54 protein-coding genes (1 of these 54 cut by a window edge) are annotated in these 56989 nt (G+C 68.8%); 25 read left to right on the top strand and 29 right to left on the bottom strand.

Features of this window, described 5'->3' with window-relative positions:
• Together AC2A1K_RS25150 and AC2A1K_RS25145 are read left to right on the top strand one after the other, a co-directional pair.
• A protein-coding gene (locus AC2A1K_RS25150; protein WP_483899114.1) for a hypothetical protein crosses the window boundary here: on the top strand, positions 1-163 show its 3' portion. 83 nt of this gene lie to the left of the window's left edge; only the last 163 of its 246 coding nucleotides appear in the window; the start codon falls outside the window, past its left edge; its stop codon occupies positions 161-163.
• Positions 164-398: 235 nt separating this feature from the next.
• Positions 399-2342 (top strand): flavin-containing monooxygenase, encoded by a 1944-nt coding sequence (locus AC2A1K_RS25145; RefSeq protein WP_483899077.1) that lies wholly within the window; start codon positions 399-401, stop codon positions 2340-2342.
• Positions 2343-2413: 71 nt separating this feature from the next.
• On the opposite strand, the gene AC2A1K_RS25140 is transcribed toward AC2A1K_RS25145, so the two are convergent.
• The 8 genes from AC2A1K_RS25140 to AC2A1K_RS25105 form a co-directional block, all read right to left on the bottom strand.
• The gene (locus AC2A1K_RS25140; protein WP_483899076.1) at positions 2414-3232 is read right to left on the bottom strand and encodes an enoyl-CoA hydratase/isomerase family protein; all 819 of its coding nucleotides are present in this window, start codon (positions 3230-3232) and stop codon (positions 2414-2416) included.
• A 6-nt stretch (positions 3233-3238) separates the two neighbouring features.
• Positions 3239-4021: an Asp23/Gls24 family envelope stress response protein gene (locus AC2A1K_RS25135; RefSeq protein ID WP_483899075.1), complete on the bottom strand. Its 783-nt coding sequence runs from the start codon at positions 4019-4021 to the stop codon at positions 3239-3241.
• A 61-nt stretch (positions 4022-4082) separates the two neighbouring features.
• Positions 4083-4385 carry a cytochrome C oxidase subunit IV family protein gene (locus tag AC2A1K_RS25130; protein WP_483899074.1) on the bottom strand — a complete coding sequence of 101 codons (303 nt, stop codon included), beginning with the start codon at positions 4383-4385 and terminating at the stop codon, positions 4083-4085.
• Between the two features lie 13 nt (positions 4386-4398).
• Positions 4399-5016, bottom strand: coding sequence for a cytochrome c oxidase subunit 3 (locus AC2A1K_RS25125; protein ID WP_483899073.1), 618 nt, complete (start codon positions 5014-5016; stop codon positions 4399-4401).
• Positions 5017-5068: 52 nt separating this feature from the next.
• A complete protein-coding gene (locus tag AC2A1K_RS25120) occupies positions 5069-6625 on the bottom strand; it encodes an aldehyde dehydrogenase family protein (protein ID WP_483899072.1) in 1557 nt (518 codons plus the stop codon).
• A gap of 61 nt (positions 6626-6686) precedes the next feature.
• The gene (locus tag AC2A1K_RS25115) at positions 6687-7514 is read right to left on the bottom strand and encodes a mycofactocin-coupled SDR family oxidoreductase (RefSeq protein WP_483899071.1); all 828 of its coding nucleotides are present in this window, start codon (positions 7512-7514) and stop codon (positions 6687-6689) included.
• A 162-nt stretch (positions 7515-7676) separates the two neighbouring features.
• Positions 7677-9104 carry a wax ester/triacylglycerol synthase domain-containing protein gene (locus tag AC2A1K_RS25110; RefSeq protein WP_483899070.1) on the bottom strand — a complete coding sequence of 476 codons (1428 nt, stop codon included), beginning with the start codon at positions 9102-9104 and terminating at the stop codon, positions 7677-7679.
• Positions 9101-10183: an alpha/beta fold hydrolase gene (locus AC2A1K_RS25105; RefSeq protein ID WP_483899069.1), complete on the bottom strand. Its 1083-nt coding sequence runs from the start codon at positions 10181-10183 to the stop codon at positions 9101-9103. The genes AC2A1K_RS25110 and AC2A1K_RS25105 overlap by 4 nt, the downstream gene beginning before the upstream one ends.
• Before the next feature lie 338 nt (positions 10184-10521).
• Here AC2A1K_RS25105 and AC2A1K_RS25100 point away from each other — a divergent pair, with 338 nt between their 5' ends.
• The 3 genes from AC2A1K_RS25100 to AC2A1K_RS25090 all read left to right on the top strand — a co-directional run bounded on the left by AC2A1K_RS25100 (position 10522) and on the right by AC2A1K_RS25090 (position 15595).
• Positions 10522-12264, top strand: coding sequence for an AMP-dependent synthetase/ligase (locus AC2A1K_RS25100; RefSeq protein WP_483899068.1), 1743 nt, complete (start codon positions 10522-10524; stop codon positions 12262-12264).
• A 93-nt stretch (positions 12265-12357) separates the two neighbouring features.
• Positions 12358-13506, top strand: coding sequence for an acyl-CoA dehydrogenase family protein (locus AC2A1K_RS25095; RefSeq protein ID WP_483899067.1), 1149 nt, complete (start codon positions 12358-12360; stop codon positions 13504-13506).
• A 277-nt stretch (positions 13507-13783) separates the two neighbouring features.
• Positions 13784-15595: an AMP-dependent synthetase/ligase gene (locus tag AC2A1K_RS25090; RefSeq protein WP_483899066.1), complete on the top strand. Its 1812-nt coding sequence runs from the start codon at positions 13784-13786 to the stop codon at positions 15593-15595.
• Between the two features lie 539 nt (positions 15596-16134).
• Here the strand turns inward: AC2A1K_RS25090 and AC2A1K_RS25085 are convergent.
• The gene (locus AC2A1K_RS25085; RefSeq protein ID WP_483899065.1) at positions 16135-17628 is read right to left on the bottom strand and encodes a carotenoid oxygenase family protein; all 1494 of its coding nucleotides are present in this window, start codon (positions 17626-17628) and stop codon (positions 16135-16137) included.
• A 503-nt stretch (positions 17629-18131) separates the two neighbouring features.
• On the opposite strand from AC2A1K_RS25085, the gene AC2A1K_RS25080 reads away from it, so the two are divergent.
• From AC2A1K_RS25080 to AC2A1K_RS25055, 6 genes are all read left to right on the top strand, one after another.
• Positions 18132-18539 (top strand): nuclear transport factor 2 family protein, encoded by a 408-nt coding sequence (locus tag AC2A1K_RS25080; RefSeq protein ID WP_483899064.1) that lies wholly within the window; start codon positions 18132-18134, stop codon positions 18537-18539.
• 193 nt (positions 18540-18732) lie between these two features.
• Positions 18733-19374 carry a TetR/AcrR family transcriptional regulator gene (locus AC2A1K_RS25075; RefSeq protein WP_483899063.1) on the top strand — a complete coding sequence of 214 codons (642 nt, stop codon included), beginning with the start codon at positions 18733-18735 and terminating at the stop codon, positions 19372-19374.
• A 40-nt stretch (positions 19375-19414) separates the two neighbouring features.
• The gene (locus AC2A1K_RS25070; protein ID WP_483899062.1) at positions 19415-20221 is read left to right on the top strand and encodes a PaaI family thioesterase; all 807 of its coding nucleotides are present in this window, start codon (positions 19415-19417) and stop codon (positions 20219-20221) included.
• Between the two features lie 164 nt (positions 20222-20385).
• Positions 20386-20637, top strand: coding sequence for a hypothetical protein (locus AC2A1K_RS25065; RefSeq protein WP_483899061.1), 252 nt, complete (start codon positions 20386-20388; stop codon positions 20635-20637).
• A gap of 605 nt (positions 20638-21242) precedes the next feature.
• Positions 21243-21413, top strand: a complete 171-nt coding sequence (locus AC2A1K_RS25060; RefSeq protein ID WP_483899060.1) for a hypothetical protein — start codon at positions 21243-21245, stop codon at positions 21411-21413.
• Positions 21414-21542: 129 nt separating this feature from the next.
• Positions 21543-21971, top strand: a complete 429-nt coding sequence (locus AC2A1K_RS25055) for a hypothetical protein (RefSeq protein WP_483899059.1) — start codon at positions 21543-21545, stop codon at positions 21969-21971.
• 168 nt (positions 21972-22139) lie between these two features.
• Here AC2A1K_RS25055 and AC2A1K_RS25050 read toward each other — a convergent pair whose 3' ends face one another.
• The 15 genes from AC2A1K_RS25050 to AC2A1K_RS24980 form a co-directional block, all read right to left on the bottom strand.
• Positions 22140-22571 (bottom strand): hypothetical protein, encoded by a 432-nt coding sequence (locus AC2A1K_RS25050; protein ID WP_483899058.1) that lies wholly within the window; start codon positions 22569-22571, stop codon positions 22140-22142.
• Between the two features lie 392 nt (positions 22572-22963).
• Positions 22964-23125 carry a hypothetical protein gene (locus AC2A1K_RS25045; RefSeq protein WP_483899057.1) on the bottom strand — a complete coding sequence of 54 codons (162 nt, stop codon included), beginning with the start codon at positions 23123-23125 and terminating at the stop codon, positions 22964-22966.
• A gap of 280 nt (positions 23126-23405) precedes the next feature.
• Positions 23406-24071 (bottom strand): hypothetical protein, encoded by a 666-nt coding sequence (locus AC2A1K_RS25040; RefSeq protein WP_483899056.1) that lies wholly within the window; start codon positions 24069-24071, stop codon positions 23406-23408.
• A gap of 474 nt (positions 24072-24545) precedes the next feature.
• Complete coding sequence (locus tag AC2A1K_RS25035; RefSeq protein WP_483899055.1) at positions 24546-24788, bottom strand: hypothetical protein; 243 nt, start codon at positions 24786-24788, stop codon at positions 24546-24548.
• Between the two features lie 220 nt (positions 24789-25008).
• Positions 25009-26130 carry an NDMA-dependent alcohol dehydrogenase gene (locus AC2A1K_RS25030; RefSeq protein WP_483899054.1) on the bottom strand — a complete coding sequence of 374 codons (1122 nt, stop codon included), beginning with the start codon at positions 26128-26130 and terminating at the stop codon, positions 25009-25011.
• A 99-nt stretch (positions 26131-26229) separates the two neighbouring features.
• Positions 26230-26673, bottom strand: coding sequence for an SRPBCC family protein (locus tag AC2A1K_RS25025; protein WP_483899053.1), 444 nt, complete (start codon positions 26671-26673; stop codon positions 26230-26232).
• Positions 26674-26699: 26 nt separating this feature from the next.
• Entirely contained in the window at positions 26700-28358 is a 1659-nt protein-coding gene (locus tag AC2A1K_RS25020) for a flavin-containing monooxygenase (protein ID WP_483899052.1), read from the bottom strand.
• Positions 28355-29305, bottom strand: coding sequence for an alpha/beta hydrolase (locus tag AC2A1K_RS25015; RefSeq protein WP_483899051.1), 951 nt, complete (start codon positions 29303-29305; stop codon positions 28355-28357). The genes AC2A1K_RS25020 and AC2A1K_RS25015 overlap by 4 nt, the downstream gene beginning before the upstream one ends.
• Positions 29306-29561: 256 nt before the next feature.
• On the bottom strand, positions 29562-30491 hold the full coding sequence (locus AC2A1K_RS25010; protein ID WP_483899050.1) for an HpcH/HpaI aldolase/citrate lyase family protein: 930 nt from the start codon (positions 30489-30491) through the stop codon (positions 29562-29564).
• Positions 30491-31687 carry a CaiB/BaiF CoA transferase family protein gene (locus AC2A1K_RS25005; RefSeq protein WP_483899049.1) on the bottom strand — a complete coding sequence of 399 codons (1197 nt, stop codon included), beginning with the start codon at positions 31685-31687 and terminating at the stop codon, positions 30491-30493. The genes AC2A1K_RS25010 and AC2A1K_RS25005 overlap by 1 nt, the downstream gene beginning before the upstream one ends.
• Positions 31680-33053 (bottom strand): LLM class flavin-dependent oxidoreductase, encoded by a 1374-nt coding sequence (locus AC2A1K_RS25000; protein WP_483899048.1) that lies wholly within the window; start codon positions 33051-33053, stop codon positions 31680-31682. The genes AC2A1K_RS25005 and AC2A1K_RS25000 overlap by 8 nt, the downstream gene beginning before the upstream one ends.
• An 80-nt stretch (positions 33054-33133) precedes the next feature.
• Positions 33134-33922 (bottom strand): citryl-CoA lyase, encoded by a 789-nt coding sequence (locus AC2A1K_RS24995; RefSeq protein ID WP_483899047.1) that lies wholly within the window; start codon positions 33920-33922, stop codon positions 33134-33136.
• 90 nt (positions 33923-34012) lie between these two features.
• Entirely contained in the window at positions 34013-34744 is a 732-nt protein-coding gene (locus AC2A1K_RS24990; protein ID WP_483899046.1) for an SDR family oxidoreductase, read from the bottom strand.
• Between the two features lie 192 nt (positions 34745-34936).
• Positions 34937-35200 (bottom strand): hypothetical protein, encoded by a 264-nt coding sequence (locus AC2A1K_RS24985; protein WP_483899045.1) that lies wholly within the window; start codon positions 35198-35200, stop codon positions 34937-34939.
• A complete protein-coding gene (locus AC2A1K_RS24980) occupies positions 35197-36669 on the bottom strand; it encodes an aldehyde dehydrogenase (RefSeq protein WP_483899044.1) in 1473 nt (490 codons plus the stop codon). The genes AC2A1K_RS24985 and AC2A1K_RS24980 overlap by 4 nt, the downstream gene beginning before the upstream one ends.
• 202 nt (positions 36670-36871) lie before the next feature.
• Here AC2A1K_RS24980 and AC2A1K_RS24975 point away from each other — a divergent pair, with 202 nt between their 5' ends.
• The 5 genes from AC2A1K_RS24975 to AC2A1K_RS24955 all read left to right on the top strand — a co-directional run bounded on the left by AC2A1K_RS24975 (position 36872) and on the right by AC2A1K_RS24955 (position 41969).
• A complete protein-coding gene (locus AC2A1K_RS24975) occupies positions 36872-37984 on the top strand; it encodes a CaiB/BaiF CoA transferase family protein (protein ID WP_483899043.1) in 1113 nt (370 codons plus the stop codon).
• Between the two features lie 90 nt (positions 37985-38074).
• Positions 38075-39331 (top strand): acyl-CoA dehydrogenase family protein, encoded by a 1257-nt coding sequence (locus AC2A1K_RS24970; protein ID WP_483899042.1) that lies wholly within the window; start codon positions 38075-38077, stop codon positions 39329-39331.
• The gene (locus tag AC2A1K_RS24965) at positions 39328-40443 is read left to right on the top strand and encodes an acyl-CoA dehydrogenase family protein (protein WP_483899041.1); all 1116 of its coding nucleotides are present in this window, start codon (positions 39328-39330) and stop codon (positions 40441-40443) included. The genes AC2A1K_RS24970 and AC2A1K_RS24965 overlap by 4 nt, the downstream gene beginning before the upstream one ends.
• Before the next feature lie 105 nt (positions 40444-40548).
• Positions 40549-41316: an enoyl-CoA hydratase/isomerase family protein gene (locus tag AC2A1K_RS24960; protein ID WP_483899040.1), complete on the top strand. Its 768-nt coding sequence runs from the start codon at positions 40549-40551 to the stop codon at positions 41314-41316.
• Positions 41317-41357: 41 nt separating this feature from the next.
• Positions 41358-41969, top strand: a complete 612-nt coding sequence (locus AC2A1K_RS24955; protein WP_483899039.1) for a TetR/AcrR family transcriptional regulator — start codon at positions 41358-41360, stop codon at positions 41967-41969.
• 36 nt (positions 41970-42005) lie between these two features.
• Here AC2A1K_RS24955 and AC2A1K_RS24950 read toward each other — a convergent pair whose 3' ends face one another.
• The 3 genes from AC2A1K_RS24950 to AC2A1K_RS24940 are packed head-to-tail and all read right to left on the bottom strand — an operon-like array spanning position 42006 to position 46129.
• Positions 42006-43592, bottom strand: coding sequence for an AMP-binding protein (locus tag AC2A1K_RS24950; RefSeq protein WP_483899038.1), 1587 nt, complete (start codon positions 43590-43592; stop codon positions 42006-42008).
• A 36-nt stretch (positions 43593-43628) separates the two neighbouring features.
• Complete coding sequence (locus AC2A1K_RS24945; protein ID WP_483899037.1) at positions 43629-44618, bottom strand: FAS1-like dehydratase domain-containing protein; 990 nt, start codon at positions 44616-44618, stop codon at positions 43629-43631.
• The gene (locus tag AC2A1K_RS24940; RefSeq protein WP_483899036.1) at positions 44615-46129 is read right to left on the bottom strand and encodes a class I adenylate-forming enzyme family protein; all 1515 of its coding nucleotides are present in this window, start codon (positions 46127-46129) and stop codon (positions 44615-44617) included. Before AC2A1K_RS24940 ends, AC2A1K_RS24945 begins: the two co-directional genes overlap by 4 nt.
• Before the next feature lie 182 nt (positions 46130-46311).
• Here AC2A1K_RS24940 and AC2A1K_RS24935 point away from each other — a divergent pair, with 182 nt between their 5' ends.
• Positions 46312-47997: a flavin-containing monooxygenase gene (locus AC2A1K_RS24935; RefSeq protein ID WP_483899035.1), complete on the top strand. Its 1686-nt coding sequence runs from the start codon at positions 46312-46314 to the stop codon at positions 47995-47997.
• A gap of 33 nt (positions 47998-48030) precedes the next feature.
• Positions 48031-49104: a Rossmann-fold NAD(P)-binding domain-containing protein gene (locus AC2A1K_RS24930; RefSeq protein WP_483899034.1), complete on the top strand. Its 1074-nt coding sequence runs from the start codon at positions 48031-48033 to the stop codon at positions 49102-49104.
• A 14-nt stretch (positions 49105-49118) separates the two neighbouring features.
• Here the strand turns inward: AC2A1K_RS24930 and AC2A1K_RS24925 are convergent, their stop codons facing one another.
• A complete protein-coding gene (locus AC2A1K_RS24925; protein ID WP_483899033.1) occupies positions 49119-49856 on the bottom strand; it encodes a GntR family transcriptional regulator in 738 nt (245 codons plus the stop codon).
• A 119-nt stretch (positions 49857-49975) separates the two neighbouring features.
• Between AC2A1K_RS24925 and AC2A1K_RS24920 the strand changes: the two genes are divergently transcribed.
• The 7 genes from AC2A1K_RS24920 to AC2A1K_RS24890 all read left to right on the top strand — a co-directional run bounded on the left by AC2A1K_RS24920 (position 49976) and on the right by AC2A1K_RS24890 (position 55948).
• A complete protein-coding gene (locus AC2A1K_RS24920; RefSeq protein WP_483899032.1) occupies positions 49976-50497 on the top strand; it encodes a VOC family protein in 522 nt (173 codons plus the stop codon).
• A gap of 75 nt (positions 50498-50572) precedes the next feature.
• A complete protein-coding gene (locus tag AC2A1K_RS24915; protein WP_483899031.1) occupies positions 50573-51460 on the top strand; it encodes an SDR family NAD(P)-dependent oxidoreductase in 888 nt (295 codons plus the stop codon).
• Positions 51457-51912: an FAS1-like dehydratase domain-containing protein gene (locus tag AC2A1K_RS24910; protein WP_483899030.1), complete on the top strand. Its 456-nt coding sequence runs from the start codon at positions 51457-51459 to the stop codon at positions 51910-51912. The genes AC2A1K_RS24915 and AC2A1K_RS24910 overlap by 4 nt, the downstream gene beginning before the upstream one ends.
• Positions 51909-52352, top strand: coding sequence for a MaoC/PaaZ C-terminal domain-containing protein (locus AC2A1K_RS24905; RefSeq protein ID WP_483899029.1), 444 nt, complete (start codon positions 51909-51911; stop codon positions 52350-52352). The genes AC2A1K_RS24910 and AC2A1K_RS24905 overlap by 4 nt, the downstream gene beginning before the upstream one ends.
• Positions 52349-53770, top strand: a complete 1422-nt coding sequence (locus AC2A1K_RS24900) for an OB-fold domain-containing protein (RefSeq protein ID WP_483899028.1) — start codon at positions 52349-52351, stop codon at positions 53768-53770. The genes AC2A1K_RS24905 and AC2A1K_RS24900 overlap by 4 nt, the downstream gene beginning before the upstream one ends.
• A gap of 1 nt (position 53771) precedes the next feature.
• Positions 53772-54974, top strand: a complete 1203-nt coding sequence (locus AC2A1K_RS24895; RefSeq protein ID WP_483899027.1) for an acetyl-CoA acetyltransferase — start codon at positions 53772-53774, stop codon at positions 54972-54974.
• Positions 54975-55150: 176 nt separating this feature from the next.
• Positions 55151-55948, top strand: coding sequence for an amidohydrolase family protein (locus tag AC2A1K_RS24890; protein WP_483899026.1), 798 nt, complete (start codon positions 55151-55153; stop codon positions 55946-55948).
• Positions 55949-56057: 109 nt separating this feature from the next.
• On the opposite strand, the gene AC2A1K_RS24885 is transcribed toward AC2A1K_RS24890, so the two are convergent.
• Positions 56058-56753, bottom strand: a complete 696-nt coding sequence (locus AC2A1K_RS24885; RefSeq protein ID WP_483899025.1) for a VOC family protein — start codon at positions 56751-56753, stop codon at positions 56058-56060.
• Positions 56754-56989: the final 236 nt, after the last annotated feature.

Genomic DNA, 56989 nt, shown 5'->3' with positions numbered 1-56989 from the left:
GGAGCTGCTCTCTGGCTTCTGCGGGCGAACGCTGCCCGAGCAGCTCGATCACGAGGCGGCGGCCCAGGGCGCGGCCGCATCGGGTCTGGATGGCCGGGAGGCTCGCGCCGCCTTCCGCGAGAAGCGCGCCCCTCGGTTCGGTGGCGATGCGGGCCGGTCCTGACCTGCGGGCGTCGGCGGCCATCGTCGGTTGCCGCCCGGCCGTGTTTGACGGGGGACTCCCCGGTGCCATATATTTGAGACGCTGAGGTTCAAAAGAATGACCTGGCGCGCGAGCCCTGCGCTGCCCGGCTGGCCCTTCTCCACGACACGACGTCCTGAGTCTGTCGGTGAGTGCGGCCGACGAGCTCGCCGTGGCGCCGCACTGCGGAGCCGACCGCACATCGAAGGGACCCTTGATGTCCGTTCCGACCGCCCCCCCACCCCGCCAGCCGGCGACCGACGAGGAGATCGAGGCGGCGCTCCCCGAGGGCAACCTCCCGTCGTTGCTCCTCGTTCTCGCGCACCTGACCGGTGACGAGAGCTGGCTCGACGAGCCCTACCGGCCCAAGGTCGGCAAGCAGATCGATGACAACGACTCGGCGGGTCTCTGTCCCGATCGGCAGCGCGAGGTCCGCGAGGCGGTCATGGAGGCGGTCCGCGCCTACCGCCGCGGGGAGCTGACCCCGGCCGAACTGACGCCCGATCAGGTCGCGAACATGCTCCAGGCGGCGCTCGGCGAGGAGGTCCCTTCCGAGTACGGCCCTGTGCTGTCCGAGGAGCTGGGCCTGGTCAGCCGCGACGTGCCGATGCCGGAACCGCCCCCGTCCGACGCCTTCCACGTCGTCGTCATCGGGTCCGGGATGTCGGGGCTCTGTGCGGCCATCAAGCTGCAGGGCGCCGGCATCTCCTACGAGATCATCGAGAAGGACGACAACCTCGGCGGAACGTGGTGGGAGAACAACTATCCCGGGTGCGGGGTCGACACGCCCAGCCACTTCTACTCGTTCTCGTTCGACATGAACATCGAGTGGGACCGCTACTTCGCGCTCCGTCCTCAGGTCGCCGAGTACCTCGAACGGCTCGCGGACAAGTACGACGTCCGGAAGAACATCCGGTTCCGTACTGAGGTCTCGAAAGCCGTCTACGACCAGGGCGCCGGTGACTGGTCGGTGGAGATCATTCGCGACGGACGCCAGGAGACCATCACCGCCCAGGCGGTGATCAGCGCCGTCGGGCAGGTCAACCGCCCGATGATCCCCGAGGTCCCCGGCCTCGATTCCTTCGAGGGGCCGACGATGCACACGGCCCGATGGGACGACCAGGTCGATCTGCGGGGGAAGCGGGTCGCCGTGGTCGGCACCGGCGCCAGCTCGATGCAACTCGTTCCCAGCATCGTCGAGTCGGCGGAGCACGTGACCGTCTTCCAGCGGCAGAAGCAGTGGGCGCTGCCGCACCCCAACTACCAGCGGAACGTGCCGGAGGCGGTCAAGCTCCTCATGGCCGAGGTCCCGTTCTATGCGCGCTGGTACCGACTGCGACTTTTCTGGAACTTCGGGGACCGCCTCCACCCCGCGCTCGAGATCGATCCTGACTGGCCGCACCAGGACCGCTCCATCAACCGGACGAACGAGTCCCACCGGAAGTTCCTCACCCGCTACATGGAGGAGGAACTCGACCATCGAGCGGATCTCATCGAGAAGTGCGTGCCCGAATACCCGCCATACGGCAAGCGCCCGCTCGTGGACAACGGCTGGTATCGGACCATGACCCGCGACGATGTCGATCTTGTCACCGAAGGTGTGGCCGAGCTCCGGCCGCACAGCGTGGTCACCCACTCCGGGCAGGAGTTCCCGGCCGACGTCGTCGTCTTCGCCACCGGTTTCAAGATCCTTCAATTCCTGTGGCCGATGGAGATCCGCGGGCGATCCGGGCGCACGTTGCGCGAGGCATGGGGGCCGGACGATGCGCGGGCCCACCTGGGCATCACCGTTCCCGACTTCCCGAACTTCTTCATGCTCAACGGGCCGAACACGTTCGCCGGACACGGCGGTAGCGCGATCATCGCGACCGAGTTCCAGACGCGCTACATCATGCAGCTTCTGCGGTGGCTGATGGACCCCGAGGTCAACGCGGTCGAGGTGACGCTCGAGGCCTTCGACGCCTACAACGCGGAGCTCGACGAGGCTCTCAGTCGAAAGATCTGGTCACACCCGGGCATGACGACGTACTTCCGCAACGACAAGGGCCGCGTCGTGGTCAGCAGCCCGTGGCGCTACACGGACTACTGGGCAAGAACTTTCGAGGTCGAGCCTAGCGACTATCACTTCGAGCCCTCGAGCGTCACTTCCCCGGCCGGCTGACCTCCCGAACCGAGGGTCGGTCGCTGAGGTTCCTCCCCGGCGACCGGCCCTCGGGGCGAGACCGGCCCGAGTCACCGTCCTCGGAACGTTCCTGGACGTTTCTCGCGGAAGGCCGTGATGGCCTCGAGCAGGTCGTCGGAGGCCAGCGTCCGCTCCTCGTGGGCGAGTGCGAGCTCCACTACCTCGCCGGCTCGCTGTGCGGTGACGCGGTTGAGCGAGCGTTTCGTGCCCTGCACCGCGAGAGGCGGCAGCCCGGCAATGCGCTCGGCGAGGGCCCGGGCCACCGGAGCGGCTTCCTCGGGCGTGTCGACGAGGTCGGTGACCATGCCGAGAGCGAGAGCGGTCTGAGCATCGAGAGGATCACCGGTCAGGAGGTGGCGTCGGGCCCGGAGCATGCCCGCGGTCGACGGCCAGACGAGGCATCCACCGTCACCGGCGACGAGGCCGATGCAGACGTGAGTATCGGCGAGCACCGCCCGTCGTGCGGCGACGACGGCATCACAACACAGAACGACCGTCGCCCCGAGGCCGATTGCCGGACCCTGGACGGCCGCCACGATCGGTTGAGGTATCGACAGGAGAGCGTCGAGAAGACCGCGCGCGTCATCGACCAAGGCTCGTCGCACGGCATCGTCGGCGTGCGCGCGTTCCATGAGCTCGAAATCCCCGCCGGCGGAGAATGCGGTGCCGGTCGATGACAGCACCACGGCCCGGGTCGCGGGATCGCCACCGACGTCGCGCAGCGCCTCGATGACCGCGTCATGCATCGCCGCGTCGAACCGGTTCCGGCTCTGCGGTCGACTGAGAACGATCTCTGTGACACCGGTGGCTGCTTCCCGGACCTGAAGTGGACCCGGCGGGTCCGCGGGATCGCTGGATGGCGGCGGCACGAGCGCTCAGCTCACCGCGGCCGGCGCTGCGCCTGCGGTACGGACACCCCCAGCGGTGGCTGTCTGCCCCGACTCGGGCGGTCCTGGCGCATCGGGGAGCTGCTCGCGCTCCTGCCGGGCGATGGCCCGGAGCAGGAAGTACGACATGAGCAGCATCCAGATCGTGAAGACGGCGAGGGGCATCCACCAGCTGAACAACCCGTTCCAGGCGAAGGGCCCGGTCTTGAAGTATGGGATCAGGGCGCCCGCCTGGAAGTCGACCATCGCCCAGAGATTGAACCAACCGAACCAGCGGGGGAAGAGAGGATCCTCTCGTCGATCGCGCAGGATCGCGAACGTGATGGCTGCACCCTGCACGAAGATCGTGGCAACCGGGGCGAGGAACGTGATCCAGCCGAGGTCGTTCAGCATCTGCGTGAGCTCGGGGTCCCGTTCGGGACGGAACGCTGCGGTCTGCCAGATCATCACCGGGATGATGAACACCAGGACGAAGACGGCACCGAGTGCCAGCTGGGTGTAGGCCATCGGGGAGTATCGGCCTTCAAGGCGCTTGAGCTGCACCGAGATGACCGCGGCCCACGGACCGTAGATCGCCCCGCCGATCATCAGCAGGATCATGCCGAACCGGATGGAGTCGGCGTTCTCGGCATAGCGAGCAGCGATCTCCAACGGCCCGTCCGTCGGAGCCGGTGGTGGCACGAAGCCGGCGAAGACCCAGAAGCCCAGTAGCCATGTGGATGCGCACAGGGGTCCGCACCACGCGCAGAGACGCTGGCCGGTGGCGTTCATCGATTCCTCCTCCTCTGACCGCGGTTGCCGTCGACCGCCGACGGCTGCACGGGTCCGGGCGCTACACGGTCGGGGTGATCGTCAGGGCGGAGATCCCCAGCCATGTCGCGACGACCCATCCGGTCATCGTCAGCCGAAGCGTCCGAGGGGCCCGTCGAGTCTCCATGAAGTTCTCGGTGATCAGATGGACCTTGACGAACGCGACAGCGACGACAGCCAGCGCTCCCAACTCGCCGGGGAGGCCCGCGCGCGTGTCGGGCGCGAGAGCGTAGGCCAGCACGCTCTGCGCGACGGTGAGCGCCGCCAGGACCGCCCAGACCGCGACGAGACGGCGCAGGCTCTGGTCGGTGCTTGTCGAGTCCACGACACTGTCCTCCTTACATGAGGTAGAGCAACGCGAAGAGAACGACCCAGAGCAGATCGACGAGGTGCCAGAACAGGCCGATACCCTCGACCGTGGCCGAACCGCGCGCGTCGAGCGGCCCTGCTCGGTTGACCAGCATTCTCGCTACCACGAGGAAGCCCAAACCGATCAGGACGTGCGTCAGGTGGATCGCGGTGAAGGCGAAGTAGTACAGGAAGAACTCACCGGAGCTGATCGTGTACCCTTCACCGATCACGCGTGCGTACTCGACCGCCTTGTTGACCACGAAGGCCACACCACAGGCGATCGCGAGCGTCAAGCAGGCCGACGGGTTGAGGTGCGGACTTCGATCGCGGACGCCGATCACGGCGCGGGCGACGAATAGTGACCCGGTCAGCAGGAGGAGCGTCCCGAAAGTGCCCTGCGGGAGGCTGAGCGCGAGGCGAGCCTGCTCGAACTCTGCGAGGTGGAGCGACCGGGAGTAGGCGAAGGCGCCGAAGAACAAGCCGAACTGGAGCAGGTCGCCGAAAAGGAGAACCCACAGCCCGCTCTCGGCGGGGACGCGTCGCCACGCCGACGGGGCGCGAGTTCCTGAAGGGTCGGAACGGTGCTCGACGATCGACGTGGCCACTGCGCCTCCTCGGTCAGGGTCGGGATTCTCTCGTTGGCTCGCTCCTCGAAGGTCACCACGGAGGAGCAGACCGGCGCCGGCGGTTGCGAGGCGCAAGCATGCGGACCATGGCTGCGGAGATGCGCCCCACACGGGCGGTGTACGGGTACCAGTGCAACTCGGTGCTCGCCTCGACCCGTTCGGACACCAGCGCCTGATCACGGCAGTACTTGAGGAAGCCTTTGGCGCCCCCGAAGCGAGCCCCGACACCCGAGTCGTTCCAGCCCGAGTGGGGCACAGGGAACTGGAACACGTTGAGCATGCAGTTGTTGATGTTCACGGCGCCGACCTGGAGCCGATCTGCAACGCTCGTCGCTCGACGGTGGTCGGCGGTCCACACGCTCGCCGAGAGCCCGTACGGGGAATCGTTGGCGAGCTCGACGGCCTCGTCCTCGTCGGACACCGCCATGATCGGCAGCAGGGGACCGAACGTCTCCTCGCGCATGACCGACATCGAGTGGTCGACGTCCACGAGGACAGTGGGTTCGTAGAGCAGGCCGGCGGCTCCGCGCTCGCCCCCCGTGACGATGGACGCGCCTCTGCCCCGGGCGTCGTGGACATGCCGCTCCACGATCTCGAGCTGCGCCTCGGTCGCCAGCGCTCCCACCTCGGATGTGAACTCGCCGGGCGGATCCATTCCCCGACGAAGCTCGCCGACCTTGGCGGTGACGAGCCGGACGAACTGCTCCCGGACCGGCGCCTCGACATAGATTCGCTCGATCGCCGTGCAGGACTGGCCGGCGTTGAACAGCCCACCCCACACGGCCCCGTTCGCGGCGCGTTCGAGATCAGCGTCGCTGAGCACGATCATCGCGTCTTTGCCGCCGAGTTCGAGGCTGTACGGGATCAACCGTTCCGCTGCCCGGCTCGCGACCTGACGACCGGTGCGCGTGGACCCGGTGAACTGGATCATGTCGACGACGTCAACCACGGCCGCACCGACCCCGCCACGCCCCGACACCGCCTCGAGGACAGGAGGTGCGCCGATCTCTCGCCATCCGCGGACCGCTTCGGTCCACGCCAGCGGAGTGACCTCCGATGGCTTGCTCAACACCGCGCAGCCGGCCATCAGCGCGAAGGGCACGTCGAGCATGGGCATGGCCAGGGGGTAATTCCACGGCGAGATGACTCCGACCAGCGGGAAGGGGCGGTGCCGCACCTCGAGCTTCTTCACGACGTTCGGCAGGCCAGAAGGACGCGGATGCTCGTCGGCCAGGGCCGCAGCCGCGTTGTCGGCCGCGTACTTGATCGCCTGCGTGGACGCCAACGCCTCGATGGAGGCGTCGCCCCAGGACTTCCCGCCCTCCAGCTGGACCAGCTCGAGGAGTTCTTGCCGGTGCTCGAGGATCCACTCGCTCCAGGCTCGCAGCCACCATGCGCGTCCGCCGGGACCCAAGGCATGCCAGGCGGGCTGGGCGTCCCGAAGACGTCCCGCGACGCTACCGACGTCCTCGATCGCCGTCTCGGGCACGGTCCCGACCAGGCGACCGTCAGCCGGGCATCGAACCTCGATGTCGTTCGAAGCGTTGGGGGCGGCCCCGAGCGGCCTGGTGTCCGTCGAGATGTCCATCGTTGACACCCTTTCGTGGCTCCAGCACGGGGCCGCCCCGCGGGAGGCGGCGCCCCGGCGCTCAGCGGTAGTTGGTGAACCCGGCGTCGAAGACGACCGTCTGACCCGTGATGAAGCGTCCGGCGTCGGAGAGCAGGTGCATCACCTGATCGGTGACGTACGAGCAGTCGAGAAGACCGTTGGGCACCGTGAGCGGGTTCTGGAGGTTCTCAGCCATCTCCGGGTGCTCGGCGACGTAGCGACCGAAGGCCTCGTTGGCGATCATCGGGGAGTTGACCCCGGTCGGGTGCAGCGTGTTCACGCGGATGTTCTGCGGTGCCAGCGTGTTGGCGAGCGTGCGCATCACCCCCACGACCCCGTGCTTGGCGGCGGCGTAACCCGTGACCCCGGGGTTGCCCTCGGAGATGCCGCCGACGATGCCGTTGGTGGAACTCGTGATGAGAATGGCACCACCGCCGGAGGCCTGGAGGTGCGGGATCGCGGGAAAGACTGTGTTGGCCACTCCGATGAGCATGATCTCGACCGCGGTCGAGAACGCCGCCTGACGCAGGCGCTGCTCGCCGGTGATCGGCATGACACCGGCGTTCGCGAGCACGTAGTCGAGCCGACCGAACTCGGCGACACCGTCGTCGAGAACCTTCTTCACGGCGTCGCCGTCGCGGACGTCAGCCCTGACCGCATGGGCTCGGCGACCGGCCTTCTCGACCAGCGCCACGGTCTCGTCGAGGTCGGCCTGGGTGGCGAGCGGGTACTCCACGTTCGGGTCGTCCGCACAGATGTCGAACCCGATGATGTCCGCGCCTTCCTCGGCCAGGCGGACCGCGTGCGAGCGGCCCTGGCCCCGTGCGAGCCCCGAGATGAACGCGACCTTGCCTTCATGCACACCCACGAGATGACCTCCGCAACCTGTTCTTCGAGTGGCGAGACGACGCCCGGGCGACCGCTGCGGTGCGCCGGATGTCTGCGGTGCGCGCGAGACGAGCGGTCGACCAGACCCTATTCTCGGACGCTGAGGTTCACAATACTGTCCGTTCCTGCGTAGTGAGCCGACCTAGCTGGTGGTGGACAGTGCCAAGATCTCGTCCAGTGATCTCTGCATGCTCTCGACCAGCAGGTCCCGTTCGGTGTAGACGGAAGCATCGAGGTTGAGGGCGATGCACGCGGTGTCCACATGGGTGCACAGCGAGGCGCACATCGTCGTCCCCGGCAGCGGCCCGAAGACCCACATGCGTTCGAACTGTGCGCCCGCGATGTAGACGGGCTCCGGCACGCCGAGCCACGAACTCGTCGTCAGGGCAGCGCTGGTCGTCATCGCGCCCAGCGTGGCGGTGACGATGCCTCCGGGAACGAGATTCAACGCGGGAGTCAGTGCGCTCATGAAGTCCAGCGCGGGTTCCCCGCGGACCTGCTCCACCCGTTCGCGCATGGTGTGGATGCGCTGAGCCGGGTCGGCCACGCTCGACGGCGCGGAATAGAACGCGGCGGTGAACCGGCTCCCACCCATCGGGTCGTCCGCGTTCCGCACCGAGACGGGCATTGAGATCGGCACGTCGTCGATCTCGATCGCCTGCCCCAGGTGGTAGTAGCGGAGACCGCCGAGGATCGCGCACACGAAGGCGTCGTTCACCGTGCCGCCGACCGTCTTGGCTGCCTTCTTCAGGTCCGCGATCGGGCACTCGAACGCTTCGAACCGCCAGTTCCGACGGTCGCCCCCATCGGCGAGGATCGGGCTCGCGGTGGGTGGAGGAGGGGACACCACCCGCACCAGCGACCGGACGTACTCAGCGACCGAGCCCGGGTGGCGCAACGCCTCCGACGTCCTCGCTGATGCGTGTCGCAGGGCCTCGGGAAGGGCTGTCACCTGGTTCCTGAGTCCGCGCAGGGCGGCGGTGGTCTCCGTGTAGCTGTCACGAGGGAAGACCTCCGGCCAGGGCTTGTCGCTCTGGTGCTCGCGGGTCCGGCTCAAGAGGCGACCGAGGAGCTGGGTCGCGCCGGCACCGTCCATCAGCACGTGGTGGGCCTGGAGCAGGTAAGCCGCCCGGCCCTCGGGTAGACCCTCGACGAGCACTCCCCGCCACGGGGGACGACGGCGGTCCAAGGGCACGACCGCCAGGTTCTGTGCCATCTCGAGCATCTGATCGAAGGTGCCCGGCTCGGGGAGAGAGACCCGTCGTAGATGGTGAGCGAGGTCGAACGCGTGATCGGGTGACCAGACGGGGGGACCCGTCGGAAGGAGTGGCTCGACGACGCGATCACCGAAGCGGGGGACCATTCTGAGGGCCCATTCGTGCGCCGCCCAGAGTCGAGCCCAGTCCGGAGCCTTGTCGAGAACCATCACGACGACGCCGGCCCAGGAGTCCGACGGAGGGCGCTCGGTGCGCCACATCATCGCGTCGAGCGGGTTGAGCTCGGTCTCAGCTCCCCAGGCCGAGAGCTCCGACCACGCCTCCTGGGCGTCCTCGTCGTGTCGATCGTTCACGCGATCTCCTGATGCTGCCCGTGGAGCGAATCCGCGTGCGACCGCTCCGTCCGTCGTGTCGGCGGCTCGGAGCCCGCGAGCCGGGTCCAGACCTGGCCCGCACCACGCGACATCGCCCGACGCAGCGCGAAGAGAAGGCCGTGGTGGGCTCGGGGGTACCAGGACACCGGACGGTTTCGGTCGGAGCTCCTGGGGCCCACGGCTCCGTCGTTCGACGGTCCGGTGTCCTCGAGGTCGGCAACGAAGTCCAGCACTTCGTCGTTGAACGCATCAGGCCACTCGAACATCGCGCAGTGCCCGACGTCGTCGAGCACGGCCAAGCGAGCGTCCGGCAGCGAGCGTCGCATGGCGTGCGCGGTGCTCAGAGGAACCAGACGATCGTTTCGTCCCCAGATCATGGCGATCGGGCATGTGACCCGAACCGGCGCTCGTCGGCGCACGACTTCACTCGCGGAGCTGATGGCCGCCGCGAATCCGGGGGCATGCATGGCCGGAACGACCTCGCGCGCCAGCTCGGGTCGCAGCGACGCCGGGCGAACCACCGCCCCGCGCAGGAAGAGCCACCTCAAGGGCGCGTTGTTCGCAACGATGTCGAGGAGCGGAGTACGTCCGACGACCGCGTCGAAGATTCCGAAGCCCACACCTATCATCGCGAGTCGTGTGGGGCTGATGGCCCTGCTGCCGGCCGAGACCAGGACGAGGCCGCGACTGAGCTCCGGGCGCTGCTCGGCGAACATGGTGGCCACGAGGCCACCGAGCGAATGGCCCACCACCACAACGGGGCCGGTGTCCCGTCGTTCGACGAGCTCCGCGAGGACCGCCACATAGTCCTCGGCGGCTCCGCCGGGCGGAAGGGACTCGGACCGGCCGAAGCCAGGCAGGTCGACCGCGATCACGCGGTGCTCCCGGCTGAGGGCCGGGATGTTCTCCCACCACGTCTGCCAGGACCCGCCCAGGCCATGCACGAGCAGGATCGCCGGCCCGGCGCCCGTGTCGAGAAACCGCACCCTGCGCCCGCCGACGAGCGCATCGTGGACCTGCCCCGTCCACTCGACGCCAGCTCCGTCGCCAGCGATCATCGACTCCCCTTCCTCGCGCGGCGCGCTGCCGCGGTCGACGGGTCGAGCAGTTGGCAGTGGACGACCGTTTATTGAAACTAGTAGTGTCAAATACTACGGTCCGCTCAGACCTGCTGTCAACGCGCCTCCGTCGCACGTCATTGATGTGAACGATCGCTCTGTCGAGGAGTTGTCGCCGATCGCTGCGTGCCCCCGTTCGTGGGCGGGATGCGCCTTCCGGCCCGTGCGCGGGTCGGTGAGGGTGTGGCCGGGGCGCCCTTCCACCGGAACGGAGTGACATGGCGGCTCCAGGCCACTCGAGCCCGAGGTTCCCGCTGGACATCACCACGCTGAGGACGTTGGTCGCGACGTTCCGATGGAACGTGCGACGCGTGCCCGAGCGGGTTGCGCTGCGGACGCGCTCCGGAGAGCCGGAGCTGACCTGGGCGGCGCTCGCCGAGCGGGTGCACAGAGCGGCAGCCGGACTGCACGCGCTAGGTCTGAGGGCGGGGGACCGGCTCGCCATCATGACGACGAACTCGACCGAGTTCTTCATCGTCGACCTCGCCGCGATCCATCTCGGTGTCGTACCGACCTCGATCTACAACACCCTCCCGGCGGACGAGATCGCGTGGATCCTGGCCGATGCCGGCGCGGAGGTGGCCGTCGCGGAGCCGGTCTTCCTCGACGTACTCGTGGCGGCCCGCGCCGAAGCCCCTGGGCTGCGCACCTTGGTGTCCACGGGGCACGTTCGAGGGCCCGCCGACACGACGCTGGCCGCGGTCGAGGCGCGTGCGGACCCTCGCTTCGATCTGCACGTTCATGCCGAATCGATCGGTCCGGAGCACCCGGTCACGGTGAGCTACACGTCCGGGACAACGGGTCGACCCAAAGGTGTCGTACTGAGCCACCGGGCCGTCCTCGCGTGCCTCGATGCGCTCGACCAGATCGCCGGAACCGTGGACGGAGCGCGCGTCGTGGCGTTCCTGCCCTTCGCGCACATGGGAGGCCGCATCTTCGGCTACTACCCAGCGCTGGCTTACGGCTTCTCCGTCTCCTGCTGCGCCGACGTCAGTGAGGTGCCGCGCTACCTTGTCGACACCCGCCCGCACTATCTGTGCGCGCCTCCTCGGCTGTTCGAGAAGCTCGGGGCCGCGCTCGAGGCCCGGATCGCTCGGCACGATGAGGACGACTGGGGGCGCCGGGTACGGGACGCTCTGGCTCTCGGTCTGGAGATGGTCGACCTCTCGCAGGCGGACGAGCCGATCTCCGAGCGGATGAACCAACGATGGCAACGTGCCCGTGCCGACGTCCTGGCGCCGCTGCTCGCGTCGATCGGTCTCGACAACGTTGCCTTTGCCATGATCGGATCAGCGGCGGTCCCTCCGCATCTCGTGCGCTACTTCCTCGCCCTCGGCTTGCCGATGCTCGAGGCCTGGGGCATGAGTGAGTGCGTCGCTTTCGGGGCGATGAACCGGCCCGGCGACGTGCGGATCGGGACCGTCGGCTACCCCTGCCCGGGCAACGAGATCCAGCTCGCGGACGACGGGGAGATCCTGCTGCGCAGTCCCTGGGTGATGGAGGGCTATCTCAATCGCCCTGAGCTCACCGCAGAGACCCTCGACGCCGACGGCTGGTTGCACACCGGTGACGTGGGCGCGTTCGAGTCCGACGGTCGCCTGCGGATCGTGGATCGCAAGAAGGAGCTGATCATCAATGCCTTCGGCAAGAACATGTCGCCCGCCAACATCGAGTTCAAGCTCAAGGAGGCCGACCCGATCATCGCCCAGGCCTGTGTGGTGGGTGATGGACGGCGATTCAACGTCGCCCTGATCGTGATCGACCCGGAGGTCGCTGCCGCCGTCGCCGGCGAGTCGAGCGCGCCGGACGAGCTCGCGGCAAGTCCGGCGGTGCTCGACGCGGTCCGGCGGGCGGTCGATCTGGCCAATGCTCGGCTGGCCCGGGTGGAGACGGTCAAGCGGCACCAGGTCCTCGTGGACCAGTGGCATCCGGGAGGCCCGGCGCTGAGTCCGAGCATGAAGCTTCGGCGCAAGGCCATCGCCGAGCTCTATGCCGATGAGATCGAGCATCTCTACGGCTGACGCCCCTCGTCGGCGCCGGAGATTGACGGCCCGAGGAGCCAGCCTCCATAGTATTTGAGACAGTCTCTCCCATAAATACGGAGGTCTCGCTTCATGGAGCTCAGCACAGAGCAACGTGAGCTCGTCGCGGCCCTGCGGGACTTCAGTCGGCGTGAGGTCGGCACTCGCGAACAGCGCGAGGAGCTCACCGACGGCGGCCGAGAGGTCCACAGTCCGAAGCTGTACGCCCGACTCGCAGAAGCCGGATACGCGGGCATCGGGATCCCTGAGGAGTACGGAGGCAGTGGCGGCGGCATCGTCGAGCAGACCCTGCTCTTCGAGGAGCTCTGGTACGGCCTGGCTCCGGTGCACGGCGCGGGCACATCCCACACGGTCGCGGGCATCTACGAGCGCAGCGGGTCGGAACAGCAGAAGTCGACCCGGCTCGCCGCGATCGCCTCCGGGTCAGTCATGTCGATCAGCATCTCGGAGCCGCAGGCCGGCTCTGACGCCGCCAACATCGCCTGTCGCGCTCAGCCGACCGACAACGGATGGGTGCTCAACGGTCAGAAGACCTGGTGCTCGGACGCCCAGTTCGCCGACCGGATCCTGCTGGTGGCGCGGACCGAGCGGGTCGAGGGCAAGCCACACGCCGGTCTGACGATGTTCGACGTCCCCGCCGACGCCGCCGGCCTGGCCATCCACCCCATCAGCACCATGGGCGGCCGGGAGGTCAACGATCTCTACCTCGCAGACGTCGAGCTCGGCGAGGACGCCGTGGTCGGTGAGCCGGGCCGCGCATGGGCGCAGCTCATGGCAGGCCTCAACCGCGAGCGCATCGTCGCGGCCGCGCAGGGCATGGGCATGGCGAGGCGGACCTTCGACGACCTTCTGGGTTATCTGACCGAGCGCGAGCAGTTCGGCAAGCCGATCGGCACGTTTCAGGCCGTCCGACACCGTATCGCCGATCTCGCGATCGAGATCGAAGCAGCCCGTGCACTGACCTACGACACGGTGCGACGGATCGATGCTGCTGTCGACGACCCCCAGGAACTGGTCCGACGTACTTCGATGGCGAAGGTGAAGATGACCGAGGTCGCGAAGGCGACGGCCTTGGAGGGGGTCCAGCTCATGGGCGGCTACGGCTACGCCACCGAGTACGGCATGGAGCATCACCTGCGCCTCGCCATCCCGCCGACCATCTACGCGGGCACCAACGAGATCCAGCGCGAGATCATTTCTTCGACCTATGGCCTCCGCTGACTGGCATCGTCGACCAGATCGCCGGCTGTGTGGTCTGGCGCACCGGACGGCGGCGCAGTATTCTGAACCTCAGCGTCTCAGATACCGGAACAGTTCCGCGACGACGGTGTCGAGAGTCGTTCGACGATCCCGCCGGAGCCCGGCACCGGGAACGTCACGCACGAGGAGAGCCACCGGCTCGATCTGAGTTCGAGGAACGCCGCGGAACGCCACCGATCCGCGGCTCGACCGCAGCTCTCCGACTCACGACAATGGCACTCCGACCGACGAGGATCGTATGAGCATCGCCGCCCGCACCCTGACGGAAGAAGCCAGCGGAACTCCGCTCGAGGCGGGCACGGTCTGCGAGGCCTTCCAACGAACCGTCGCGCGATTTCCGGAGAGGATCGCACTCCGCACCCGCGGAGGGGAGGTCTCCTACACGTGGAGCGAGTTGAACGCCCGGATGCGGGAGATTGCCGGCGGATTCGCCGCGCTCGGGGTCGCCCACGGCGACACGGTCGCCATGTTGCTGCCGAACATTCCTGATCTCCACCTCGCCGACTTCGCGCTGGTTCACCTGGGCGCAGTGCCTTTCACGATCTTCAACTCGTCGTCGGCAGAGCAGATCGCCCACCAGATCGACAACGCCGACGCCCGCATCATCGTCACCCAGACGACGTTCACCGCGACCGTCGAGACGGCGGTGGAGGGGCGCAACGTGCAGATCGTCGTCGTCGACGACGAGTCCGGGCACAAGACGCTCGCCGAGGTCCTGAGCGAGGCCGACCCCGGATTCGACCTCGATTCGCGCTGGCGTGCCGTCACCGCCGACGATCTCGTGACCATGATCTACACCTCCGGGACGACCGGCCCCCCGAAGGGCGCACAGTGGTCGCACCGCACGGTGATGTCCGCACAGCGTGCCCTCGACGCCGCTCTGCCGATGCCCACCGAGAACATCGTGTCCTTCCTCCCGATGGCTCATGCCGGCGGGCGCATCACCTCGCACTACATGGCGCTCGGTTATGGAGCGACGATCACGACGTGCTCGGACATGAGGGAGGTGCCCGCCCACGTCGGGGAAGTGCACCCGGACGCGTTCTTCTCCGTCCCGAGGTTGTGGGAGAAGTTCCAGGTCGCGATCGAGGGCTTGATCGACGAGGCCGACCGAGCCGCTGGGTCGTCCTCCCTGCGCGACGCGCTGGAGACGAACCTCCACAAGGTCGCGGCGGAAGACGCCAGCAGCGACGTCCGTCGCTCTGACGCAGATCGGCTCGCCGAGACCTTCGACGCCAATCTCAGCTTGTTGCGGCCACTTGTGGCGCGCCTCGGCCTCGACCGCATCAAGGCGGCCTTCGTGGGGGGAGCCCCGTGCGCCGGCGAGGTCATCCGGTTCTTCCGAGCGGTCGGCGTGCCCCTCCTCGAGGCCTATGGCTCCACCGAGTGCTCATTGAACATCTTCAACCGCGTCGAGCACTTCAAGTCGGGAACAGCCGGACGACCCCTGCCGGGTGTCGAGGTGAGGCTGCTGGACGACGGCGAGCTGCTGTGTCGGGCCGATCTGAACATGGTCGGCTATCGCAAGGAGCCCGAGAAGACCGCGGCCGCGCTCGATGACGACGGGTGGCTGCACACCGGCGACATCGCGACCATCGACGACGACGGCTACGTGTCGATCGTCGACCGGAAGAAGGAGCTGATGATCAGCTCCGCCGGCAAGAACATGTCGCCGGCCAACATCGAGTCGGCTATCAAAGGCGAGAGCTCGCTCATCGGCCAAATCGTGGCCATCGGCGACGGGCGCAAGTACAATGCAGCTCTCATCGTACTCGATCCCGAGGCGGCACCGCAGTACGCGCGTCGCCTCGGAGTGCCCGAGGCCGGGTTCGACGAGCTGGCCGTTCACCCGGCGATCCTCGACGAGATTGACCGTGCTGTCGATCGGGGCAATCAGCGCCTCAACAACTCGGAACGCGTCAAGAAGTTCCGCGTCCTTCCCACGGTCTGGGTTCCTGACAGCGACGAATTGACGCCGACGGCGAAGTTGAAGCGCCGGCCGATCATGCAGAAGTATCAGGACGAGATCAAGGAACTATACTCGGACTGACCCGTCCCGCGATTCATCCACCGCTGTCTGGGCCCAGGTGCGGTCGCGCCGTGGAGCGAGATGGACTGTTCGACCTGTGCGCCCCACTCCGCTTATCGTGCGTTCATCTCTCACGGGCATGCGCGCCGCCCGTTGTCCGGGACGTATCGCCCCTCGGCCCCGGCGCCGAGGAGGCGCGCACGTCGGCCCTGTGGCCGACGGCTCGCTCTTGCGCGAGGTGAGTGCCGGGCGGAGCCGCAGGCAAGGCAGCCTGTGCATCGGCCACCCGCCCGTGAGCGGCTCGCGAGGCGCGGCGCGACTGTGAGCCGGGTTGTCGGGGTCGTCGATCCGATCGGACCGGCCTCCGCCACCCTTGCCAGTGGTCGGTCCGTCGAACGTTCTGCACTCTGCGCGAGTCCGGAGCGGGCACGGCAGCGGTGCATCGACTCGTCGTTCCTCCCGGCCGCGGACGCAACCCTGTCGGTGTACGGGCCCAGAGTCACGACCGCCGCCGGACGCGCGTGGGCGGGTCCGGCGGCGGGGCCGTTCGTGCGATCAGATCAGCGAAAGTCCATCCAGTGGCCGTGGGGAGTCCAGCCCAAGGCGAACGGAAGATCAATTCGGCAGATCGGGCCTTGCGTGATGTCGTGCGTGTCGAAGATCTGGAACTCGCCACGCTTCTCGGACCACCACGAGACCGGGACGATGATGTAACCGTCCCCCTCCGGCGAATCCTTGTGACGCGGCGCGAACGTCGCCTCGAGAACCGCCGCCGGCTGGTCGGTACGGATGACGTACTCAGTGTCGATCAGCGACTTCATATCGGTGACCACCAGGCTGTTCATGGACATACCGCCGCGCTTCACGACGCCGCCCACTTGATATCCCCAGCGGTACCCCTTGCCGTAGAACCGCTCGTCGACCTTGGGGAGCTCCGAGGGCCGGTCCGACAGCTGCTCGGTCTTGGACGCACCCGTCGTGAGGTCGATCGTCCAGCGGCCAAGATGGCTCTTCGCGATCGAGAAGAAGAGTGCGACGTCGTCACCCTCAGCGAAGTCCTGCTCGAAGGGGAACGGAGGCCGATTGAAGATCGGCGCATCGAGCGTCAGGGTGTCGCCGTCAACATTTGCCGACATCGTGTGCATGACGTACTCGGCAGGGATGTCGGTCTCGATGTACCGAACCGGCTTCTCGACGTCGTCACGGGGGATGAGGGCGAGCACGATCGGCAGATCGGGCTCCCATCCGAAGACTCCCAGACCTTTGTCGATACGGTCCTGGCTGGTGACGAACGGCTGGAACGGCATGACGATCCATTCCGGGGTCAGCCAGACGTCATGCGCGTTGGAGTTGTACGGTGCATCGATCTCGCGCGACACGACCCCGCCGTCGGGGTAGACGGTGTGCATCGTGACGTAGGGCGGGGTGTCCTTGTAGGCCCAGCCATAGAGGGTCCCGGTCTCGTGGTCCCACTTCGGATGAGCCGTGAACGCGGCGTCCCCGAAGCACGCCTTCTCGTGCATGCCGGACGAGAGCTGCGTCGACCAGGGCACGACCCCGGTGGTCTCGAGCGAAATCGGATCGATGCCGATCGGGGGCCCGCCCTGCTCGCCCGCGGCGACGATCTGGCCCGCGAACGGGAACGTGTTCACGTTGTTCGTGCCCTGAGGTACACCGGTTGTGTAGCAGTTGCGGTTCTTGACCCGCCCCCACCCGAAGTCGCGCCAATCCCCGAAGTCGCCATCGGTCAGCTCGAACATCGCGCGGCCGTGCTTCTCCTCGAGCACGTACTTCGGTGTGCGAATCCAGCGGTTCTTGAAGTCGGCGCGGCCGTTCTCGAAGACCAGGCCCTGCACCATGCCGTCCATGCCGAGAACCGGCTCGGTGCCCTGGAGCCGTGGACGCTTCCAGGTCGGGCCGTTGCGGTAGAAGCCGCCCGCCAGGCCCTGCGGAATCTCTCCTTCGCTGACGATGCACTCGTCGACCGTGGCCTCGAAGCGCATCGGCTGGAACGGCCCCTTGAAGGCGGTGCCAGTCGGAAGCGGGTAACCCATTCACTCCTCCTGCAGGGTCCTCGGGAGGCCCGGCGGCGGTGCCCGCGCCGTGGTGCCCGAGCGGTCGTCCGATGCTAGGGAAAACTGATAGTCACTGTCAACTTGACGGTAGATGCTGTGGAACGATCGTTCACGCAAGGTCGAGCGTAGCGCGCCTTGTTCGAGGTAGAGGGGAGGTCGGCTGGACGCCTGGATCGACGTCTCAGCAGGTCAGCCTGCATGGAGGCTGCCGCGAGGAGCCTGGAGCCGCGCAGATCAGGCGCGCCCGGGTGTAATGTGCGTCATGTCGACTCCGCACCGCTCGTTCACACGTAGCGACGGCGGTTGAGCCGGCCATGCTCGGTCGCCCGAGCGCGCAGTACTTGTTGGTCCACGTTCCCTGCGTTAGCGTGCGGCCCGACCCGGTTCGGGACGACCTGCGGTTCCGTCACGGCCGTCGATCGTCCCTCCCAGAGGTTCTGACGATCCCGGGTCCCGTTCTCAGATTCCTTGGAGGAGCACCCATGGCGACGCCGACGTCGACGCGCAAGGAGCTCGCCGTCACCGTGCTGACGGCCATGATGGACCTCGAGCGCGTGGATGAGTTCCTGTCGTACCTCGCTCCGGACGCAACCTGGTCGATCCCCGGGACATGGAAGCGGATATCGGGCACCAAGGACCGGCAGGAGATCGAGGACTTCGTCCGGATCGTGATGCCGGCCGGGTTCCCCCACGGCGTCGGCCTCGAGCTCGCTCGCGTCCATGAGGACGGCGACACCGTGCTCGTCGAACTGACAGCGCGAGCGACCACCTCGAAGGACCGCCCGTACGAGAACACGTACTGCTTCGCGCTGGACTTCGCCGGCGAGCAGGTCGTGGGGATCCGCGAGTACATGGACACTCTCTACGCGGACCGGGTCCTGCACCAGTGATCGGCACGAACCGGGTCCCGGTGCTCCAGGTCACCACGGCCTGACGCTGAGTCCTCGCTGACCGCTGTCCCCGCCAGGCGTCTTCTTCACGCGTTACGGCACGACGTCGGCACGTATGCTGTGGGGCGTTCCGTCGATCGTGAGGGTTGGGCGGAACCGGAGGGATCGCGACAGCACGAGAGGACGAAGACGCTTGTCCGACGCCCAGGTCCAGGGGGAGACCGCGCGTCCTCGGGGTCGGCCCCGGCTCGCCATCGACTACGACGCTGTCGCGGACGCTGTCGCCGAGCTCTTCGAGGAGGGCGGCTACGACGCCCTGTCGGTGGCAGACACCGCCGCGAAGCTGAACGTCTCCCGGTCGACGCTCTACCGGACGGTGTCGACCAAGAGCGAGCTGCTGGCCATTCTCTTCGACCGCAGCACGAGGCGGATCACGGAACAGGCGCGTGCTCTGACGGAGCGGCACCAGGACGATCCGGCGGAGCTCTTTCGACAGGCCGTCCGGTTGCAGATCGATATCGCCGTGCGCATGCACCGGTACCTGCCGGTGTTCTTCGGTGGGGGAGACCTGCCGGACGACGTGTACAAGCAATGGCGGCCCTTCAGTCGCGACTTCGAGCAGCTCTGGGTGGACGTGGTGCGAGCCGCGATCGATGCGGGGGTGCTGGAGCCTTCCGACCCGGTCCTCACGTCCAGGCTGGTGAACGGAATGTGCATCTGGGTGGCGTACTGGTACAGACCGGACGGGCCTTACGATGCGGACGAGATCGCCGACGTGGCGATCGCGCTGATCCACACGAGATCCGGACGCGGAGACGGGTCGACGCCGAAGTAGGGGGTCTCGATCGGCTCTCGTGTCGTGAGGGGAAGCATTGATGCTGCCGATCGACCTGATTCGAGGGATGACGGAGGGGTCGACCCCGCTACCGCCGGTGGGATTCACCTTCGGCCTCCGTCCGTTCGACGTCGGCGACGGCACCGTCGGCGCAACGATGCCGGTGCACCGCGCCGGACCCCTGGACGGGGCCTCGGTGCTCGCGGACTTCGTGCTCGGCGCAGCGATCATGACGGTCCTCCCTGCCGACCACCGGATCAGGACGCTTCGCCTCCAGGCCTCGTCTGGCGCTGCTGACGCGCGGGGGGAGTTCCTCCACGCCACAGCAGCCGTGGAGTTCCCCTCCGGGGAGACGACCGTGAGTTCGGGGGCTCTGCACGACGAGTTCGGTACGCGGGTCGCCTCCGTCTCCTGTCGATGCGCTGTACGCCGGCGGCGCCAGGGCGGACACGGAGGTGCAGCCAAGGCCGAGCGCATGCCCACCCCGCCGTCGTCAGATCCCTTCGCGGCTCTTCACGTCCGACCTGTGACCCATGACCGTCTCGACGTGACCGCCGCGCCCGAGCTCGCCAACGCGGGGGGCACCCTCCAAGGTGGTGTGGTGATGGCGTTGGTGAGCGCCGCGGCATCGTTGGCCGCTGAGGGTTCCTCGACCGACATCATCGCCACTGACGTCGACGTGGCGTTCCTTCGTGGGTTGCCGGCGGTCGGCTCGACGATCACCGCCCGAACCGTTGTGGAGCATCGTGCCCCGCATCTCGTCGTGCTCCGCGTGACCGTCACCGGCGCGAAGGGTGATGCGGCGGCCCTTGGCCTGGTGACTCTGGCAAGGTCCACCGCGCAGTAGACGGCGCCTCGGCACGTGACGAGAAACGAACGTTCACGGTGGTCGGCCGGAGGCGTCACCCACCGGGATCCCGGTCGTTGTACGAGCATCGGAGTCCCCTGGTCGTCGGCCGACCTAACGGTGCGGCGCCCCCGCTCTCACGGCTCCCGACGAGGAGGTCGTCCATGTTCTCGAATTCGCGTGGCGTGATCGCGCGGCGAGCCCGCACAGTCGCGGTGACCGTCGGCGCGTCCGCGCTCTTCCTCGGTCTAGGTGTCGGCGCAGCGAACGCCGACCCGGCGACGCTCGGTGGCCAGCCGACACCTCCGATCACACCTCCCGCGGACCCTGATGTGGCAGGTCTCCTGATCACCTATGGACAGCAGTCCGTTCAGGGCGTCGTCGAAGAAGTGGGCATCATCGCTCAGCAGTACTGATTCCTTGTCGCGGTCGAGTGCTGGGTACTGGCCCCGTGAACCGCGCGTTCTCCCGCCAACAGGCCGGATCGAGGCACCGAGACGCTGCCCCGGGCCCATCGTGCCGAGGGCAGACTCAAGATGCGAACACGCACACGACCGGCGAAAACGACGGCGTGCCGAATCATCTGCGGGCTGCCGTCGACCCCCGCGCAGGTGACGTTGCGTTCAACAACGGTATCTTCGGCAACCAGGTCGATGCCCGTAGTGAGGTGGGTCATGACGGGGCCGGCAGCGGGTCCGCCGGCGGAGTACGCGATCCCGATCGACACGACGCGAGTGGTTCGTGACACGGAGGACCGCCTTGAGCGCCGCCGGTCCGCGACGTCGTCATCGGGACGGGTCCGAGCCTCGAGGCATTCCTGGCAGCAATCCGCGACCTCGCGTTGGGGAGCCCGAGGCGGCTGGCGCGGACTCCGACGATGCGCTATGTTCAGCGGGAACGATCGTTCACATGGCGGTTATCGTGGCGCGCGTGACGCGGTGGGTCCCGCCTCTGGACGTGAGCGTTCGGAGGGGTTGTTGTCCCCTGATGGCTCCCGGTGAGGTGGGCAATGAGAGCTTGGGTGAGCATCAAGGCAGGCTCGGGCGAGCAGATCGTGTCCGTTCAGGTCGACGGCGACGATCCCTTCGCGCTGATGGCGGTGGGCGACCACAGCGTGGCGCTGACGCGTGACGAGTGCCGGCGCCTTGGTGACGCGCTGCGTGCGGCGTCTCGGAAGCCGACTCCTCTTTGAGTCGATCGACCAGCCACGTCGCTCGATGCTCGCAACATCACGCAGAAGTTCGATGACCCGCAACGGGTCGGGCTGCGAGCACAGCCCGTTGGGGCCGTCGGCCGGCGGTCGCGTGGAGGAGGCAGCTCGATGGATCGTCATCTTCACGAATGGGGAGAGCCACCGTCCGAGGTCGGTCTCGGATCGCTCACGGTGACCATCGGCCGTAGCGACCTTCGGCAGCTGTCGTATCGGCTCGACGGACATCTGCTCGTCGCCGCAGCCAGTCGTCAGATCGCCGAGCTCACGGGTGGGAGAGCTGTGACCTACGAAGTTCTCCACCCGCACTTCGTGCCTCCCTCCGACCCCGCTCAGCTCTACGTCGCCCTTGCCGACACGGTCTACGCGCGCTGGGTGAATCTCCGGGAGCGGCCCGTCCACGGGGAGGGTGAGCCGAGGATCTGGGAACAGGCGCAGACCCTCGTGTCGCTGATCGGCTCGGAGAGGGAAGCCAGCTTGGTGGCAGAATTCCTCGAGGTCCCACTCGTCCTGTCGCACCGGTCGAGCGCCCGCCGTTAGCGGGGAGTGCGCGCGAGGCAGCTGCCCTCACGCCGTCGGGAGACGCCGTGAGGCTGCTCAAGAGCTGGTGGGATGCAATGGCGGAGAATCGAATCCACGAACTGGCCCGAGCCGCGGGAAGCACGGTCGGTGGTCGCGTGCGAGGAGCGCGACCTGCTGCTCGCCGCGCTACGCATCGGGCAGCTGGACGTCCACGGCGACACCCATCTGGCGAGCTCGCAGCTCATTCGGCGGCTCCTCGGTCGTGGCTGCACGATGGACGCGGTCGTCGAGGTCGTGACGAGCTGGGAAGACGGGCGCGATCACACCGCGGTTCTCGGGCTCGAGCGGGCCGTGTCCGAATTGTTCCTCCGAGAACCCGCTCAGACGGTCACGCGCGCAGACCTCGGCGGGCTCGTCGCCGGCGCCGACGGCGACCCACCCGACTCCGAGGAGCTGGTCGAGACCGCCATCGAGATCGGACTCGCGCAGCGGCGACACCCCATGGAAGAAAGCCGCCCGGTAGTCACGGAGGCAGCGCACGCGGCCCTCGACCAGCACCTCGACCAGCACCCCGATGCTGCTCTCGATGACTACGCCAGATGTCTGACACAGCATCACGCCGCGACAGAGTCCGGACGGGGACGACCCGTGGCGGCTCGCCGCGAATCAGGATAGGCGTCGCGACCGGGGGCCGCTGTCGGCGCACCGACCGGCGTCCCTCAGGCGCCGCGAAGCAAGGTGCGCCGCACGGTGAGAAAGGGTGCGCACGGAGACGACGCAACACGCGATGGCGTAGTAAGCAGGAGCCACAGGGTCGCCGGTGCTCTGGTCGCGCCACGGCGCGATAAGAGCTGCGGTACCTCCGGTGGCCGCCGTGGCGATGTTCAGGCCCAGCGACACCCCCGACAGCCTGACGGCCGGCGGGAACAGGGCGGGCGCCAGCACGCCGTTCGTCACGTGCACCATCGGCGCCCCGATGCCGAACACGAAGTAGGCGAACGCCGCGACGATCAGGACGTGCCCCCGCTCATCAGGGTCAGGGCCGGGACGGCGGTCAACGTGATCAGGAGCAGCCCGAAGAACTGGACACGGAACGCGCCGTAGCGATCGGCCGCTCTCCCGATGCTCGGGGCCGTCACCGTGAAGATGACGATGACGATCGCCGTCGTCACCCGACAGCTCCGGGATCGAACTCCCCGACGCGGACGAGGTGGATAGCGATATCGGTGAGGACCACGAAGCCGACGCCGTTGCGAGCCACACCGAGCCCGACGACCTGGAGGACCTGTCGCCAGTGAGATCGCAGGAGAGTCGTCAGCGGGGCCTTGGTGGCGTCGGTCGCGGAAGCAGCCTCGAACTGCTCGGGTTCATCGATCCGAGTCCGCGGCCACATGCAGACGAGGAGGAGCGGAACACCTAGCGATCCTCGGTCGCTGGGGCTTTGAGAGTTGGTCAGAGTTTCAGGCGGCCGCCGACGGTAGCTGTTCGTGTGCGAGTCGGGCGTCGATGTGCTGGTCGATGGTGGACGGCGGCGCGCAGCGCGGGTGGCGTTGCAGGTGCGCTGGTGACCAGCAGGGGTCTCAAGACGCGGTTGTGGACCTTGGTGTAGAAGATCGCGAAGGCGAGCCCGTCCGGGGTGAGCCGGTAGAGGTTGCGCCCGGGCAGGCGGGTGATCAGGCCGTTGCGGCGCAGTCGGGTCAGGTCGTAGCTGGCGCGGTTCATGCTGTAGGGCGCGGCGAGCAGGCCGGTCATCAAGGCACGGGGGCTCTTGTTGGTGATGTCGGAGACTGCGAGCGCGGTAGTGCACAAGGCGCCGGCCAGGGCTTGGACCCGAGGGTCGCCGAAGCGCAGGGCTGGGGCCCTCCGCCCGTCCACGGTGGTGGTCGGGTGCGCGATCCGCTCATAGGCTGGACTCGCGAGGACACAGCCCTGGCCGACACGTTCAGTCTCGAGCAGGCGACGGTTGACCGCACGGGCCTTGGTCTGCAGTTCGGGCAGGTTGTGCAGGCGGCGCTGGCAGCCCAGGTCGTGGGGGTCGTTGATGACGGTCTCCACGCGCATCGCGGGCCCGTCCTTGAGGTACTGCTTGATCCGGGAGTGGCGGTAGAAGGCGTTCACGGTGACCTCGGTCCGTCGGTGACGATCTTGGTCTTGAACGTGCCGGCGGCCTTGCGGCCCCGGGTCTGGTCGCGTCTGAAGATGAGCTCGACCTGCTCGGGGTGACCGATGTCGAGGTTGTCGGCGAGGTGCGATGGTCTGGGCCCGCCGGATCGGCACCGAGCGGGTGAAGGCGGCCTCGAGCTCGGCCAGCGAGGCGAGGCTCCGGCCGGCCAGGACGTGGTCGCGGATGATGGCGACCTGCCGCTCCACCCGGCGACCTGGGCCTGTGCCCCGGCGACGGTCTCGAAGCGGCGATGCAGCGCCGGCGCCCGCCCATCCGGGTCGGCCTCGAGCTCGAGGCGCCGACGGGCGTCACGGACGTAGTTCTTGACCCGCGTACGGCGGGAGGATCCCCATCATGAGGCTCGCCCATCATCCACATCGAGAGGAGCAGGGCCCTTTTCCGACCGTGTCGGTCACCGAAACGCCCGATCACCAGTCCGCCGATCGGGCGGACCAGATACGCGGAAGCGAACACGGCAAGGGTGGCCAGCAACGCGTCTGGTCGCCGCCCGGAAAGACGACCGGACTGATCACGACGGCGAGGTAGCCGTAGACGGTGAGGTCGTAGTATTCGACGATCGTGCCGAGGGATGCGGCCACCAGACCACGTCGTTGCCGGGAGCCGTCGGTCGCCGTCGTCGTCGAGGGTTCCTCGGGCAGTTGCTCACTCACGAGGACCTGCCGTCGCGTCGGAGGGCCTGAAACGGTTCGTCATGTACTCCGCTGGAGATCATCTGACCGCGCTGGGATTCGGTGCTCCGCTTCGATTCCCGCGGAGCGGCCGACACCGGCGCACGAGGATGCCGCGCTCGTCGCGCGGCGCCATCGCGCACTCGTGCCGACGGCGACCGCTCGAGAACGCGACCCGCGCCAGGGCGGGCGCAACGCGGCGTCAGTCGTCGAAGACGACGACACCCCGGACGATCTGACCCTCCCTGAGCTCCCGGTACGCCTGATCGACCTGGTCGAGCGTGTACCGCTTCGTGATCATCTCGTCGAGCTTGAGCTGGCCGGCCGCGTACATCCGGGTCAGCAGCGGAATCGTCGTGTAGGGACTACCCATGCCGAACAGGGCGCCCTGCAGGCGCTTCTGGGACATCGTGAACTCGAGCAGGTTGATCGGCACCGACGAGTCCTGGTAGTTCCCGGCGGCCGTGGTCACGACCGTGCCGGCCTTGCGGACGAGACGCAGGGCCTGGTCGACGTGGTCGGGTTGGATGACGCCGACGGTGATCATGATCGAGTCGGGGCCCTGGCCGTTGGTGAACGGCGCCGCGATCTCCGCAGCCTCGGCGAGGGTCTCCACGCTGTGGGTGGCGCCGAAGTCCAGGGCGCTCTTGCGCTTGTACTCATTGGTGTCGACGGCGATCACGTTGGTCGCCCCGGCGTGCACCGCTCCCTGGATGGCCGCGGTCCCGATGCCGCCCGCCCCCATCACGACGACCGTCTGGCCGGGTCGGACCTGGGCGGCGTTCACCGCGGTTCCCCAGCCGGTGCCGATGCCGCACCCGATGAGACAGAGGGGTACCAGCGGCAGGTCCTTGGGCACCTTGACCGCGGAGTTGACGCTGATCGTGGAGTACTCGCTGAAGGTCCCGATGCCGCCGTACTGCCCCACGGGGACGCCGTCGAGGGCGAGGCGGAAGCTGGTCGGGTCGTCGAAGCGCGAGCCGACCATGATGTACTGGCCCAGATCGCAGAGGTTCTGCATGCCGGCCGCGCACCACCGGCAGTGCCCGCACGCCGGCAGGAAGGCGAAGATCAGGTGGTCGCCGACCTCCCAACCCGGTGTGTTGGGCCCGACCTCGACGACGACGCCCGAGCCCTCGTGGCCTCCGACGAAGGGGTAGTGCCCCCATGGGATGTCGCCCTGAGCCGTGTGGTCATCGGAATGGCACAGGCCCGACGCGGAGAGCTTCACGGTCAGCTCCCCCACTCGCGGCGGTTCGAGGTCGAGTTCGGCGGTCTCGTACCGACCGGGACTGGTTCGCAGGATGGATGCACGTGTCTTCATGGATTGTCCTTCGTGGAGGGCCCGAGATGGGCGGTTCTCTGTGGCGCGGAGGTAGCGAGCGTGCGGTGCCCCGTCCCGAGGAGGGGTTCGACGAGGAGGTCAGCGCTCCGGAGCGACCGGAGCGGGTGCCTGTGCCGCCGGGGCGACAAGCGTGCCGAGGGCGGCCAGCGCGGCACGATAGAGCTCGGCGATTCCTTCGGCGAGTGCCGCTTCCTCGTCGGCGTCCGCAGCCTCGAGACTCGCGGTCCAGATGACCTCGGAGCCCTCCGCGTGATCGGCGACGTGAAAGCGGGATTCGTAGAAGGACAACGGCACCGGGCCGGACTCGTAGCGATAGACGTAGAACCGCCCGGCATCATCCTGTTCCAGGATGCGTTCGGTGGCGCTTCCTCCGCCGACGAGCGACGCATGCCGCACGTCGCCTTCCATGTGGGAGCGTTCGATGTTCGGTATCCACTCGGCGACGTTGCCGACGTCACGGGCAACGGCCCACACCGCGCTCGGAGGTGTTCTGATCACCAGTGACTCGCGGATCTGGCGCAATCTTGTTCACTCTCTCCGTCTCGAGGTCACGCGCTCGCGGACCGACTGGTGGCGCGGAACCCCTCGTAATCGTCGTCCGCGACCTTCTGGATGTGAGCGCCGTAGACGTCGAGCCCGCCGATGTAGACCATGAAGACGCGCTTCTTCCCTTCGACGTTCGCTCCCGTGTACCAGGAGGCTGCAGAAGGAAAGAGGGTCATGTCCGCGACCTCGTTCACGTGGGACACCCAGTTGTTCTGCGCCTCACGAGTCGGTTCGAGGGTGGACAGCTCCTGTGAGCGAACGTGGTCGATCGCCCTCGTGATCCACTCGACGTGCTGTTCGATCGACACCGACATGTTGGACAACACGCTCGGGCTCAGCGGGCCGGTCACCGTGAACAAGTTCGGGAAGCCGGCCATGGCCAGTCCGAGATAGTTCTGCGGGCCCTCCGACCACTCGTCCCGCAGGGCGACGCCGCCGCGTCCGCGGATGTCGATCGCGCCGAGGGCCCCCGTCATGGCGTCGAACCCGGTGGCGTAGACGATGGCATCGACCTCGTGCACTTTCTCGGTCGTCTGCACGCCGTTCGTGGTGATTCCGACCAAGGGTGTACTGCGCAGGTCGACGAGATGAACGTGAGGGAGATTGTACGTTTCGTAGTAGTTCGTCTCCAACACGATGCGCTTGGTGTAGATGGGATAGCTGGTCGGGCACAGCGCCTCCGCGACCGCCGGATCGTCGACGCGCTCGCGGATCTTCTCCCGGACGAACTCGGCTGCGGTCTCGTTCGCGTCGGGGTCGGTGATGATGTCGTGGAACTTGGTGATGAGGCCGTTGGTCGCGCCCTCCTGGTATCCACGCTCGAAAGCCTCGGTCCGCTCCGTGGCGTCCACCTCGAGGGCGGACTTGGTCGGGACCGGGGAGGGCAGCCCGAAGTTGGAGTCTCGCTGCGCCGAGCGCCAGGCGCGATAGTTCTCCTTACGCTCGAGGATCTCGCCCTCGTCGAGCGGGCGATTCCAGCAGGGCACGGCGAAGGCCGGCGTGCGTTGGAAGACCGTCAGCTCGCGCGCCTCCCTGGCGATCTCGGGGATGACCTGGATGCCCGAGGAGCCGGTGCCGATCACCGCGACCCGCTGGTCGGTGAAGTCCACGCCGTCCACCGGCCAGCGTGACGTGTGGTGACTGGCCCCGAGGAAGAGATCGGTGCCTGGGATCTCGGGCATCTTGCTCGATGTCAGGCAACCCGTCGCCATGATCACGAACTGGGCCCGGACGCTTTCGCCGGAGTCGGTGGTGATCTGCCAGCGTTCCGATCTCTCATCGAACACGGCCGATACGACCCGGGTGTCGAAAGAGATGTCCTCGCGAAGGGAGAATCGGTCCGCAACGTGTGAGAGGTACCGTTGAATCTCGGGCTGGGCCGGATACTTCTCGGTCCACTCCCATTCCTGTTCGAGCTCGGGGGAGAACGAGTAGCAGTAGGACATGCTCTCGACGTCGCAGCGCGCACCGGGATACCTGTTCCAGTACCACGTGCCGCCGACGTCGCTGCCGGCTTCGAAGAGTCGGACCCGCAGGCCGAGGCGGCGCAACTGGTGGAGTTGGTACAGCCCGCCGAATCCGGCTCCGACCACTACGGCGTCGATCACCTTCGTCTTCCCTCCATCGCGTTGGGGCGTGTGACGGTCGCGGTGGGTGCTCATCGCGTCGATGACGCACTCGATGGGGCCTGGAGCAGTTCGGCGAGCTGGGCGCAAACATATTCGAGAGCGGTGGCGGCACCGGGAAGCACGTTGACCATCCCGAAGAATCCGTGCATCTGACCGGCGAATCGACGACGCCGTGTCGGGACCCCCGCTTCCTCGAGCCGTTCCGCGAACGCTTCGCCCTCGTCGCGGAGAGGATCGTGCTCCGCTGTCACCACGATGGTGGGTGGAAGCCCGGCCAGGTCGCCGGCCGACAGCGGAGTCAGGTCCGGGTGCGCCCGCTCGCTCTGGGTGGGCGCGTAATGGTCCCAGAACCACATCATGGATTCGCGCGTCAGCATGAGCTGGTTGGAGGGGTCGAGGTAGCTGGCTGTCTCGAAGTCCGCGGCCGTCACGGGATAGACGAGCACCTGCGCCGCGAGTCGAGGCCGGCCCCGGTCCCGACACCGCAGCGCGGTCACCGCCGCAAGGTTGCCGCCCGCGCTGTCGCCCGCCACGACGAGCGGGAGGTCGCCGTTCGTGTCCGACGACTCGGCGACCGCGCACAGTGCCGCCCACGCGTCGTCGACGGCCGAGGGATACGGGTGCTCGGGTGCGAGTCGGTAATCGACGAGCTCCACGACGGAGCGAGATTGCTCGGCGAGCTTGCGCGCCAGTGTGTCGAACTCGTCGAGAGTCCCCAGCACCCAACCACCGCCGTGGAAGTAGACGATCGTCGCCTGGATCTCGCCGTGCGGCACGTACCGGCGGATCGCGACGAGATCGCCGCCGGTGGTCGCCACCTCGCGCTGCGACACCGACGCCATGTCCGGACCGGCCCCGAAGAGATCCTTGAGGCCGGCGGTCATGGCTCGCGCCTCGGTGGGGGTCGACTCGTGCATGGGGGTGGCGCCGCTCTGCGCCATCTCGGTCAGGAACCGACTGGTCGCATTGTCGATTGCCATGCGCAGCTCATCTCGGTTGCGGGAACGGGGCCAGATCGGCCGACCCTGCGGGCGCCGGCAGCTCGATGGCCGGGCGAGCCGTGTCTCGGTCGGAACGTCGAGGGCGAACAGCTCTGACATGAGACCCTGCTCACCTGAGGGTTAAAAGTCAAGGGTGTTAAACAGGATACCTAGGGTTTCAGTTGACGGCCGGCGTTCGCCGCGCCGCCGCGCGTGTCCGAGGGGTGGGTCGAGCGAGGGAGCGACGAGGGTGTTCCTAGGTCGAGCGCTTCTCGATCTCGCCCGCGCGCTGCAACGTCTCCGCGGCCAGCTTGACGTGCGCGGCGTCGACGAGCCGGCCGTCGACGCCGGTCGCGCCGCGACCCGTGGCCTCGGCCTCGCGGTATGCCGCGATGTTCCTGCGGGCGGTCTCGACCTCCTCCGACGTGGGGGAGAAGACGGCGTTGGCGGCGAGGATCTGCGACGGGTGGATGGCCCACTTGCCGGAGAAGCCGAGGGCGGAAGCACGCGCGGCTTCCTCCGTGTAGCCGTCCAGGTTGCGGTAGTCGGGGTACGGCGCGTCGATGGCGAGAACACCTCCGATGCGCGCAGCGAGCGCGACGGAGGATCGGGCGTAGTGCCAGAAGTCGCCGGGATAGGCGACGGTGGGCGCGAAGTTGGTGTCGACGCGCGCGCCGAGTGAGACCGAGAAGTCCCCGGCACCGAAGATGAGCGCGTCGAGCCGGTCGGAGACCGTGGCGATCTCCCTGGCGTTGGCGAGTCCGGAGACGTCCTCGATGAGGACCTCGAGCCGGATGCGGCGAGGCAGGCTCAGCTTGCTCTCCACCTGAGTGAGCAGCGTGTCGACCCACCAGACATCTCGGGCGGCCGTCGCCTTCGGGACGATGATCGTGTCCAGGTTCTCTCCGGCGTGTGTCACGAGCTCGATGACGTCGTCGTGGCACCACTGCGTGTCGACACCGTTGATCCGGACCGCCCGTGTCGTCGTGCCCCAGTCGATGTCACGCAGCGCGCTGATCGCCTTCTTGCGGGCCGACTCGCGCTCGGCGGGCGCGACCGCGTCCTCGAGGTCGAGGAACACCAGGTCCGCTCCCGCCCCGGCGGCTCTCTCGAACATCCAGTCGTTGCTGGCCGGGGTGGCGAGCTCGGAACGTCGGAGTCGCGGGGGCGCGGCATTCTCGGTCATCAGATCGCTCCCTGCGCGTAGAGGTCGTCGATGTCGGGGTCGCCCAGCCCCAGCACCTCGGTGAGTACCTCGCGCGTGTGCGCTCCGAGCGGCGGGCCGAGGTGGTCGATGCGGCCCTCCGTCCCCGAGAGCCGCGGCACGGGGCCCTGGACGAGCAGACTGCCCAACTGCTCGTCGGAGACCCGGCGGAACACCTCCCGCGCGACCATCTGCTCATCGGCCACGAGATCGGTCACGTCGTACACCGGGGCGGCCGCGATCTCCGCGGCGTCGAACACGCTCATGGTCTCCTCGAGGGAGTGCTTCGCGACCCAGCCGGCGACCACCTCGTCGACCTCGTCGGCGCGGGCGAGGCGGCGCTGGGCGTCGGCGAAGTCCGGATCGTCCGCGAGATCGGCGCGACCGATGGCACGGAACACCCGCAACGCCACGCTCGGGGCGCTACCCGACATCGCGACCCACCGACCGTCCGAGGTCTGGTAGGTGTTGCGCGGCGCCGAGATGTCCCACTTGTTGCCGGCTCGCCGTGGGACCACGGCCGTCTGGTCCCAGGTGACCAGCGACTGCTCGAGCAGCCGAGCGAGCGGATCGAGCAAGTTGACGTCGACGAGCCGGCCGCCGGCGCCGTTCACATCCCGGTCGTAGAGTGCCATCATGACGGCGTAGGCGGCGTTCAGGGACGCCACGCCGTCGGCGAGCATGAAGGCCGGCAGGGTGGGAGGGCCGTCGGCCTCGCCGGTGAGGTGGGCGAAGCCGCTCATCGCCTCGCCGAGTGTGCCGAATCCCGGGCGCTCGCTCTTCGGCCCCGTGAGCCCGTAGCCCGTCACGTGCAGCATGACGACGTCGGGGTGGTCGGCCGAGAGCCCTTCGTAGTCCAGGCCCCAGCGGCGCAGCGTGTGGGGCCGGGTGTTGGCGACGACGACGTCGCAGTGTCGAGCCAGGCGCCGCGCGAGGGACTGGCCTTCGACGCGGCGCAGATCCGTCGTCACCGAGCGCTTGTTGCGGCCGACGCTCTTCCACATCAGCCCCACGCCACCGCGCTGTGCGCCCCAGCCCCGGATCGCATCGCCGGTGCCGGGTGGTTCGATCTTGATCACGTCGGCGCCGAACTCCCCGAGATAGGTGGCCGCCAGCGGCGCCGCCGCCAGCGAAGCCATGTCGAGGACGCGGACGCCGCGCAGGGGGAGCTCAGGCATGCTGGGACGCGCTCTCCGGGGTGACGATCCGCTCGGGGCGCGGGAGGCCGAGGGTCTCGCGCAGGGTGGTGCCGGGGTACTCCGAGCGGAACGAGCCACGGCGGCGCAGGTGCGGCACGGCCATCCGCACCACGTCCTCGAAGGCGCCGGGGAAGTGCGTGGCGGCCAGGACGAACCCGTCGCAGGCCTCCGCCTCGAACCAGTCGTGCATCTGCTCGGCGACCTGCTCACCGGTGCCCACGAACCGCGGGCCCTGCAGCAGGGTGGCCCGGTGGGCGGCCAGCGTTCGCAGGGTGAGATCGTTCCCGCTGGTGTGCTTGCGGACCCCCTCGACAAGCCCGCGGATGCCGGTGATGGAGCTGATCATCTCGTCGGTGACGATGTCGTCGAGGGAATGTGTCGAGAAGTCGTGGTTCGTCAGTTCGGCGAGCAGCGCGAGCGACGCCATGGGGTGCACGAGCTGCTCGAGGAAGATCTCTTCCTTCTCCTTGGCGATCGCCTCGCTCTCCCCGACCACGGTGTAGGCCATCGGCAGGATGCGCACCGCGTCGGGTGTGCGGCCGGCGCCGGCGATGCGGTCCTTCTGGTCGCGGTAGTGCTCAGCGGCGACCTCGCGGCTCGGGTCTCCGGTGAAGATCAGCTCGGCCCAGCGCGCGGCGAAGTCCCGGCCCCTCCCCGACGAGCCGGCCTGGAGGAGGACGGGGCGCCCCTGGGGAGACCGGGGCACGGTCAGGGGGCCGCGTACGTCGAAGTACTCACCGTGATGGTGCAGCTCGTGGACCTTGGTCGGATCGGCGAAGATCCCACCTCGCCGATCGCCGATGATCGCGTCGTCCTCCCACGAGTCCCACAGGCGGGCGACGACGTCCACGAACTCCTCGGCGCGGTCGTAGCGCTCGTCGTGGCCCAGATGGATCTCCTGGCCGAAGTTGCGCGCCTCGGCGTCGTTCACGCTGGTCACGATGTTCCAGGCGCTGCGCCCTCGGGTGAGCTGGTCGAGCGTCGCGAAGGTTCGAGCGACATGGAACGGCGGGTAGTAGGTCGTGGAGTAGGTTGCACCCAGCCCGAGGTGGGTGGTGGCGGCGGCGCAGGCACCGAGCACGGCGGTGAGATCGAGCTTGATGGGGCGCGCGCCGTAGCGCACGGCGTCGTCGGTGGAGTTGCCGTAGATCGCCGGCATCGCGAGGCGGTCGTCGAAGAACATCAGGTCGAAGGCGCCCTCCTCGAGGACCCGGGCGATGCGCTGGTAGTAGCGCAGGTCCAGGAAGTCCTCGGAGGCGGACGGATACCGCCAGGATCCGGAGTACACCGACACGTTGGAGGCTTGCAGGAACGCCACCAGCGACATCTGGTCCGATCGAGCCATCAGGTCTCCTTCAGTAGTGATCCACGAATCTCGGGATCGATCTGGGTGCGCGGCACCGAGCCGACGGTGCTCGGCGCCGCTCACTCACCCGATGGCCGCAGGTGCGAGCTGGCCTCGTCGTCCGCGCGACGCCAGATCTCGACCGCCATCGGGTCCTCGCCTTCCTCGAGGATGTGCCCGACCAGGCCGATCGCGCGGGCCATCACGCCCAGCCCCCGTACGGCCCGCACCGGCAGGCCGAGCTCGCAGGTCAGGGCGCCGATCGCGCCGGTGGCGTTGCAGGGCAGCTCCTTGTGCAGCGCCCGACCCCCCGCCAGGGAGACCCGCGTCATCAGCTCGACGTAGCGCCCCGCGAGCCCGTTCTCCTCGGCGAGCTCGAACAACCGGGGAGCGCGGGGATCCACCGGCTTGTGGAACGGGTGACCGATCCCGGGCACGGGTGCGCGGCGGTCCCGGTGCTCGGCCACGATCGAGTCGGCGAGCTCGTCGAGGTCGGACGTGCCGTCGTCGTCGGCGAGAGCGTCGTGGAGCATCCTGGCCGCGCCCTCGGTGCTGCCGACGAAGACGCTCCCGAGTCCACACAGGCCCGCCGCCACGGCGGCCTGCAGCGACTCGGGCGCGCCGGCGTAGGTCAGTCGAGCCGCCAACGCGCTCGGGGTCAGGCCGTGTTCGACCAACGTGATCAGCACCGCGTCGTAGACACGCGCCGCGGCGGGGTCGGGACGCCGTCCGGTGAGCTGGAGGAAGGAGAACTCGGCCAACGAGAGGTGTCCGAGTATCTCCTCGGGGAGGTCGTAGCCCCGGACGACGATGCGGTCGGGTGAGCTCCACGCGATCTCGGAACGGATCGGGGAGGGGGAGTAGGCCACCGGGGTCCTTTCGTCGTGCGGTCCAGGCCGGCCCGATGCCCGTGCAGGTCGTGGAGCCGGTCGTTCGATGCTTGGCATCTTTCGGACCGGTCAGGCCCGCGGCCCACCGGCGACGTAGATCACCTGACCGGAGACGAAGCCGGACTCCTCCCCGGCGAAGAACGACACGGTGTTGGCGATGTCCTCGGGCTGCCCGGCCCGCTGGACCGGGATCTGGGCGGCCCGCTCGGCGAGGTACTCCTGCCAGTCCTGGCCGATCCGCGCTGCCGTCGCCATGGTCATCTCCGAGGCGATGAAGCCGGGTGCGACACAGTTCGCGGTGATCCCGAAGCGGCCGAGCTCGATCGCGAGGGTCTTGGTGAATCCCTGCATCCCGGCCTTCGCCGCCGAATAGTTGACCTGTCCCCGCTTGCCGAGTGCCGCGGTCGAGGAGAGGTTGACGATCCGGCCCCAACCCGCGTCGACCATGTGCTTCTGACAGGACCGCGTCATGAGGAACGAACCCCGGAGGTGGACACCCAGCACGGCGTCCCAGTCGTCCTCGGACATCTTGAACACGAGGTTGTCCCGGGTGATGCCGGCGTTGTTCACCAGGACGGTCGGCGGACCGAGTTCGGCCGCCACCCGGTCGACCGCCGCGGTGACGGCGCCAGAGCTGCTCACGTCAGCCCCGATCGCGATCGCCCGTCCGCCGTTCTCGCTGATGGCGTGCGCGGTTGTCTTGGCGGAGGACTCCTCGAGATCGACCACTGCGACGGCCATCCCGTCGACAGCCAGGCGCTTCGCGGTGGCGGCACCCAGGCCACGGGCTCCTCCGGTCACGACGGCGACCCGTCCGGCACTACTAGGGGGCACAGGTGGTGTTCCTCTCGCTTGGTGATGTTGCTCGTGGCGCTTCACACGTTTGCTGACTCGCGCGTCAGAAGCGCTCGATGACGGTCGCGGTGCCCATCCCGCCTCCGGTGCACATCGCCACCATCGGATGGCCGAGTGCGATGGAGCCGCCGTTGACGTTCACGCGTTCGTGTTCGAGCCCAGGTCGGTCGCGGCCTGCAGGACCACGGTCGCGATGTCGGAGCCGTGATCGCCGATGTTCGAGGCGTTGCCCGCGATCACATCGTCGATGTCGGCCTCATCGAACCCTGTGCGCTGCTGTAGGGCCCGGAGCGTCTGGGCCAGCAGTTCCTGGGGATGCAGATGGTGCAGCGCACCGCCGGGGCGCCCCTTGCCACGCGGGGTCCGGACACCGTCGACGAGCCACGCCTCCCGCTCCGTCATCGGCCGAGAACCTCCGGGCTCGCGTAGACCGACTGGTACTCCAAGAACGCGTCGATCCCCTCGGGGCCGAGCTCGCGGCCGAGACCGGAGGCCTTCATCCCCCCGAACGGCGCTCCCAGGTCGACATCGAAGTAGTTCACTCCGGCGGTGCCGGTCCGCAGTCGCCGCGTGAGCTCGAGACCGTGGCGCTCGTCGGAGGTCCAGACCGAGGCGGCGAGGCCGTACTCCGAATCGTTGGCCAGGGCCACGGCATGCGACTCGTCGTCGTAGGGGATGACCGCCAGGACGGGCCCGAAGACCTCCTCCCGGGCGAGCTGCTGGTGGTTGTCGACGTCGGCGAACACCGTGGGCTCGACGAACCAGCCCCGGTCCTGGGTGGCGGGGCGCCCGCCCCCGGCGATCAGCCGCGCACCGGACTGCCGCCCGATGTCGATGTACTTGAGCACCCGCTGCATGTGCTCGCGGCTGGCCATCGGGCCGCAGGTGGTCGCGGGATCGAGCGGGTCGCCGACGACGAGATCAGCACAGACCTGGCGCAGGACCTCGAGGACGTCGTCGTACCGTGACCGGGGCGCCAAGATGCGTGACTGCGTGGTGCAGTTCTGCCCCGCGTTGAGGAACGACGCCGTCGCCAGGCCCTTCCGCAGCACCTCGGGGTCGACGTCGTCGAGCACGATGGCGGCCGACTTCCCCCCGAGCTCCAGCGTGCAGCGTCGCACCAGTCGGCCGCACTCGGCGCCGATCTCGCGCCCGGTGGCGGTGGAGCCGGTGAAGGAGATCATGTCGACCTCGGGGTGCCGGACGAGCGCCTCGCCGGCCTCGCGGCCGCCGCCGACGATGTTCAGCACCCCGGGCGGAAGCCCGGCCTCGAGGGCGGCGTCCGCCAGCACGTAGGGGTCGAGCGAGGTCTCCAGGGGAGGCTTGAGGACGACCGTGCACCCGGCGGCCAGCGCTGGCGCGATCTTGAACATCGCCTGGATCTGGGGGCCGTTGAAGGCCATCATCGCGCCCACGACGCCGACGGGCACGCGGCGAACCGTGGTCGAGCCGGAGGCACTCGGACGGACCTCTTCGAGCTCGAGGCCCTCCACGACATCGGCGTACATGTTCAACAGCGCGCCAGGGGCCACACCGTTGGCCAGGCTGGACATCCCGATCGGGCAGCCGTTCTCCCGGGTGACGAGTTCGGCGGTCGACTCGGCCCGCTTGCTCAGCGCCTCGGCGAAACGCCGCATCGTGGCGGCACGCTCGGTCGCGGTGGACCGTCCCCAGGGTCCGGTGTCGAGCGCGGCACGGGCGGCGATCACGGCCGCGTCCACGTCGGCCGGCCCTGCGATCGCGGCCCGGCCCAGCAGGGACTCGGTCGCGGCTTCGAGCGCCTGGTGGGTCTCGTCGCCACTCGGGCGGACCCAGCCACCCCCGATGAAGAACTCACGGCGGTCCGAGCTGACCGCGACCTCTGCTGTCATCGTTGACTCTCCTGTTCGGGCGCGGCGTCGACCCGGAGCGAGGCTCCGTGACGGCTTCACCGGAGCTCGTGCGTCTCATGGCGACCACTGATACCTTACATCCTGCATTCTTCACTTCTGACTGGTCAAGTCGCCGCCACCGCGGTGGAAGGACCCATGAGGACCCCGGCGCGCGAGCCCCGACAGGGCGGAGGAGTTACTGGTGAGCCCGTTGCAGGGAGTGCGTGTCCTCGAGTTCGCCAGTATCGGTCCGGGGCCGTTCGCGGGTCTGCTGCTGAGCCGGCTCGGGGCCGACGTGCTGCGACTCCGGCGCCCCGGCCGCAACGACCACCCGGTGAGGACGACGGGAGCTTCGGCGACCGCGGAGGGGCGACCGGCGCTCACCGTGGACCTGAAGTCGTCGACCGACCGCGAGTTCGTGCTCGATCTCGTCGGGTCCGTGGATGCCGTCATGGAGGGGATGCGGCCAGGCGCGATGGAACGTCTCGGGCTCGGCCCGGACGTGCTGATGCGGATCAACCCCGCGCTCGTCTACGCCCGCATCACCGGCTACGGGCAGGACGGGCCGCTGGCCGACCATCCGGGCCACGACATCAACTACCTGGCGATCTCCGGGGTGCTCGGAGCTCTCGGCCGGACCGACGAGCGCCCCGCCTTCCCGATCAACCTGCTCGGTGACTACGCGGGCGGCGGCGCCCTGGCCGCACTGGGTGTCCTGGCCGGCGTGCTGCAGTCCCGAGGGTCCGGTCGAGGGCAGGTCGTGGACGCCGCGATGATCGATGGTGTCGCCCAGCTGGCCACCAGCATCTTCGGGTTCGTCTCGGCCGGATCGTGGGGCCCCCGGGGGACCAACGTGCTGGACGCGGGGGCGCCGTTCTACGACGTCTACGAGACCGCCGACCGACGGTTCGTGGCCGTCGGGGCGATCGAGCCCGCCTTCTACTCGGCCCTGCTCGACCTGCTCGGCATCGACCGGTCCGCCGCGCCCCAGTGGGACCGGGATCGTTGGCCCGCGCTCAAGGAGCGTTTCGCGGCGACGTTCCGCGACCGCCCGCGCGACGAGTGGGTCGCCCGAGCGGCTCCCGAGGCCTGCGTGACACCGGTGCTCGACCCCACCGAGGCGCCGACCCACCCCCATCACCGCGCCCGCGAGAGCTTCGTGCAGCAGGGCGCCTGGACCTTGCCCCGCAGCGCCCCCCGCTTCAGCGGGACCGACGACGCGGATCGGTGGCCCACGACCGCGGAGGAGATCCTGGCCGACTGGGGTGTCAAGCCCGAGCGCATCGACGAGATGTGCGCTCGGGCCCAGGGCTGACCATCCACCACCGAGCGCCACCGTGCGTCACCGTGCGGCCAGCCCGGTACGCGACGCAACCCCCGGGCTGTTCCGAGGAAGGAGATGTCCGTGACCACCTCGAGCGCGTCAGACCTCATGCGGTTCCGCGAGGGAGTTCGAGACTGGCTGTCCGCCCACGACCCCGCACGGGGAGACGCGGACGCGAACGATCTCGAGGTGGCCAAGACCTTCCAGGCTGCGCTCCACGATGCCGGCTATGCAGGTATCACGTGGCCCGTGGAGTACGGCGGTCAAGGTCTCGGTCAGCAGGAACAACAAGCTTTCTCCGACGAAGCGTCGTCCTACGATCTGCCGGTCGGTCCCTTCACCATCGGGATCGGGATGTGCGGGCCGACTCTTCTCGACCTCGGCACGCGCGAACAGCGCGAACGCTACATCCGCCCGCTGCTGCGTGGCGAAGAGATCTGGTGCCAGCTGTTCTCCGAGCCCGGCGCCGGGTCCGACGTCGCCAGCTTGCAGGCGCGCGCGGTCAGACAGGGGGACGGCTGGTCGCTGAGTGGCCAGAAGGTGTGGACGAGCAGCGCCCAGTGGGCCGACTTCGGGGCCGTGCTCGCGCGTACCGATCCCGACGTGCCCAAGCACCGGGGACTGACCATGTTCATCCTCGACATGAACGCTCCCGGGGTCACCGTGCGCCCGCTGGTCGACATGACCGGCGAGGCGCCCTTCAACGAGGTCTACCTCGACGGCGTCGAACTCGGCCCCGACGCCGTCCTGGGCGAGATCGACGACGGCTGGCGCACCGCGATGACCATGCTCGGCCACGAGCGCATGACCATCAGCGGCCTTCGCCATCGCCGCAGCCGTGGCCTCCTGTTCTCATCGCTCGTCGAGCGAGCTCGCCGCGGCGGGGCGACGTCGGATCCGGCCGTCCGCGAACAGCTCGCCGACCTCTACGCCCACGAGCGCGCGCGCGACCTGTTCACCATGACGATGCGCGAGGAAGCCGCGGCGGGCCGTCCCCCGGGAGCACGCGGCTCGGTGGGCAAGCTCTCCGGTGCGCTGTTGCTCTGGCGGGCGGTGCAGACAGCCACCGAGATCGCCGGAACCGACCTCATCGCCTGGGATGACGATGACCCCGACGCCCAGGAGCTCGCCCGCAACCTCTACGCGGCCCCCGCCAGCAGCATCGCGGGCGGCACCAACGACATCCAGCGCAACATCATCGGCGAGCGAATCCTCGGCTTGCCGCGAGAACTGCAGGTCGATGTCGCCACCCCGTTCCGCGACCTCAAGGTGGGCACACAGAACGACCGCGAGGCCGAGACCGGCCGAAGGACCACGACCGGAGGGACCTCACGATGACCCAGTTGCTCACCGACGAGCAGGCCGATTTCCGTGATGCCGTCCGGGACCTCCTCCTCGATCTCGCGCCGTCGTCGGCCACCCGCAGCGCCATGGATTCGGCGCCAGGGTTCGACCGGGTGTTGTGGCAGAAGCTGGCCGGGATCGGCGGGACCGGCCTGGTCGTGCCGGAGTCCCTCGGCGGCGCGGGGGCCGGACACGTCGAGCGCAGTGTGGTCAGCGAGGAGCTCGGGCGGACCACGGCCGCCTCACCGTTCCTCGGCTGTGCCGTCCTGGCCGTCGATCTCCTCCAGGCCCTCGACGACGACGCCGCCCGCCGTGAGCTGCTGCCGGCGATCGCCGCCGGGGAGAGCATCGTCGCGGTCGCCGTCGCGGAGGGCGCGAGCGAGCGCGGAGTGCTCGGGGCCGACCGCGGACAGACCAGCGCCGCGAGGTCGACGAACGGCTGGACCATCCGAGGGCGGAAGGCGCCGGTCGTCGACGCCGACGCCGCCGACGTGCTGCTCGTGCACGCGCGCACCCCCGACGGGCCGGCCTTCTTCCGGGTGCAGGCCCGCGACGCGGGCGTGCACCGCACCAGGCTCCGCACCTTCGACCCGACCCGCCGCGTCAGCCGGATCGACCTGGAGGACGTGCCGGCGACTCGGCTCGACGGCGACGCCGAGCGGGCCCTGACCGAGGTCGGCGACCTGGCCGCGGTGGCGCTCGGAGCAGAACAGGTCGGCGGCATGCAACGAGCGGTCGAGATGACGGTCGACTACGCCAAGGTTCGTGTCCAGTTCGGGCGCACGATCGGGTCCTTCCAGGCGGTCAAGCACGCCTGCGCGGACATGTACTGCACGTCGGAACAGGCACGAGCGGCACTGCGCCACGCGGCCTCGACGGCGGACCTCGATGCGGCCGAGCTTCCCCTCGCCGCGGCTCTGGTTCGAGCCTACGTGGGACCGGCCTACTTCTCCGTCGCCCGCGAGATGCTCGTGCGGCACGGCGGGCTCGGATACACCTGGGAGCACGACGCCCACCTGTTCTACAAGCGCGCCAAGGCCGATGAGGTGCTCCTCGGGTCCCCGCAGAGCCACCGTCGCCGCCTCGCGGACCTGTTGGGCGTGTGATGGCGCAGGCCATCCGCGCGCGCCGAGTTCCGCTCGTGCCCGCTCCCTGACCCGGGCCCGGTCCGGTGACCGCCCACCCGATCCCGACGAGGAGAATGATTCGACGTGGACGAGGTCCTGTACGACGTCAGCGAGGACATCGTTGTGGTCACCCTCAACCGGCCCGCGGCCCACAACGCGCTCAGCCGGTCCATGCTGCGGGCCCTCGACGAGGCCTTCGACCGTTTCCAGGCCGACGACACGTTGCGCGTGGCCGTGCTCACGGGAGCCGGCGAGCGGACGTTCTGCGCCGGGGGCGACCTCAAGGAGACGATCCCCGATCTCGTGGACGGCGACTTCTCGGTGGTCTCGGACGATCCCTCCACCCGCTTCCTGTCCCGGTGCCAGAAGCCCGTCGTCGCCGCGATCAACGGCGCGTGCATCGCGGGCGGCACCGAACTGATGCTCGGCACCGACCTTCGTGTCGCGGCCGAGACCGCGGTGTTCGCGCTCGCCGAGGTGCGGTGGGCGGTGATGGCGGCCGGGGGGTCGACGGTGCGCCTCCCTCGCCAGATCCCCTGGGCGGTGGCGATGGAGATGCTGCTCACCGGGGCCTCGTTGGATGCCCGGCGAGCCTACGACATCGGTCTGGTCAACCGTGTCGTCGCGCGTGAGGACGTCCTCGACACCGCGGTCGAGCTCGCCCGACGCATCGCGGCCAACGGCCCCGTGGCCGTGCGGAAGTCGAAGGAGGTGGCCGTGCGGACCGCCGACCTCGAACCGGCGTTCCGGCTCGAGGCCGAGCTGGCGCTCGAGGTCTTCGCGACCGGAGACGCGCGGGAGGGCCCACGGGCCTTCGCCGAGAAGCGCGTCCCTCGCTTCGAAGGTCGATGACACGGTCGGGGCCCGGGCGAGCGCCCACTAAGGTGTCGCCGGTGGACGTCGACTCCCCGCCGGGTGCGACCGTGCCCAGCGGGAAACGCGCCGAGATCCTGCATCTCGCGGCCGTGGAGTTCGCCGAGCGCGGGTACCACGCGACCACGGTCCGGGACCTCTCGCGCGTGGTCGGCCTCACCCAGCCGATGCTGTACTACTACGTGGGCAACAAGGAGCAGTTCCTGCTGTCGATCTGTGAGTCGCTGCTGGACTGGCACATCGCGGCGACCTCCGATCTCGCGCACGCCGTCGGACCGGCCCGCGACCGTCTCGTCGCGTTCATCGAGCGCGAGCTCACCGAGGCCGCGGGCCATCCCGCCGAGATCACGGTGTATCTCCGGGAGCGACGGATCCTGCCGCCGGAGATGCACACCGTCCTGCGCGACAAGCAGGAACGGCTCGAGGACACCCTGCGCTCGATCCTCGAGGACGGGGCCGCCGACGGCGACCTGACCTACGACTCGCTCGACCTGACCGCCGAGGCGATCTGGGCGTTGCTCAACGGCACCAGCGCCAATCCGGCGGCCATCGGCTCGGAGCAGCGGGTCGCGCGGCGGGCCGCCACCCTCGTCGCGCTGATCCTCGACGGCCTGCGGCCGCGCCCGACGTGACGAGCGCGGCCGCGGCCTCGTGAGGGGGCCGACCGCCTACTCGTGGACCGCGTTCTCCAGAGCAGGCACGACCGGATCCGGCCGCTCGGAGCGGGACGACGCGCCCGGTGACTGCGCGTCGTAGCTGGGGGTGAGCCCGAACCCGGCGCGCAGCACCTGCTTGCGGACCTTGCCCGTGGCGGTGCGCGGCAGGTCGTCGGCGAACTCCACGTATCGAGGGACCTTGTACGCGGCCATGCGCTCGGCGCACCACCGCACCAGGTCCGGCGCCTCCAGCGGCGTCGACCCGTCCACCGGCTTGAGGACGACCACGACCCGGACCTCTTCGTTGCGCAGCTCGTCGGGGGCCGGCAATGCGGCGACGTCGAGCACCGCGGGGTGAGCCCGGATGACCGATTCGACGTCGGCCGAGGAGATGTTCTCCCCGCCGCGGCGGATGATGTCCTTGTACCGATCGACGAAGTAGAAGTAGCCGGCCTCGTCCTGGCGAGCGGCATCTCCGGTATGGACCCAGCCGTCCCTGACGGTGGCGCTGGTGGCCTCGGGAGCCCGGAAGTACTCGCGGAACATCCCCGCCCGATGCTGGACGACGAGCTCGCCGGTCGAGCCCGCCGGGAGGTCCTGACCCGACTCGTCGACGATACGGATCCGATGCTCGCCCAGCGGGCGGCCGCAGGAGCCGGGCCGTCGCTCTCCCAGCACCGGGTTGGCCAGCACGATCCCGACCTCGGTCATGCCGTAGACCTCGACGAAGGTTGCCGCCCAGCGCTTCTCCAGGCGAGTCTGCGTCTCGGCGGGGCTGCCGGCGCCCCACAGCACCCGTAGCGGGTTGTCCGCCTCGAGGGGGTCCTGGCGCTTGTCGAGCAACGGCACCACGGAGCCGAGATAGCTCACGTGGGTGACGCCGTGCCGATGCACCGTCGGCCAGAACTCGGTGAGGCTGAACCGCGAACCGAGGACGACCTCGGCGCCCACGAGCAACGCGGCCGAGACGATCGTCTGGGCGTTGACGTGGAACAACGGGAAGACGCTGAAGTGCACGTCTCCCTCACGAAGGTCGATCGCACCGGCCAGTCCTCGACCGTTGACGACGAGCTGGCTCTGCGGCGCGACGGCCCCCTTCGGGCTCCCGGAGGTCCCGGAGGTGTAGAGGACCGCTGCGGTGTCCTCGTCGCGCACCGGCTCGAAGGCAGGGGCGGAGGCCGGGCCCGACCCGTCGAACCCGGCCACCGGGTCGTCGACGAGGAGCACCTGGTCGAGATCGGGAAGCTCACCCGCGATCGGGTCGATGACCGCCGGCCCCAGGACGCGATCGGTGAGGACCACTCTGGCCTGCGAGTTGCGCAGTGCGTAGGCGGCCTCCGCCGGCTTGTAGCCGGTGTTCAAGGGCACCGAGACGCCGCCCAAGCACGCGAGCCCGTGGAGCGCCGCGAGGTACTCGGGAGAGTTCGGCAGCATCATCGCGGCGACGTCGCCGGCCCGCACACCGGCGCGCGCCCACCCCGCGGCGGCCTTCTCACACAGCGCGACGTAGTCGGCGTAGGTCCAGGATCGGCCCTCGAAGTGGAGGAACGGTCGGTCGCCCCGACCGCGGGCAAGATCGAGAAGGTCGTGAATGTTCATCGCGTTGGTCTCCCGCGCAGCAGAATGGAACGGTCGTCAGGGCGGCGCCGGAGTCAGGGTGACGGTGGCCTCGACCGACACCTGGCCGTCAGCCCGGACTCGCACCGCGAGCTCGTGGGCGCCGTCGTCGCGCCGTCTCGTCGTCCTGCCGCCGACCCGCACCTGCTGGCCTTCGGCGGTGAACCCGACGAGTCGTGTCGACAGGGCCGAGATGCGGGGCAGGGGACCGACCCATCGACGCACCGCGCACTCGACCAAGGCCTCGCACAGCGAGACGTTCGCGAACGCGCCGGGCGCCCCGACGGCCCGGGCCGCCGCCGGGTCGGTGTGGATCGGGGTGAAGTCCCTGGTGACCGCCGCCGCCATCACCAAGTGCTGGAGGCTCAAGGGGAGGACGACCTCCGGGAACTCGTCGAACGTGGCGTCCACCCCGGTCTCCCCGCCCGACGGGGTCGACGCTGCGCTCCCCGTCGTCGGGGTGTACCGGAACCCCGTGGCGGTCTCCCGTGCGACCGTGCGCCCGGCGTCGGAACGGTAGAGCGTCTCGAGGACGAGGAACGCCCCCTCGCCGAGACGGGTGCGCTTGCGGCGCACCGAGAGCAGCGTCGACGACGCACTCAGGTGATCACCCGGATAGATGTCCGCGTAGTACGCGAAGCTGTTGCCGGTGCCGACCATCGCGGTGCCGGCCCCGGGCAGGGTGGTCAGTGCCGCGCCGACCTGCGGGGCGACCTCCCGGTGCCCGGAGCCGGGGGACCAGTAGGGCGGCAGCGCCCACGCGCGGGTCAGGGATCGAGGGCTGACGACGTCGCAGTAGCCGGCCGCCCGCGCGGCGAGCTCGTCGGTGTGGATCGGGCAGTCCCAGCTCAACGTCTCGAGGAGTCGCCGGAAGGCGGATCGTTCAACGGCGTCCGCGCCTCGCACGGTCTCGAGCGGTTCACCGACGAAGCGCTCGGTGTCCTCCCACGTGCCGGGGACCAGCACCATCGACGGCGGGCCGGGTGCTGCCGACGACGGCGAGCTCATGACTCGACGAGGATTCGGAGGCTCTTCTTCTCGAGCTTGCCCGTCGAGCCGCGCGGCAGCTCGGGCACGAGCCGGAACTCCTCGGGGACCTTGTAGGCCGCGAGGTGGGCCCGGCAGTGGGCGGCGAGTTCGTCGACGTCCACCGCGTCGGCCTCGACGAAGGCGACGATCGCCCAGTCGCGGATGGCGTCGGGCTTGCCGACCACCGCGGCGTCGAGCACGCCGGGTGCCTGGCAGATCACCCGCTCCACCTCGGAGGCCGAGACGTTCTCCCCGGCCCTCTTGATGATGTCCTTCTTGCGGTCGACGAAGAACACGTAGCCGTCCTCGTCCATGCGGCCGATGTCCGAGGTGTGGTACCAGCCGTCGATCACGGCGGCTTCGGTGGCGTCGGGCCTGCCCCAGTAGCCGAGCATCAAGGACGCGCCACGCTCGCCCCGGATGCAGATCTCGCCCTCGGTCCCCGCGGGAACAGGCTGCCCGGTCTCGTCGAGGATCGCCACCTCCCGGTCCGCCGCGGGACGCCCCAACGAGGGCCAGCGGTGCTCCCCGTAGGGCGGTTCGATGTAGGTGAGGCCGACGCCCTCGGTCGACCCGGAGATCGCCAGCAGCGGGCCGGTGCCGAACCTCTCGTCGAACCCTCGCTCCACGTCCTCGGGCAGCGCCATGCCGCACGGGGTCAGACGAACGGCGTGCTCGCGGTCCCGCCCGGGCTCCACCGAGGCATTGGCCATGATCATGCGAACTTGTGCCGCCACGATGGGCACCACCGTGGCGCCCACCTCGCGGAGGTGGGCGGTCCACCGGCTTGCGCTGAACGCCGCGCCGGTCGCCACCGTGGCGCCGCGGAGCAGGCCCGGCAGCAGGCAGCAGTAGAGCCCCGAGACGTGGTACATCGGCATGTGCGAGAACAGGACGTCGTCGGGCCGGATCGACCAGACTTCGGCCATGCGGACCGCTTCCTCGACCGCGGAGCGCTGGCTGTGGACCACGCCCTTCGGTCGGTCGGTCGACCCCGAGGTGTAGAGGATGAGGTAGGCATCCATCGGCCCGACGGGCACCGTGGGCAGCGCGGACGCGGACCTCGTGTAGTCGACGACGGGGTCCGGGCCGGCGTCGAGGGCGAGCAGCAGCGCGTCGGAGGCCGCGATCTCGGCGGCCTTCATCGTCGTCTCCCGCATCGCGCTCTGGAACAGGATGGCGCTCGGCGCGGTGTCCTCGATCTGGTAGGCGATCTCGGACGCGGCGAGCGCCACGTTGGTCGGCGCACCGATGGCTCCGAGCCGTGCGATCGCGCCCTGGGCGAGCACCAGTTCGACGGAGTTCTTGGCGATGACGAGGACCCGGTCGCCGTGGCGTACTCCTCGCTCGTAGAGGTCGGCCGCCAGCGACTCCGCGCGACTCTTGACCTCCCCCCAGGAGAGGGTGTGGGTGACGTCGTCCGAGTCGATGAACGCCAGCCCGCCGTCCCGATCGCTCCGGGCTGCCTGCTCGAACAACGTCCATGCCACGTCAGAACCCGTCCGTCGCATGCCGACCATGGACACCTCCGTCTCCGGCCACTGATACCTTACACGCTATATCGCAGTAACACGCGCCACAAGCGTCGATGTTTCGTGCATCTTGCTCGACTTTGTTAGCGCTCGCTAGAGTCTGGTCCGTCGGCGCCAGCGCCTCGGGCAGGGAAGGGACGATGACGATGGTGAGTGCAGGTGGCCAGGACCACGACTACGAGGTGCTCGTGGTGGGGGCCGGCGTGGCCGGCATCTGCCAGCTCTACCGCCTCCTCGAGGAGGGGGTTCCGGCCGCCGCGCTCGAGGCCGCGCCCGACCTCGGAGGGACCTGGTACCACAACCGCTATCCGGGGTGTCGATTCGACTCGGAGAGCTACACGTACGGCTACTCCTTCTCCGAGGAGCTCCTCCAGGAGTGGGACTGGAAGGAGCTGTTCTCGCCGCAGCCGGAGAACTTGCGCTACCTCGACTACGTCGCACAGAAGTTCGACCTCCGGCAGCACATGCACTTCGGCTGCGAGGTCACGGCCGCGACCTGGGACGAGGAGAGTACGACGTGGCGCGTCACCTGCGCCGACGGGCGGCGGTTCACGAGCCGCATCCTGATCACGGCGATGGGTGTGCTCTCCGCGCCGTCGTACCCGCCGCTGGAGGGCATGGACGAGTTCACCGGCCAGTCCTGGCACACGTACCACTGGCCCCACGAGCCGGTGGATCTCGCGGGGAAGCGCGTGGCCGTGATCGGGACCGGTGCGACCGGCGTGCAGACCATCAGCGCGATCGGCCCTCAGGTCGGTGAGCTCACCGTGTTCCAGCGTCGGCCCAACTGGTGCGCGCCGCTGTCGAACCGGGCCATCGCCGAGGACGAGATGGCAGACATCAAGGGTCGCTATGACGAGATCTTCGAGCTCTGTTCACGGACCCCGGGCGGCATGATCCACCAACCCGACAGGACCGGGTTCCACAACACGACGCCCGAGGAGCGCCGGGCCAAGTGGGAGGGGCTCTACGGGGAGCCCGGCTTCGCCATCTGGCTGCAGAACTATCGAGAGATCTTCATGGAGGAAGGCCCGAACGAGGAGTTCTCGGCCTTCATCGCGGACAAGATTCGCGAGCGAGTGCACGACCCGGCCACCGCGGAGCGGCTCATCCCGCGCGACCACGGCTTCGGGATGCTGCGGGTGCCGATGGAGACCCGGTACTACGAGGTCTACAACCAGGACAACGTCGAGCTCGTCGACGTCTCCGAGACCCCGATCGAGGCGATCACCGAGAAGGGCATCCGCACGACCACGACGGAGTACGAGTTCGACGTCATCGTCTACGCCACCGGCTTCGATGCGGTGGTCGGACCCTACGACCGTGTCGACTTCCGCGGCGTCGACGGCCGTACGCTGCGCGACAAGTGGGTCGACGGGCCGGTCACCTATCTGGGGCTGTTCATCGAGGGCTTCCCCAACCTCGTCACCATCGCCGGCCCACAGAGCGCGTCGTCGGCGACGAACTGGCCGCGCGGCATCGAGCTCCAGGTGGACTTCACGATGGACCTCCTCCGTCACCTGCGCCGCGAGGGCGTCCAGCGGTTCGAGGCGACCTCCGAGGCGGAACAGGAGTGGGTCGAGCACGCCACCGAGATGGCGGGCAGCCTGTTGATGCGCAAGGCGCGGAGCTGGTTCAACGGGCACAGCACGAACGTCGCCGGTCGTGCGCAGGGAATCCGCCATCCCCTGGTGTACAACGGCGGAGCCCCGAAGTTCCGGCGGCTGCTCGCCCGCGTCGCCGACGACGGCTACTCGGGACTGACGTTCGACGCGACCGACGGTTCGCGCCGGGCCACGGACGACCGTGACCATGCCGGCGTGTGAGTCCCGGCGCCGGTCTGCGCGAGAGGTTGGCGGATGATCTCGCGCGCACTCGTCGTGGGTGGCACCGGCCCGAGCGGCCCGGTGGTCGTCGACGGGCTGCGTGCCCGCGGCTACACCGTGACGCTCCTGCACAGCGGTCGCCACGAGGTCGTCGGGCAGGAAGATCTCGAGCACCTTCACGGTGACGCTTTCGACGAGCGGTCCCTGCTCGGTCTGCTCTCGGACCGGACCTTCGACGTCGTGGTCGCCATGTACGGCCGCACGCGCCTGGTGGCGGACTGCGTCGCGGGACGGTGTGGCCGGTTCATCGCCATCGGCGGCGCGCCGGTCTACGAAGGGTATTTCTCGGCGACCGCCGGACTCCCGTGGCGGTCCCAGCCGGTCGCCGAGGACGCTCCCCTGGTGGGTACGGAACCCTCGTCGGCGCCCTACCCGGTGCACACGATCCGGCGCACCGAGGACGGAGTCCTGCGCCACCACCGGGACTGGTCGTTCTCGGCGACGATCCTGCGTTACCCGACCATCTACGGGCCGCGCATCGTCCACAACTGGGAGTGGCTCGTGATCCGTCGAATCCTTGACGGCAGGTCCACGCTGTTCCTGGCCGACGGCGGCCTCGGGATCCACTCGCGGCTCGCCTGGCGCAACGCCGGCCAAGGGGTGCTCAGCTCCGTCGATCGTCCCGATGTCGCGGGCGGGAAGGCCTACAACGTCGCGGACGTCGAACAGTACGCCCTCGGGGACTGGGCTCGGCGGATCGCCGCGATCATGGGTGCCGAGCTGACCATCCTCTCGGTGCCCGCCTCGATTCCGTCCCCTGGGTGGAGCATGTACCCGTTCGGTCTGCCCGCGCTCGGTTCGCATTTCCTGCTCGACGCCGCGGCGATCCGCGACGAGCTGGGTCACCGGGACGTCATCGGACCCGATGAGGCTCTTCGTGAGACGGTCGACTGGTCACTGGCCCATGCCGATGCGGTCGACGCCACCATGGGCAGGTTCATCGACTACGCCGCCGAGGACGAGTTCGCGCGGGCGTACGGCAAGGCGGTCGAGATGCTCGGTCCCGCGTCGCAGGCGTTCGCCGACCCGGCGCCACCCCCACGATAGGTGGGCGCGCGGGATCAGGAGGCGTTGTCCCGCTCGGTCCTCCCGCGATCGCTGATCCACTGTGCGATCCGCCGTCCGGCCTCGGCGACATGCGACTCGTTCAGCGCGCGTGCCTGCGCGGCGTCCTGCTCTTCGAAAGCACGAAGGAGTGCATCGTGATCGTGACGGGCGCGGTCCTCCTCCTCGGGGAACCGTTCGAAGTAGCTGCGCGGGACGACCCGGACGGCCTGCCGCACCAGGAGCAGGAGGCGCGAGGAGGCTGCCGCCAGGTTGATCTCGCGGTGGAACTGCCAGTTGGCGGCGACGAGCGAGCTCGCGCTGGAGCCCGCGGCCTGATGCATCTCCTCGTTGAGGCGCTGCATCTTCTCGAGGGTCTCGGGCGTCATGCGCTCGGCGGCCCATTCCGCGGCTTTGCCGGCCAGGGTCGCCAACAGGTCGAAACTGTCGGAGATGTCACGGGCCGTCACGCCCAGCACCACCACACGACTGCGCGGGTTGATGTGAACAAGGCCTTCGTAGGACAGTTCGAGCAGCGCTTCGCGCACCGGGGTGCGACTGGTGCCGAACTCCTCGGTGATGGCACCGACGTCGAGCACGTCACCGGCACGCAACTCGCCGGTGAGTACGCGCTCGCGCAGCTCCGCGGCCGCCCGGGCTCGAACGGTCGTGGCGATCGAGTCCATCGGACCACGGCCCGTCCGAGGCGCGGCCGCCTGGCCCCCGTCGAGGTCGGGATCGCTGATATGCGGCACCTCGAGAGGTTAGCAGGGGCAAGCCGGAGGGATGCCCGGACACAGACCGTGACCGGCCGCGCCAGACATCGACGGTCATCAGCCCTTCCCTCCCAACTGATACCTTATATGCTGCATGTATGACGGAGAGGAACTCGAGTCGTTGTGGGGTCGGCCCGGTCCACCACATCGCTCTCAGCGTTCGCGATCTCGAGGCCAGCACGCGCTTCTACTCGGGCCTGCTCGGCCTCCGGCAGACGTTGCGAACCGAAGCGCGGGGTTCCGCGTTCGAACGGGTGATGGGTGTGGAGCCCGGGGCGTGGGCTCGAGTGCGCTACTTCGACGGAGGGCAGCAGCTGGGGCAGCTCGAGCTGATCGAGTGGCAGGACCGGGACACGCCCAGCTCGCGAGAGACCTCGCCGTACGACATCTGCGTGCTGGCGTTCAACGTCGCGGCCGGCGAGCTCGACTCTCTGGTGGCGCAGGCGCGGGACGCGGGCCACGAGGTGCTCTGCGAGCCAGAGGTCATGGAGCTTCCCGACTACGGATCGGTCCGCTCGGTCCTGGTGCGTGATCCCGACGACCGCCGGGTGGAGCTCGTGGAGCTCCCGACCGCCGAATCCGTCCGTGAGCTGCGTCGCCGCAACCGTCAGACGACCTGATCGGCGAGCGAACGCGAGGTCACTGCCGCGCCCGACTCGCAAACCCGAAACATCCCATCGCTCAGGAGGTCATGCATGGCATCCCTTGCAGGAAGGACCGCGATCGTCACCGGCGCGGGGGGAGGCCTGGGTCGCTCCCACGCGTTGTTGCTGGCCGAGCTCGGCGCTCGGGTCGTCGTCAACGAGCTCGACACCGACTCAGCGCACCAGGATGCGGAGTCGGTCGTCTCCGAGATCCGGCAGCGCGGCGGGGAGGCGGTCGTCCACACGGGCAGTGTCGCCGAGTGGGACGCGGCCGAGAACCTCGTCCGGACCGCCGTGTCGACCTTCGGTGGCCTCGACGTCCTGGTCAACAACGCCGGCATGCTCCGCGACCGGCCTCTGGCGACCATGTCCGAGCAGGAGTGGGACCAAGCCCTTGAGGTGAACCTGAAGGGCCACTTCTGCCCGCTACGACACGCCTCGGCGTACTGGCGCGCGCAGGTGAAGGCGGGGGCAGAGGTCCGGGCCTCCGTCATCAACACCACCTCGGGGGCGGGTCTGCGGGGGAACCCGCTGCAAGCGAACTACGCGGCCGCCAAGGCGGGCGTCGCCACGATGACGCTCGTCGCCGCCCGCGAGCTCGAGCGGTACGGCGTGCGTGTGAACGCGATCTCGCCGGTGGCGCGGACCCGCCTGACGATGGCCACCCCGGGTGTGGGGGAGCGGATGGGTGAGGGCGGTGGCCCCGGGTTCGACGAGTGGGCGCCGGCGAACGTCTCGCCTCTGGTGGGCTGGCTGGCATCGCCCGAGTGCACGCTGAGCGGCCAGGTCTTCAGCGTCCGCGGTCATCGCGTCGAGCGACAGCGGGGATGGAGCGTCGAGGAGGTCTTCGAGACCACCGGGGCCTGGACCGTGGACGGACTGTGCGCAGCGTTGGCCGACATCCCGGCCGGAGCCACGGAAGCGGTGCTGCCGGTATGACGACCACTCTGGCCCACCCACCCGCCATCGCGCCGGGCACGCCGCTGACCAGCTTCTCGGTCGTCGTCGGCGCCGACCTCGTCAGGCTGTACGCCAAGGTCGTCGGTGACGACGATCCGATTCGCAGCGATGTCGCGGCCGCGCGGGCCGCCGGCCATCCGGAGCGGGTGGTTCCGCCGACCTACCTGATCAACGTCGAGCGCCAGGGTCCTGACCCCCATGAACTCCTCAAACTGCTCGACGTGAAGCTCTCGAAGGTCCTCCACGGGGAGCAGGGCTTCACCTACCACGCACCGGTCCACGTGGGCGACGAGCTCCGTATCGAACCCCGCTTCGCCGACTACTACGAGCGTCGCGGCGGCGACCTTCGATTCATCGCCAGATCGACGACCATCAGCCGCGACGCCCAACCGGTGGCGGAGCTGCGGGCCCTCATGGTGGTGCGTCCATGAGCCCCACACCGCGCGGTCTCCCCTCCGCCGGGGCCGAGCTCGACCCCGCCGAGCTCGAACCCATCAGTCGAACCACGCTCGCGCTGTTCGCCGGCGCCTCCGGGGACCACAACCCCATGCACATCGACATCGATGCCGCGCGCGCGGCCGGGATGGACGATGTGTTCGCCCACGGCATGTTGTCGATGGCCTACCTCGGCCAGTACCTGCTGACGTGGGTACCGCAGAGCGCCCTGCGCTCGTTCGACGTCCGCTTCGCGGCCATCACCCCCGTGCACGCCCGCCCGACCTGTTCCGGACGCGTCGACCGAATCGTGGCGCTCCACGGGGAACGGATCGCCCACCTCGAACTCGCCGTCCACCTCTCCGACGGCACACGAACTCTCTCGGGCTCGGCCACCGTGTCGCTCGAGGCGCTGGACGAGGAGCCGAACCGATGACCACCACCCCCGGGGTGACGGGCTACGCCACACACCTTCCCCGCTTCCGCCTCCCCCGCGCCGACATCGCCGCGGCGAGCGGCGGCCGCGGACGCGGCGCGAGAGTGGTCGCGGGCTACGACGAGGACACCACGTCGATGGCCGTCGAGGCCGCCCGGCCGGCTCTGGGGTCCTCGACGCCCACCGATGTGTGGTTGGCGACGACCGCGCCGGCCTATGTCGACAAGACCAACGCCACCGCGGTGCACGCCGCGCTGTCGCTGCCCGACGCCGTCGGCGCCTTCGACCTCGGGGCCTCGGTGCGCTCGGGTGCCGCGGCGCTCGTCGCCGCGTCTCACGGGGGCGGACTGGCGATCATGTCGGACATCCGGGACGGCCTCGTCGGGAGCACCGACGAGATCCACGGTGGCGACGCCGCCGCAGCCTTCAGCTTCGGTCAGGACCACGTTCTCGCCGAACTCCTCGCCCACACGTCCGTCAGCACCGAGTTCCTCGACCGTTGGCGCCACCCCGGGGAGCGGGGCTCCAGCACGTGGGAGGAACGCTTCGGCGACGGCGAGTACCAGCGTCTGGCGGGCACCGTCACCGAGCAGGTCGTGAAGGCCGCGGGTGTGGCTCTCGCCGACGTCGACGTCGTGACCGTCGCCGGCACGAGCGCGCGCGCCACGGGCCGAGCCGCGACGCAGATCGCGCGGGACGCGGGCGCGACTCCGCACGGCGCGGACCTGCTCGATCTCGTCGGCAACACCGGAGCCGCTCACGTCGGACTCGTCCTCGCCGACGCCCTCGACCACGCTCAACCTGGTCAGGTGCTCCTGGTGCTCTCCCTGGCCGACGGCGCGGACGCCTTCCTCCTTCGCGCCACGGAGCATCTCGCCGCCTGGCGGGCACAGCACGCTGCCCTGCGCGAGGAACTGGACGCCGGCCTGCCGCTCACACTCCCGACATACCTGCTGTGGCGGGGGCGCCTCGAGCGCGACCGGCCACGGCGTCCCGACCCCGTCCGACCGTCGGCGCCCTTCGCCGCGCGCAACGCCCGGTACAAGTACGCCCTCGAGGGCGGTCGGTGCCGCGAGTGCGGTGTCGTCCAGTTCCCGACGCCGGACGTCTGCCTGCACTGTCACCGGCGAGGAGACTTCGAACCCGTCGTCGGCGCGGGCGCCGCGGGTCGGATCGTCACCTTCACAGTTGATCACCTCGCCTTCACCCCCAGCCCGCCCCTGATCAGCGCGGTGATCGACCTCGACGTCGGCGGGCGGATCCTGTGTGAACTGACCGACGTCGCGGTCGAGGACGTCGCCGTCGGGGTCCGGGTGAGGACGACCTTCCGCCGGCTCATGACCGCCGACGGCATCCACAACTATTTCTGGAAGGCGCGACCGGTCCGCGAGGGCCGAACGACGTCCGAGGAGGCCTGAGATGGCGATTCACTCACTCAGCGACAGGGTCGCCATCGTCGGCATCGGCTGCACGCCGTTCGGAGAACACTTCGACAAGGGAGTCGACGAGCTGATCGTCGACGCCGTGGAGGAGACCTGGAAACAGGCCGGCATCACCGCCGAGGACGTCGACGCCTACTGGGTCGGCACGCTCGCCTCGGGCATCAGTGGCCTCACACTGACGCGCCCGCTGCGCCTCCGCGGGACACCTGTCACGAGGGTGGAGAACATGTGTGCCACCGGATCCGACGCTTTCCGCAACGCGTGCTACGCGGTTGCCTCGGGTGCTGTCGACGTCGCCATGGCGGTCGGCGCAGAGAAGCTCAAGGACAACGGGTTGTCCGGCCTCCCGCAAGCCCGCCCGCAAGACGACGGGACCCGCATCACCACGACCGCGCCGGCCAACTTCAGCATGTTGGCACCCGCCTACCAGGCCAAGTACGACGTCGACCCCTCCACCTTCCGATCCGCGATGAGCCACGTGGCGGCCAAGAACCACGCCAACGGCGCTCTCAATCCCCGAGCACAGTTCCGCAAGGCCATCTCGACCGAGACCATCGAGAATGCGCCGAAGGTCGCCGGTCCGCTCGGCGTCTTCGACTGTTCGGGCGTCGCCGACGGAGCGGCAGCTGCGATCATCGTGCGAGCCGAGGATGCCTATCAGTACACGGATCGTCCGCTGTTCGTGAAGGCGCTCTCCCTGACCGCAGGCTACGGCAGCGGTCAGTTCGACCGGGACTACGACTACTCCACCTTCCCCGAGGTGGTCGAGTGCGCTCGGGACGCGTACCGGCAGGCGGGGATCACGGATCCGCGCAGCCAACTGGCCCTGGCCGAGGTTCACGACTGCTTCACCCCCACCGAGATCGTCTTGATGGAGGACCTCGGCTTCTCGGAGCGTGGCCGAGCCTGCAGCGACGTCCTGGCCGGTGAGTACGACCGCGGAGGAGCCCTCCCCGTCAACCCTGACGGTGGGCTCAAGAGCTTCGGTCATCCGGTGGGCGCCAGTGGGCTGCGGATGCTCTTCGAGTGCTGGGTCCAGCTCCGCGGCGAGGCCGGGGATCGGCAGCTCGAGACCGCCGACCGGGGTATGGCGCTGACGCACAACCTCGGAGGCGCGCCCGGCGACTGCGTCTCGTTCGTCGCCATCGTCGGCACCGCCGGCACCGCCGGCACCGCATGACCGAGGACCCCGTGGGCCGATCCCGGGATGCGGTTCGGTCTCCGTCACCGCCGATCATCGACACCTTCCTGCACACACCGTGGATCGGAGGAGACGCACCGGACGATCCGCGAGCGGACACGGACGACTGGCACGGGGACCCACGACTCCGCCGCGTCATGCACACGTTCTCGCACATGGACGACGCCGGGCAGCCGGTGGCTCGCATCTCCACCGACGGGCTGCTCCGCGAGATGGACCGGTCTCACGTGGAGAAGGCGTTACTCCCGGCGAAGGTGTACTACGCGGCGTCGGAACAACGAGTCCGCGCCTTGCATCGTCAGATCCACGAGGTCGTCCGCGCGTCGAGGGGGCGAATCCGGGGTCTCGCCACCATCGTCCCGCCCGAGCTCGGCCCGGGCACCTACTGGGATGTGATGCAGAACGTCAGAATCGTTCGTGAGGCGCACGCCGAGTACGGTGTGGTCGGCGTTCACATCACACCGTCGCCGTGGGGGGTGTCGCCGGCGCACAAGTGGTTCTATCCCGTGTACGCAACGTGTGCAGAGCTCGGCCTGGCCGTCTTCGTCCATGTCGGTATGCCTGGACCGTTGTGGCCCATGGCCCCCCAGGACCCGGCACACCTGGACGAGGTCGCCCTCGCGTTCCCCGGCCTCACCATCGTCGCTCACCACATCGGCGACCCGTGGAACGACACCGTCGTCCGGCTCGCGGCGCGTCATCCCCACTTCTACATCTGCACCTCGGCGTGGTCTCCGAAACGCTATCCCGCGGCGCTTCTCGACTTCATGCGGGCGGGCTGGCACGGAACCGATGGAAGTGAGAAGGTCATGTTCGCGTCCGATCACCCACTCCTCGACATGTTCCGGGCCACGAGGGACGCCCGCAATCTCGATCTTCCCGATGAAGCCTTGAGGAACGTGCTCCACCGCAACGCCTCGAGCCTGTTCTGGCCGTCGGGAGTGTCCGCCTGACGGTGTCACTGGCGATCCGAGCACCCATGGGCTCGATCGTGTCGGTCAGACTGATCCTTCCCCCGCAGACACGCGCCACCGCCACGCGGTCGAGGGGCTCTATCCGGAATCAGAGTGCGAGAGATCCACAGTGGAGCAGCGACCGGTCGCGCGCAGCAGCCAACCGGCCATCGCGGCCGCGGAGCGGCCGGTCGGGCGACCGTCGCGTCGTCGCGGCACGTCGTCCTGGGCCGCCCGGGCCCGTCACGTACGCGTCCCACACCGTGACCCGCACCCTGCGGCGGCGGAGCGGAGGGGCCGGTGACGTCCTCTGCGAACGGCCCCTCAACCGCCGATGGGGCGGATGGGTTCGGATCCGTCCCAGCCGTCGGCCGAGCCCGCGACCATCGCGTAGAGATCGCACCGCCTGGTCGTCGCGGATCAGCTCGGTCATGCATCCCGTCGCGGCCCGGGGGTCAACGTAATGCAGTGGAGTATCGCCGAACCGCGTCGACATGCCGACCTCGTAGCCCTGAGTGGTGAAGTGTCGCAGCGCTTGGTCGAGATCAGAGACGGCGTAACAGATGTGGTAAAATCCGCCGGTGGCGGGCTCGTAGACGTCGCGGTAGAGGCTCGGTCCCGGGCTAAGCTGCTGGATGAGCTCCAGCTGGAGCTCGCCGAGCTGAGCGAGACCGATCCCCAGCTCCAGCTTGTCCGGAGTGCCACCACGGTACGTCGTGTCCTGAAGCTCGAGCCGATCGATGACGTGAAACGAGCCGCACCGCGCGCTCGACTGCCAAACCTTCATGCTCGACTCGAGGTCCACGACTACGAACCCATCTGGATCGCTCGCCCCAGTCCTTCAATCCTGGCCATCATTCTCCTCTGTCCGGACGAGACGTTGGACCTTCATCACCGAAGAGCCGCATTTCTGCCCGGGGGGGTGTCTCTATGGGGTTGTCAAGCCGCGAGGGGCTCGGGTGCTCGCGCTGGGGCGCGGTAGGGCTGGTGGTCGCGGAGCATGGCGTAGATGACGTCGGTGCGGCGGCGGGCCAGGCATAT

Source organism: Actinomycetospora sp. 2LY8.5 (assembly GCF_057180585.1).
Note: the sequence above shows the minus strand (reverse complement) of the source record. Positions and strands in the feature narration are given on the sequence as shown.

What these genes read in the sequence shown, in the direction of transcription:
- AC2A1K_RS25145 (WP_483899077.1), top strand. Translation starts at nt 399, where the DNA reads ATGTCCGTTCCGACCGCCCCCCCACCCCGCCAGCCGGCGACCGACGAG.
- AC2A1K_RS25135 (WP_483899075.1), bottom strand. Translation starts at nt 4,021, where the DNA reads ATGAACGCCACCGGCCAGCGTCTCTGCGCGTGGTGCGGACCCCTGTGC.
- AC2A1K_RS25120 (WP_483899072.1), bottom strand. Translation starts at nt 6,625, where the DNA reads ATGGACATCTCGACGGACACCAGGCCGCTCGGGGCCGCCCCCAACGCT.
- AC2A1K_RS25105 (WP_483899069.1), bottom strand. Translation starts at nt 10,183, where the DNA reads ATGATCGCTGGCGACGGAGCTGGCGTCGAGTGGACGGGGCAGGTCCAC.
- AC2A1K_RS25095 (WP_483899067.1), top strand. Translation starts at nt 12,358, where the DNA reads ATGGAGCTCAGCACAGAGCAACGTGAGCTCGTCGCGGCCCTGCGGGAC.
- AC2A1K_RS25090 (WP_483899066.1), top strand. Translation starts at nt 13,784, where the DNA reads ATGAGCATCGCCGCCCGCACCCTGACGGAAGAAGCCAGCGGAACTCCG.
- AC2A1K_RS25085 (WP_483899065.1), bottom strand. Translation starts at nt 17,628, where the DNA reads ATGGGTTACCCGCTTCCGACTGGCACCGCCTTCAAGGGGCCGTTCCAG.
- AC2A1K_RS25080 (WP_483899064.1), top strand. Translation starts at nt 18,132, where the DNA reads ATGGCGACGCCGACGTCGACGCGCAAGGAGCTCGCCGTCACCGTGCTG.
- AC2A1K_RS25070 (WP_483899062.1), top strand. Translation starts at nt 19,415, where the DNA reads ATGCTGCCGATCGACCTGATTCGAGGGATGACGGAGGGGTCGACCCCG.
- AC2A1K_RS25065 (WP_483899061.1), top strand. Translation starts at nt 20,386, where the DNA reads ATGTTCTCGAATTCGCGTGGCGTGATCGCGCGGCGAGCCCGCACAGTC.
- AC2A1K_RS25055 (WP_483899059.1), top strand. Translation starts at nt 21,543, where the DNA reads ATGGATCGTCATCTTCACGAATGGGGAGAGCCACCGTCCGAGGTCGGT.
- AC2A1K_RS25030 (WP_483899054.1), bottom strand. Translation starts at nt 26,130, where the DNA reads ATGAAGACACGTGCATCCATCCTGCGAACCAGTCCCGGTCGGTACGAG.
- AC2A1K_RS25020 (WP_483899052.1), bottom strand. Translation starts at nt 28,358, where the DNA reads ATGAGCACCCACCGCGACCGTCACACGCCCCAACGCGATGGAGGGAAG.
- AC2A1K_RS25015 (WP_483899051.1), bottom strand. Translation starts at nt 29,305, where the DNA reads ATGGCAATCGACAATGCGACCAGTCGGTTCCTGACCGAGATGGCGCAG.
- AC2A1K_RS25010 (WP_483899050.1), bottom strand. Translation starts at nt 30,491, where the DNA reads ATGACCGAGAATGCCGCGCCCCCGCGACTCCGACGTTCCGAGCTCGCC.
- AC2A1K_RS25005 (WP_483899049.1), bottom strand. Translation starts at nt 31,687, where the DNA reads ATGCCTGAGCTCCCCCTGCGCGGCGTCCGCGTCCTCGACATGGCTTCG.
- AC2A1K_RS25000 (WP_483899048.1), bottom strand. Translation starts at nt 33,053, where the DNA reads ATGGCTCGATCGGACCAGATGTCGCTGGTGGCGTTCCTGCAAGCCTCC.
- AC2A1K_RS24985 (WP_483899045.1), bottom strand. Translation starts at nt 35,200, where the DNA reads ATGACGGAGCGGGAGGCGTGGCTCGTCGACGGTGTCCGGACCCCGCGT.
- AC2A1K_RS24980 (WP_483899044.1), bottom strand. Translation starts at nt 36,669, where the DNA reads ATGACAGCAGAGGTCGCGGTCAGCTCGGACCGCCGTGAGTTCTTCATC.
- AC2A1K_RS24965 (WP_483899041.1), top strand. Translation starts at nt 39,328, where the DNA reads ATGACCCAGTTGCTCACCGACGAGCAGGCCGATTTCCGTGATGCCGTC.
- AC2A1K_RS24950 (WP_483899038.1), bottom strand. Translation starts at nt 43,592, where the DNA reads ATGAACATTCACGACCTTCTCGATCTTGCCCGCGGTCGGGGCGACCGA.
- AC2A1K_RS24945 (WP_483899037.1), bottom strand. Translation starts at nt 44,618, where the DNA reads ATGAGCTCGCCGTCGTCGGCAGCACCCGGCCCGCCGTCGATGGTGCTG.
- AC2A1K_RS24935 (WP_483899035.1), top strand. Translation starts at nt 46,312, where the DNA reads ATGACGATGGTGAGTGCAGGTGGCCAGGACCACGACTACGAGGTGCTC.
- AC2A1K_RS24930 (WP_483899034.1), top strand. Translation starts at nt 48,031, where the DNA reads ATGATCTCGCGCGCACTCGTCGTGGGTGGCACCGGCCCGAGCGGCCCG.
- AC2A1K_RS24920 (WP_483899032.1), top strand. Translation starts at nt 49,976, where the DNA reads ATGACGGAGAGGAACTCGAGTCGTTGTGGGGTCGGCCCGGTCCACCAC.
- AC2A1K_RS24915 (WP_483899031.1), top strand. Translation starts at nt 50,573, where the DNA reads ATGGCATCCCTTGCAGGAAGGACCGCGATCGTCACCGGCGCGGGGGGA.
- AC2A1K_RS24910 (WP_483899030.1), top strand. Translation starts at nt 51,457, where the DNA reads ATGACGACCACTCTGGCCCACCCACCCGCCATCGCGCCGGGCACGCCG.
- AC2A1K_RS24905 (WP_483899029.1), top strand. Translation starts at nt 51,909, where the DNA reads ATGAGCCCCACACCGCGCGGTCTCCCCTCCGCCGGGGCCGAGCTCGAC.
- AC2A1K_RS24900 (WP_483899028.1), top strand. Translation starts at nt 52,349, where the DNA reads ATGACCACCACCCCCGGGGTGACGGGCTACGCCACACACCTTCCCCGC.
- AC2A1K_RS24895 (WP_483899027.1), top strand. Translation starts at nt 53,772, where the DNA reads ATGGCGATTCACTCACTCAGCGACAGGGTCGCCATCGTCGGCATCGGC.
- AC2A1K_RS24890 (WP_483899026.1), top strand. Translation starts at nt 55,151, where the DNA reads ATGGACGACGCCGGGCAGCCGGTGGCTCGCATCTCCACCGACGGGCTG.